The organism is Companilactobacillus crustorum JCM 15951 (assembly GCF_001434585.1).
Classification (GTDB): domain Bacteria; phylum Bacillota; class Bacilli; order Lactobacillales; family Lactobacillaceae; genus Companilactobacillus; species Companilactobacillus crustorum.
Window position 1 is genome coordinate 1 of record NZ_AZDB01000014.1, and the last position, 49,814, is coordinate 49,814.

Here is a 49,814-nt window from a genome sequence, read left to right on the forward strand (position 1 = left end):
CCTATCAACTCTATTTATCGTACAGCCATTAAAAAGGATTGGGGAAACCTAATCCTTTTTTTCTGTCAATTTTTTAGAAGTTTATTACTGTGTTGAAATGTGATTTTAATTTTAGTTAACAATTTTTAAAAGATTTCATGCCAACAGAACATTTTCTTAAGAAAATGTTATTATTTAAGAAAGTGAGGTTTATAAAATGACAAATATTGGGATAAATGCCATAATTACGCTTATAAGTCATGTTATATTTATATGGATAAGTTTTAATGTATTGCAGGTTGTAGATTGGAAAAAGATATATAACAAAACTAACCCTAAAATGTTACAATTACTTGTAGCGTTTCTCGCAATCGCTCTTGGTTATACAGTAAGCTCTTTTTTTATGAGCATTTTCAGTCTATTTCAAAATATAACCTTGCTTTTTAAATGATTCCAGGTTTTGGAGGAGAATATTGTGCAACAAATAATCGTTAATGGACCTACGCAATTAAAGGGAACTGTCAGAATTGAAGGAGCAAAAAATGCCGCTTTGCCAATTTTAGCAGCGACTATTTTAGCCGCAAAAGGTAAAACTTTTTTAACTAATATTCCTCCGTTATCAGATGTAATAACAATGTCCAAAGTTTTAAAAGCTTTGAATGCTAAGGTTTCATATGATGAAGCTGATGAAGTGTTAACTGTTGATACAAGCGAAGGGACTACAACCACAGCCCCTGAGGATTTAGTTGATAAAATGCGTGCTTCTATTGTTGTATTAGGACCTCTATTGGCCAGAAATAAGGAAGCACATGTTGCCATGCCTGGTGGATGTGCAATAGGTTCTAGACCGATAGATTTGCATATTAAGGGTCTAGAAGCTATGGGAGCAAAGTTCAGTCAAAATGGTGGCTTTATTGATGCCAAGACTGATGGTTTACATGGTGCTAATATCTATTTAGATTTTCCAAGCGTAGGTGCAACTCAAAATATTATGATGGCTGCAGTGTTGGCTGATGGTGAAACAGTTATCGATAACGCTGCTAGAGAGCCTGAAATTGTTGACCTTGCCAATATTTTGAGCAAAATGGGTGCTGATGTGACTGGAGCCGGTACTAATACCGTTAGAATTAATGGTGTTGAAAGCTTACATGGTTGTGAACATTCCATTATGCAAGATAGAATTGAAGCTGGTACTTTTATGGTTGCTGCTGCAGTAACTAATGGCGATATTTTCATTAAAGATGCAGTTGCTGCTCATAATCGTCCTTTAATTTCAAAATTGATCGAAATGGGCGTTACAATTGATGAAAACGATGAAGGAATTCGCGTGGTTGGTTCAAATCAATTGAAACCCGTTGATGTAAAGACAATGCCTCATCCAGGTTTTCCAACAGACATGCAAGCTCAAATGACCTTAGCACAATTATTAAGCGTTGGAACTACCGTTATGACGGAGACTGTATTTGAAAATAGATTTATGCATTTTCCAGAATTTGGTAAGATGAAGGCTGATTTTAAGATCGAAGGTAATTCTGTTATTATGTTTGGTCCAGCTCAATTAAGTGGTGCTAATGTTGCTGCTACTGATTTACGTGCTGCCGCAGCACTAGTAATTGCAGGGTTGGTTGCTGAAGGTGAAACAAGAGTTTCTAACCTTCAATATTTGGATCGTGGATATTATCATTTCACTGAAAAGTTAAGAAATTTAGGTGCTAAGATCAGACGAGTTTCAATTGATGAGTCTGGTAGAGAAAGTTTAGTATTGAATACAATACCAAGTGTTACAAAATTAGCTTAAAAATTAGCTTAAGGAAGTGGGATTTCCACTTTCTTTTTTTATTGGTAATTTAATGATTAGGCTGGTTATGATATACTTTTTGTGTTTAGATTTTGGAGGATATAGTATGTCGAAATATCTAGGAATTGATTTGGGTACAGCAAATGTGCTTATTGATGTAAAAGGCGAAGGAATTGTTTTAAATGAACCTTCAGTCGTAGCAATTAATACGAATAATAATGATGTCGTTGCCGTAGGTAAGGACGCCTATCTAATGGTTGGTAGAACACCGGCTAATATTAAAGCTATTCGTCCTTTGAAGGATGGAGTTATTGCCGACTTTGATATTACTGAAAAAATGCTTCAATATTTTATTGAAAAATTAAATGTCGGTGGTCGTTTTTCAAAGCCAACTATTATGATCTGTGCGCCTACAAACGTGACGCCTGTGGAACAGAAGTCTATTATTGAGGCTGCTGAGCAGGCTGGTGGCGGCAAGGTTTATCTACAACTTGAACCTAAAGTTGCTGCCGTAGGTGCTGGGTTAGATATCTTTAAACCACAAGGAAATATGGTAATTGATATCGGTGGCGGTACAAGTGATATCGCTGTGATTTCAATGGGCGATATCGTTACAAGTCGTTCATTGCGCTTTGCTGGTGATAAGATGACTGGTGCTATTCAAGCTTATATTAAGCAGCATCATAGCCTAATTATTGGTGAAAGAACTGCTGAACAGATTAAAATGGAAATTGGCTGCGTTATGGATGCCGACGAAGAAAAGACTTTTTCAGCTAGTGGTATTGATATTGTTAGTGGTTTACCTAAGGAAATCACAACTAATGAAGTAGAAATACAAGATGCTTTAGCAGATGGCGTAGAACAAATTGTTAACGCCGCTAGAAACGTTTTGGAGCAAACACCTCCCGAACTATCTGGTGACATTATTGATCGTGGTATCATGCTTACAGGTGGTGGAGCCTTGTTAAAGAATTTGGATAAATTATTATCTGAAAAATTACAAGTTCCAGTTCTATTAACTGATAGTCCTTTAGATTCAGTTGCTTTAGGTACAGGTGTATTATTAGATAATATTGAAAAACATAAAAAATACTAGGATGAAAAATGAAAAGAGACTTTGGTAAGGAATATCGTCGTGATATTTTTAAAAAGATCGGTTGGGTATTATTGTTAATGCTAATTTTCTTAGTTTTGGGTATGTTGATTGGATCAGGTTTAGGTGGTTCTAATCCACTGGCAGTATTGTGGCCTGGTACATGGATACATATGTTCGATTTTCTAAGGTAGTTTAATGCTCAAGAAAATTTTAATTGGAATCGTGAGGTTCTATCAAAAATTTATTTCTCCAGTGTTGCCGCCTAGTTGTCGATATTACCCAACGTGTTCGGCCTACTTTATTGATGCGGTCAAAAAGCACGGTGGAATTTTAGGTACAATTATGGGGATTGCCAGAATTTTACGATGCAATCCGTTTGTGCGTGGTGGAGTTGATCCAGTACCAGATAATTTCACCATCTTTAGAAATCCTCATCCAGAAAAATATGAAGATGAAATTATAGCAAAAAAATTTCATAACAAAGAATAGGGAAGATTTAATGTCTAGCAGAAAAAAATCAATTGAAATCAGCTTAAAAGATATTAGTAGTGATCCTGAAACATATGAATTGTGGGATCGCAAAAAATATATTGGAACTATAAAAAAAGATGGAGAACGCTATCTTTCATATGTAGAAAGTAACGAAACTCCATTTAAATCGGTAAAATTGGACGATGCAATTAATGAGTTGCTAATGCAATATAATTTACATAATCATTAGCAGGTGTAAATATGCAAATAAGAGAAAATAGAAAAAATAATGATGTAGATTCTAGGATTGATTATGGGATTATCTTTTCCGTAATGATGTTGGCAATAATTGGCTTGATGTCTATTTACGTAGCGACAATTCAAGATTCACAAAATCCTTTGAAAAATGTCGTTTCACAGGTGGCTTGGTATGCCATTGGTGCAGTGATAATTGCAGTTATTATGCAGTTTGATGCAGAGCAGCTGTGGCAAGTGGCCAATTATGCTTATTATGGAGGCTTGGCCTTACTGTTCTTGGTTTTAATCTTCTATAGTCGAAGCTATGCTGCTAGTACTGGTGCCAAGAGTTGGTTTGCAGTCGGATCGTTTACGTTTCAGCCATCTGAAGTTATGAAACCGGCGTTCATACTGATGTTGGGGAAAGTTATTACTAATCATAATAGCGAGTATCAAGTGCATACTTTACGAAGCGACTTTCTCCTAATTGGTAAGTTGATTTTATGGACATTGCCAGTAATGGTACTTTTAAAATTACAGAATGATTTTGGTACTATCTTAGTTTTCGTTGCTATCTTAGTTGGAATGATTTTAGTTTCAGGGATAGATTGGCGGATATTGTTGATAGGATTTCTAATTGTGGCTGTAGTTGGTGGAACAGCTCTATTGTTTGCAACAACCGACTGGGGTCGCCAAATTTTAGGACATTTTGGTTTTAGATCTTATCAATTTGCTCGTATTGATAGTTGGCGTGATCCGTCAGCTGATACTTCCGAAAATGGGTATCAGATCTGGCAGAATATGAAAGCTATTGGTTCAGGTCAATTATTTGGTAAAGGTTTTAATGTTTCTAACGTTTATGTTCCAGTGCGTGAATCAGATATGATTTTCTCAGTTATTGGCGAAAATTTTGGTTTTATTGGTTCATGTGTTTTGATTCTTCTATACTTTTTATTAATTTATCAAATGGTTCAAGTTACTTTTGATACTAAAAATGAATTTTATGCTTACGTATCAACAGGTGTTATTATGATGATTTTATTCCATGTTTTTGAAAACATCGGTATGAGTATCGGTCTGCTTCCATTAACTGGTATTCCGTTGCCATTCATATCGCAAGGTGGTTCTGCATTACTTGGTAATATGATAGGAATCGGTTTGGTTATGTCAATGAGATTTCATCATAAGAGTTACATGTTTGAAAATGGAACATTTAATCAGAGGTAGGAATTATTATGAATGATAAAAAAAATTATTTTTGGGTTAAAAAGGGTGAGCATACAACACGTATTGGTTTGACGAAAGAGGCTCAAGAAGCTTTAGGTGATGTCAAATATGTTGAATTACCTGATATAAATAGTGAAATTAAAAAAGGTGAGTCAAGTGGTGAAATTGAGGCTCAAAAAGCCGTGGTTGAGCTAGAATCACCAGTAGACGGGAAAATCGTTAAAGTTAATGATAAATTAAATGATAATCCTGAATTATTAAATGGTACACAAAATGATGCCTGGTTCTTCGAAGTAAATAATTAAATTTTTAAAATTTATCTTTTTATTGTTGCATATTTCTTGCAACATTTTTTAATAACTGTTTAAATTATCCTTGGAATTAATAAATGAATGGGGATAGTTTAGAATGAAAATCTTAGGTGATAAAATCCGTCATTACAGAAAACTCAGAGGCATTTCTCAATCTGAGTTAGCTGATGGCATATGTACGCAGGCAACTATCAGCCTGATTGAAAAAAAAGATAAGATTCCAAGTATGGAAATATTGGTTCGAATTTGTGAAAGACTGGGTATCACAATGAACCTTGTAATCGTCAATGACGATAGTCAAATCTATTCAATTATTAGTGACATTAAGAAATCATTTTATCAAGATGATTTTGATGGGATTAACGATAAACTGGGTAAACTTAAGAACATCAATGTCAATAATAAGCAAGAAATCAAATTGATTCATTTCTTTAATGGTTTGATGGAATATGAAACTAGCAAGAATTATGACAAGGCTATCTTCGATTTCAACCGTGCAATGAACGTTAATATTGCTAACGTTGATATGTATGATATTCTAATTGATATCTTTACTGCTAAGGCATATATCAATAAGAAGTCAGTTGATGAAGCAAAGGTTTATTATGACCAGGCTAAAGATTTAATTAAATCGAGTCTCGATAAAATTGGCGATGAAAATTATCATGATAGTATTTTGATTTATGATAATATGGCTGATTTATCCTTGAAGTTAGATGACAATCAAAAGGCAGCTGAGTATGCTAATGAAGGTATTTTGATTGCTCGAAGAGAACAAACGCTCTTCAAGCTAGATGAAATGTACTATTACTTAGCTAATGCTGGCACTCGTGAAGGTCAAAAAACTGATGAAGACTACATCAAGGCTTATGTTATTTCAAGCATTAGTGAGAACAAGCCTGTCTTTGAAAAGTTAAAAGCTAAAGTAAAAGATATGCAACTTAATATCTTTTAATAAAAAATAAAACAAATTTATTAATTTCAATTAAAAAAGAGGATCGATTTTAATCGACCCTCTTTTTGCTTTTCTCTTAATTATTTCTTTTGTTTCTTAATAGTCTTATTATCCAAATCAGTTCTAACAACGAGAACATCGCAAGCAGCAGTTCTTGTTACATATTCAGTAACTGATCCGATAAGCAATCTTTCCATAGCATTTAATCCAGTAGCACCAATCATAATTAAATCAACGCCTAACTTCTTAGGGAAGTCAGTAGCGATGATAGCTTTAGGTGCACCATATTCAATACTGTAATCAATATCTTCTAGACCAGCATCTTTAGCAGTCTGAACATAGCCCTTAACTGTTTCTTTAGCTTTTTCAGTAATCTGCTCGACCATTGTTGAATCAAAACTTGAAACGTTTTGGAAAGCTCTGGTATCAATTACGTGAATTAGATGAATAGTAGCCTTATTTCTTTTAGCTACTTCGACAGCTTTCTTAAATGCTAACTCTGCCTCAAATGAACCATCAATTGGTACGAGAATGTTTTTATATTGTTGTAACATAAGTATCACCCCGTTAATGTAATATTACTGCTTTTATATCTTTATTTTAGTTGATTTAGATTAATAAATACAGTCATCAGCTGACATTTAGCGGATATTTGCTAAATAAATAGAAAAACCAGCGGCAATTAGACTGCCCAGTAGCAATGTAATGAAGTTTGCTTCTTTGTTGCCGATGAAAGCGATGACGATTCCCAAAATTGCTACTAAAATTAACAGCACAGATGTAAAACGCATGACGTTTTTCAAGGTTAGATTTTCATCTGGTGAATAAATCAAGAATTTCTTATTACTGTGTGACCAAAGAATATAAGCTAAGGCTAGCAAAAATATAACAAAGAAGATCATTAAAATTTTAATTATCATAATTATTCTGACTCCGTTTTGAATTCATTTTCCATTGTTGAATTTGTTGGATCCGTAAATTGAGAGCTTGTTCATATTTACCAGTATCCTTGGGTTGATAATAAGTTTGATTGACTAAATTATCTGGTAAATATTGTTGATCTACCCAAGAGTGGGGATAATTGTGAGGATATTTGTAACTGACGCCATGTCCTAACTTCTTGGCACCTGAATAGTGGGCATCTTTTAAGTCATCAGGAATAGAATTAGCTTTACCGCTACGAACATCGGCTAAGGCGCTGTCGATTGCTGTTATTCCAGAATTTGACTTAGGACAAAGACATAGATCGATTACGGCGTCAGCCAAAGGAATTCGTGCCTCTGGCAAACCAACCATTTGAGCCACTTGAGCTGCTTGAACAGCCCGAGCGCAGGCTTGAGGATTGGCTAAACCAACATCTTCATAGGCACAAACAATGAGACGTCTGATGGCTGAAGTTAAATCGCCGGCTTCTAATAATCTAGCTAAATAAAGAATAGCGGCATTAGGATCGCTGCCTCGAATTGATTTTTGAAAGGCTGACATAACGTCATAATGACTATCGCCATCTTTATCAGAAGAAATAGCTTTTTTTTGAACTGATTCTTCAATTGACTGTAGATTAATTTGGATAATTCCATCAGCATCTGGTTGGGTCGATAAAACTGATAGTTCCAGGCCATTTAGAATACTTCTTAAATCACCATTAGTAGAACTAACTAAAAGATCCAAAGCATTTTCATCTAGTTGAACGTTATACTTGCCTAATCCGTTCTGATCATCGTTTAGAGCTCTCTTAACGGCCTTTTTTAGATCATCGCTTTCAAGTGGCTTTAATTCAAAAATCTGAACTCTTGAGCGAATGGCGGGGCTTATATTGATATAGGGATTTTCGGTCGTGGCACCAATTAAAATAATCGAGCCACTTTCTAATAATGGCAATAAAAAATCTTGCTTAGTTTTATCAAGCCGATGGATCTCATCGAGCATTAAAACAACAGTGCCACTCATTTTGGCCTCTTCAGCAACAATCTGTAGATCTTTTTTTGTATCTGTAGCTGCGTTTAACATTCTAAAGGCATACTTGGTACTACCAGCGATAGCACTAGCAATACTTGTTTTACCAATCCCTGGTGGTCCATAAAGGATCATTGAGGATAACATTTTGGCCTCAACCATACGACGAATAATTTTATGAGGGCCGACAAGATGCTGCTGACCGACGACTTCATCGATATTAGTTGGACGCATTCGATATGCTAATGGTTTTTGCATGGTACCTCCTATATAATTAACATGTATATTTTACAACAAAGGATTGAGAACATGTTTGATAAAAATGATTTTAAAGTTTTTGATGATATGACTCTTTCTGGACGTTTAAATTTAATAAAGCTCAATTTAGATCCAAAGTTTGAAGATTTTGGAGCTGAATTAATGCAACGTTTGGAAAAAGAATATCAACAACAGTTTTATATGAAAATTGCTAAGCATCAACGTCGGACTAAGAATCCGCCTCCCGATACTTGGTTAGCAATTAACCAAGATAAAAAAGGTTATAAAAAGACGCCTCATTTGGAATTTGGTTTATGGCCAGACTGCTATTTTATCACATTCAGCTTGTTAGCTGATATTCGTAACCGTTCAGATTACTATCCAATTTTAAAAAAATATCAACAACAGATTGAAAAAGAAGGTTGGGGCGTGTCTAATGATCATACTTCAAGTATCTTAAAACCTTCGACAGAGTTGGGTGAAGTAATCGATCATTATCAACGAGTCAAATCAAGTGATCTGGTTATTGGATTTGAATTAAAAAGTGATGATCCAATAGTAAATTCGGCGAATTATGATGAACTTTTAGCCGATAAGTTTCTTAAATTAAGTAAATACTTAGTTTTATTCAATCAAGAAATTAGCAAATTGTAAATATATATTTATTTTAGTTAACGATTAAATTATAATAATATTGAAATCAACAGAGGATAAAACTAAAAGGGATGATTTAAATGGAATGGTATAAATCAATTGAATTTTGGATTGGAACTTTAGTTACGTTAGCATTTTTTCAAATGTTTTTTGATAAAACTTTTGGAGCAATGTGGTGGGGAAGTTTGATTTTCACTATTGTAGGAATGTTATTTGTTCTCAGATCATTTAAAAATTTAGTGATTAAGTAAGATTATTTAATCTTGATATATGTTGCCTTTCAAAAAGGTTGAAGTTTAGTCAATTTTTATGGAGGGTTAGTGACACCGTTGTATGATTTTCTATTTTATGTATTTAAATATCAAAAGAACTAATGACTTTTTATTTCATAGTCATTAGTTCTTTTTTTAAATATTGCTGCAGTAACAATATCAGCTGACAGATTGAGAACAAAAAAAATACACCCACCAATAGGTGAATGTATTCTGCCAAAATATTAAAGAATTTGGTTGTAGTATTCAACAATCAATGATTCATCAACATTTGGTTCTAGTTCGTCACGTTCTGGGTTACGTACTAGTGAACCAGTCAATGTGTTGTCATCGAAGGTAACGAAACCAGGACGACCAACAACATTTTCAAGGTTATCCTTAACAATTGCAAGGTCCTTTGACTTTTCACGAAGGCTGATCTTTTGACCAATCTTAACTTCGTATGAAGGAATATCAACACGTTTGCCATCAACTGTGACGTGACCGTGGTTTACAAGTTGACGAGCTTGTGGACGTGAACTTGCAAGGCCTAGACGATAAACCATGTTATCCAATCTTGTTTCAAGAAGGATCATCAAGTTAATACCATGGATACCTTCCATCTTACCGGCACGGTTGAACAAGTTACGGAATTGACGTTCGTTAACATCATACATGAAACGTAACTTTTGCTTTTCAGCTAATTGTTGACCGTATTCTGAAACCTTACGACGACCACCATTTGGACCATGTTGTCCTGGGGCATAGTTTCTACGAGCAATTTCCTTACCAGTACCTGAAAGTGAGATACCTAAACGACGTGATAATTTCCAACGTGGACCTGTATATCTAGACATATATTAATTCCTCCAAAATGTTTGTATGGAGTAAAATAATTAACTAGAGCTTAGCATTCGTGCAGTTGTCGTTACAAGTTTCACCTTGTGCAGCCACAGGTTACTAATTGAACTAAATCGTCGATAACTGTTGACGTTCTTGCCGCTCTTTGCTGCATATTTTACACGAAGGCTAGTATACCGTGATAAAGGGTGCTTGTCAAAGTTATTTTTAAATTCAATAGTTTAAAACTTTATTATGAAAAGTAGACAGTGATAATAATTGGGATAATATTTGTTATAATTTTTTAAAGATAAGACTGAATCGTCATTAGGGGTGTAAATGTGTTTGTAATTATTATTGGAATAATCTTAATTGTCTTGTTCGCTCTTTGGTATATGTGGTTTTTACAAAAACGTAATGCTTCAACGCTTAATAAGTACAAAGATCGAACTGATGAATTGAAAAAAGCTCAGTTAGATGACAAGATTAAAAAATTGGAAGAAATGAAATTAACCGGAGCTAGTGATGACCGTTTCAATCAGCTAAAGATTGAATATCATAAGCAAAGCGATGACATTTTTTCTGATATTTTAAAGGATATGCGAGCGGCTGAGTATAAGAATACTGAGTTTAAAGTTTTTGGATGCGCTAGTGACCTGAAAAAAATAAATACTGAGTTGGATGACTATCAAAATAAGATCAGTGAAGTATCTCAAGGTTTTGATAAGTTGTTAGCTAGTAACGAACTAAATGCTACGCATAGTGAAGAATTGCAACATTCATATCAAGCTTTGCGTAAACAAGTTTTAACGCAGTCATTTAGTTATGGCCCAGCAACTGACAAATTAGAAGATGAGTTGTCAGAAATTGCTAGTCTCTTAGATAGCGAGAAACAATTGACAACTAAGGGTGATCACTTAGAAGCAAGTCAGTATTTAGATGATGTAAAAATCAAATTAGGCTTAATAACAGATCAATTAAAAATTATAGAGCCTCTGTATCACGATTTAAATGAAGTATTTCCAGGTCAAATTGATGAAATTAAATTTGTCTATCAAAAGTTAGATAAACAACACTTTAAGTTTGTTGATGACATTGTTCAATTAATTTCTGATGTTCAGCGCGAAGTAGATGAATCAGGTGAAAAATTAGGCGAACTAAATTTTGATGCGGTCAATGCTAATAATGAAGATATTAAACAACGTATTGATGACTTATATGAAACTTTGACCTTGGAAATTGATGGCAAAAGAGATGTTCTTAAAGAACAAAAGCCAGTCTTGGATTATTTAAATCATGCGGTTTATCAACATAATCGTTTGGATAAACGAATTCAAAAGTTGCAAGAAGGATATATTTTAGCTGACAAAACGCTTGATACTTTTAAGAATAATTTTGATGCTTTAAATGAGATTCGTCGTCAATATGATGCTGATGTGCAAAGTATTGCTGATAAAAATGTGATCTTTTCTCAAGTCAGACAAGATTTTAAAGATATTGTTAAGCAACTGGATGAAATTGAGGCTAGTGAAAAAACAATTAATGATGATTTAAATCAAATGCTTTCTAGTGAAAGAATTGCCAGAAATAGCGTTGATGATTATGCCAAACGTTTAGAGATTCAAAAAAAGATGATGGAACAGTTACGTTTGAACGGTTTACCTGAGGATTATTTGGATTATTTCTACATGGTTTATGATGAAATTAACAAGTTATATGATGAATTAGATGCCGAACAGATTAATATGGAAGATATTAGTAAACAAGTTATTGTTACTCAAGAAGATTTGGATAATTTAATTGAGAAGACGTCGAAGCTGAAGTATAACGTTGAGTTGGCGGAAAAATTATTGCAATATGCTAATCGATATGCCAATAAGAATTCTGATTTCAACGATCAATTAGTTAAAGCAAGAGCATTGTTCGATGACGATTATAACTATAATGATGCAGTTGAAGTAATATCTAAAGCTTTAGAGGAAGTTGAGTCTGGTTCCGTTGAACGAATAAAAGAGACAATAAACTCTTAATTTGCTGAAAAGTGTGTTAAGTTATAATAGATAAAATTTTGGGCCGGTGAGGCCTTTTTATTTTGGTGAGGCAAAAATGATATATTTTGATAATAGTGCAACAACTAAAGTTAATGATTCGGTTCTGAAAACTTATAATGCTGCTAGTGAAGAATACTTTGGTAATCCTTCTAGTTTGCATAAGTTAGGACTGAAAGCTTACGAATTATTGGAAACTTCTCGTAAACAAATTGCTAGTTTGATGGGATTCAAACAAGATGAAGTTGTTTTTACCAGTGGTGGTACTGAGGGGAATAATTGGATTATCAAGGGAACCGCTTTTAAGAAGCGTGAATTTGGTAAACATATTATTACTACTGAGATAGAACATCCTTCAGTCTTGAATACTATGCATCAACTAGAAGAATTAGGATTTGAAGTAACCTATTTACCTGTAGATAAAACAGGTCATATTAGCGCCGATGATTTGAAGAAGGCTATCCGTGACGATACTATCCTAGTTTCAACTATGGCTGTTAATAATGAGATTGGAGCAATTCAACCAATTCATGAAATTGCAGCTGTTTTGAAGGATTATCCAAGCATCAGTTATCACGTGGACTCTGTTCAAGCAATTGGTAAGAACTTACAAGATAAGTTCATGGATCCTCGCGTTGATTACTATACTTTTTCAGGTCATAAATTCCATGCCCCACGTGGAATTGGCTTTATTTATATGAAAGAAGGCAAGCAGTTAGAGCCTTTAATGGCCGGCGGTGGTCAAGAATCTAACTTACGTAGCGGAACTGAAAATACACCTGCAATTGCGGGAATGGCTAAAGCTATTCGCTTGTTAAAAGAAAATGAAGCTCAAAAAGCTGACAAGATGGAACAATTAAAGGAAAAGCTTGTTAATCATTTGAAGACTTTGGATAATGTCCATGTCTTTTCACAAGTTGGCGATAACTTTGCACCCCATATTATTTGTTTCACAATTGACGGCGTTCGTGGCGAAACAATTGTCCATACTTTTGAACAACGTGATATTTATATTTCGACTACTAGTGCTTGTTCTTCTAAGAAAGGCCTAGAATCAGGTACACTTAAAGCAATGAATGTACAAGAAAAGGTTGCTACTAGTGCCGTGCGTGTGAGTTTAGATGAAAGTAATACAGAAGCTGAAATGGATGAATTTATTAAGAATTTGGATGAAATTCATGATCATTTCCAAATTTTGAATTAGGAGATTTAAATGGAATATACTGAAATTATGGTTCGCTATGGTGAACTATCAACCAAGGGTAAGAACAGAAAGAGCTTTATTGACCGCCTTCATGGTAACGTTGCTAAAGTTTTGAAGGATTATCCTGACCTAAAAATGCGACCACATCGTGATCGTTTACATATTCAACTAAATGGTGTTGATGCCAAGCCAGTTATGGAAAAGCTTAAGAATGTCTTTGGTATTCAAACTTTTTCATTAAGTGTGAAAGTTTCACGTAATTTTGAAGATGTGAAACAAAAAGCTGTTGAAATGATGCATGAAGCTTATAAGCCCGGCATGAGTTTCAAAGTAGGTACTAAACGCTCAGATCATACTTATGAACTTGATACTAATCAAATCAATTTACAGCTTGGGGATGCTATCTGTGATGCCTTTCCAGGAATTGATGTTGAGATGAAAAAACCTGATATCAAGATTTCCGTCGAAGTTAGACAAGATGGAATCTATCTTTCATATTTAACTGTTAAAGGTGCAGGTGGCTTGCCTGTTGGTACAGCCGGTAAAGCCATGTTGATGCTGTCAGGTGGGATTGATTCTCCAGTAGCTGGTTACTTAGCTATGAAACGTGGAGTAGATATTGAAATGGTGCATTTCTTCAGTCCTCCATATACCTCAGAACAAGCTTTGAATAAGGCTAAGGAATTAACTTCTAAATTGACTGCTTTTGGTGGCAATATTAAATTTATCGAAGTTCCTTTTGCTGAAATTCAAGAGACAATTAAGGCTGGGGTACCTGAAGGCTACTTGATGACCATTCAACGTCGTTTTATGTTGCGTTTGACTGACTTGATTCGTGAGCAAGAGAATGGTTTAGCAATTTTTAACGGTGAAGCTGTAGGACAAGTTGCTTCGCAAACACTAGAAAGTATGGCCGCAATTAATGATGTGACAACTACACCTATCTTGCGTCCCGTTGCAACAATGGACAAAACAGAGATTATTCGATTAGCTGAAAAGATTGATACCTTTAACTTATCAATCCAACCATTCGAAGATTGCTGTACCGTCTTTGCACCACCAGCACCAAAGACACGTCCTAATATTGAAAAAACACGTAAGTTTGAAAGTTCACTTGATGTAGATGGATTGATTCAAAGATCAATGGCTGGAATTAAGATTACAACCATTGAACATGGTGATAAATTTATGGAAAGTGATCAAGAAAATATCAGTAGTTTACTTTAAAATTAATTGACGTTTATTTGATTATGATTTATTATCAGAATATCAGCTTTGAGCAGGAGGGTTGATTAGCTAGATTTCAGAGAAGGCATGTAGCTGAAAATTGCCGAATCGAACTAGTCAATTGTAGCCTGTGAGCTATCTATAAATGATCGGGCCACCGTTATCTGTTGAGTGAAGAGTCCTTTAGACTCTTAATTTAGGTGGTACCGCGAGCATTCGTCCTATTAGGGATGAGTGCTCTTTTTTTACAGACTCTTAGTGGCTTTGCCACGTAGAGTCTGTTATGGGGACGTCGAAAGACGTCTGTATTTTTATGAAATTATAATTAGTGATTTTTTATGGAGGAAAACATATGAGAGAAATTGACATGGATACAAAATATAACCCCCAAGAAGTTGAAGCGGGACGTTATCAAACTTGGTTAGATGAGGAAGATTTTAAACCATCTGGCGATAAAAAAGCTAAGCCTTATTCAATCGTTATTCCACCACCCAATATTACTGGTAAATTGCATTTGGGACATGCTTGGGATACAACAATTCAAGATACCTTAATTCGTTATAAGCGAATGCAAGGTTATGACACATTATATCTGCCTGGTATGGATCATGCCGGAATTGCTACACAGGCTAAGGTTGAAGCTAAATTACGTGAACAAGGTGTAACTCGTTATGACCTTGGACGTGAAAAGTTCGTTGACGAAGTTTGGAAATGGAAGGATGAATTTGCTTCTATTATCAAGTCACAGTGGGGTAAATTAGGTTTATCACTTGATTATTCACGTGAAAGATTTACCTTAGATGAAGGTTTGTCAAAGGCTGTACGTAAAGTTTTCGTGAAGTTATATAACGAAGGCCTTATCTATCGTGGCGAATATATTATTAACTGGGATCCACAACTACAAACGGCTTTATCTGATATTGAAGTTATCCACAAGGATGACCAAGGTGCTTTCTATCATGTTAAATATCCATTTGCTGATGGTTCAGGTTTTATTGAAATTGCGACAACTCGTCCTGAAACTATGTTTGGTGATGTTGCTATTGCTGTTGCACCCGACGATGACCGTTATAAAGATATTGTTGGAAAAGAAGTTGTTGTACCATTAGTAAATCGTAAGATTCCAATTATTACTGATCACTATGTTGATAAGAGTTTTGGTACTGGTATGGTTAAAATTACTCCAGCTCACGATCCTAATGATTTTGCTGTCGGTAATCGTCATGACTTGAAACGTATCAACACGATGAACGCTGATGGAACAATGAATGAAAATGCTGGCAAATATAATGGTATGGACCGTTTTGATGCCCGTAAAGCTATCGTTAAAGACTTACAAGATGATGGCGATATGATCAAGATTGAACCATATGTTCATAGTGTTGGTCATTCAGAACGTTCTGGCGTTCAAGTTGAACCAAGACTTTCTACACAATGGTTCGTTAAGATGAAACCATTGGCTGAAATGGCCTTGAAGAATCAGCAAGGCAATGACAAAGTTAATTTTGTACCGGATCGATTTGAAGATACTTTCACACAGTGGATGGATAACGTTCATGATTGGGTTATTTCTCGTCAATTGTGGTGGGGACACCAAATTCCAGCTTGGTATAACAAACAAACTGGCGAAACATATGTTGGTGAAGAAGCTCCTAAAGATATTGAAAATTGGGAACAAGAATCAGATGTGTTAGATACATGGTTCTCTAGTGCTTTATGGCCATTTTCTACTATGGGTTGGCCTGATACTGATGCGGAAGATTATAAGCGCTATTTCCCAACTGATACATTGGTTACTGGTTATGATATTATTTTCTTCTGGGTTTCAAGAATGATTTTCCAAAGTTTGAAATTCACTGGTAAGAAACCGTTTGACCATGTTGTTATTCATGGGTTAATCCGTGATGAACAAGGTCGAAAGATGAGTAAGTCACTTGGTAACGGAATTGATCCAATGGACGTTATTCAAAAGTATGGTGCAGATGCCCTACGTTGGTTCTTGATGAATGGCTCAACACCTGGTCAAGATACGAGATTCAGTTATGACAAGATGGATTCAGCTTGGAACTTTATTAATAAGATTTGGAATGCTTCACGATATGTCATCATGAATTTGGATGATGATACTCCAGCTATGGATGATTTATCGCAAGTTACAGATTACGACTTATCAGATAAGTGGATTTTGGCTAAATTGAACCATACTGTAAAAGAAGTTAATCGTTTAATGGATAACTTTGAGTTTGGCGAAGTTGGTCGTAATATGTATAACTTTATCTGGAATGATCTTTGTGACTGGTACATCGAAATGAGTAAGGCAACACTAACAGGTGACGATGAAGCTGCTAAGAAACAAAAGAAAATGATTTTGACATACGTTCTTGATCAAACTCTTCGTTTGATGCATCCAATCATGCCATTCGTTACTGAAAAAATTTGGTTAACTATGCCTCATAATGGCAAAACAATCATGCAAGCTAAGTATCCAGAATATCAAGCTAAATTAGATAATGACGAAGCTATGAATCAAATGGATGTTTTGATTGACCTAATCAAGTCATTGAGAAAGATTCGTTTGGAGGCTAATGCCCCAATGTCTAAGGCCGTTGATATTATGATCAAGCCTCAGGATGAAAGTGTTAAGACAATTATTTTGAATAATAAAGAATATATTGATCGCTTTATGCATCCTAAGGAATTGAATGTGGCGACTGATTTGGTTGCTCCAGCATTAGCTATGACTGCTGTTACAACTAAGGCTGATCTCTATGTTCCTTTGGCTGAATTGATAGATATTGACGAAGAAATTGCTCGTCAAAATGAAGAAATCGCTAAATTGGATAAAGAAATCATGCGAATTGACAAGAAGCTATCTAATGAAAACTTTGTTAAGAAAGCACCTGAAAAAGTTGTTAATGAACAAAAAGAAAAATTAGCTGACTATAAGTCACGTCAAGCTAAGGTTCAACAAAGAATTGAACAACTAAAAGACAACAAATAATATTTGAGTATATAATGATGAGGGTTGGCAATAGTCCAGCCCTTTTGTTTAAGAAAAAATGGAGTGTTAAAAATTGTTAGAAAATTATCAGGCGGCAATTCAATATATTCACTCGTTACCGAAGTTCCATCGAACGAATGATTTAACTAATATTAAACAAGCACTGCATCGTTTAGGTGATCCACAAGATAGCTATGAAACAATTCATATTACGGGTACTAATGGCAAAGGTTCAACAACTAATTTTTTGGCGAATCTTTTGGAAGCTACTGGCCAACGTGTAGGGATGTTTACTTCACCCTTTATTAAAGAATTTAATGAACGGATTCAAATTAATCACAAATATATTTCAAATGCTGATTTATTGGATGACGTCAACTTTATTAAGGAAAAAGTCGATGGTATTCCTTTGGCTGAGTTTGAATTTGTAACTATTTTGGGTTATTTTTATTTCCGTGGGCGTGTCGATGTCGCAGTTATTGAAGCGGGAATTGGTGCTAAACACGATAAAACGAATGTGATAATTCCGGAGCTTTCAATTATTACCTCAATTGATTTGGATCATGAACAGTTGATTGGGCCAACAATTCAAGACATTGCAAAGGAAAAATCAGGGATCATTAAACTTCATAAACCAATTGTGACGGGAGTGCTACAAGATTCAGTTCGTGAGATTATTGAAACAATGGCTATTAAAAAAAACAGTCCTTTATTTGAATTTGGTAAAAGTTTCGGTATAAGAAATTATAAAAATAACGATTTTAATTTATCGTTTACTTATTATGATGATAAAGTGGTCCTTGAGGACATTTCTTGCCAGGGATTTGAAGAAACGACGGCAATGAATGCTTCAATTGCTATTCGAGCATTTCGATATTTTCAAGAGCAGCATCAGATGTTAAGCTCAAGTGAACTAATTTATCAAAATTTAGACAAGAATCATTTACCTGGAAGGGCTCAGATTGTTCAAAAGAACCCACTCATTTTAATGGATGGTGCTCATAATATTTCAGCAGTGCATAATTTAATTAATTCTTTAGCAATAAATCATGAAAATAAGGATATAATTGTTTTATACGCAGGAATGAAAGATAAAGATCGTCATAAAATTATTGAAGAATTAGCTCCTAAAGTATCGCATGTTTATATCACAAAGCTTGATATGCCAAGGTCTGCTGTGGCTAGTGATTATAATTTAGATGATTATACTAATGTTTCCTTTATTGAAAATTATCGAAGTCAATTACAGAAAATAGTTGCAAAAATGAATTCAAAGCAATTATTAGTTATTACTGGTTCATTTTACTTAGTTTCGGACTTAGAAAACTATTTCTCGTAATTTGAGATATGATGATAAATATAAGGGAAAGAATTTTAGCGTATGGTGTTAATAGTTTAAAAGATGAGGAACTATTGGCAGTAATTCTAGGTAATGGAACTCAAGGGAATCCTGTCATAGATCTATCGAAAAAAATCGTTTGTAATTCTAATGGTTTAGATTTGAGTTTAGAGCAATTAATGTCGTTTAATGGTATTGGTGTAGCTCAGGCTTGTAAAATCTTGGCTGCTATCGAATTGGGAACTAGAAAAATTCAAGCTGATAGTCTATCGGAAACAGTTGTTTCAGTAGATGAAATTGGTCAGCATTTAATAAAAAAAATTGGAAACGCTCCACAAGAAAAACTAGTAACTGTTTATTTGAATAATAGTTATCATGTAATAGATGAAAAAGTTGTTTTTATAAGAACAGTCGATCAGGCTACGGTTCATCCGCGAGATATTTTAAGAGAGGCCATTGGGATGTCAGCGACGCAGATAGTTGTTGCTCATAATCATCCTAATGGATCATTGATGTTTTCTAAGAATGATCAAGAGTTCTCTTTAAGACTGAAAAAGTGCTGTCATTTAATAGGAATAAACTTAATCGATCATTTAATTATTACAAAAAAAACCTTTTCTAGTCTAAAGACTTTAAATTTAATTTAGGATATGATTTCGTCGTACTTTAAATCGTCGTTTTCTATGATATAATTTTGTTTAGCGTAAAATGTGGTGTGTACTTTAAAGGAGAGAAAATAAATTGTTTGGTATTGGATCAAAGAAGCTCGGCATAGACTTGGGAACTGCAAATACTCTAGTTTATGCTGAAGGAAAAGGTATAGTTTTAAATGAACCTTCAGTTGTTGCAAAAAATAATAACACTGGAGAAATCGTTGCAGTCGGTTCTGATGCACGAGAAATGATCGGTCGTACACCTGGTAGTATTTCTGCTATTCGTCCAATGCGTGACGGTGTGATTGCTGATTATGATACAACAGCAGCGATGATGAAATATTTCATCGAAAAAACAGCTAATAATTCAAAACCTTCAGTTATGGTTTGTGTGCCAAGTGGCGTTACTGAAGTTGAAAAGAGAGCTGTTATTGAAGCTACTCAACATGCTGGAGCTCGTGAAGCATATGTGATTGAAGAACCATTTGCAGCTGCTATTGGTGCTGGACTTCCTGTTATGGATCCAACTGGTAACATGGTTGTTGATATTGGTGGTGGTACAACTGATGTTGCTACTATTTCATTAGGTGGTATCGTTTCATCACGTTCAATCCGTGTAGCCGGCGATAAGTTTGACGAGTCGATCTCTGCATATATTAAGTCAAACTTTAATCTTCAAATTGGTGAAAGAACAGCTGAGGATGTTAAAATTCAAATTGGTTCTGCATCAATTGAAAAAGCAAAAGAAATCGAATCAATGCAAATTCGTGGTAGAGATTTGGTAACTGGTCTACCTAAGACAGTTCAATTGTCTGGTGAAGATATTGCTACTGCTATTCATGAAAATGTTGAAGAGATTATTGAAACAATTAAGGAAACTCTTGAGGAGACATCTCCTGAAATTGCAGCCGATGTTATCGATCATGGTATCGTACTTACTGGTGGTGGAGCATTGTTGCATCATTTGCCAGAAGTTATTTCTGAAGCTACTGGAGTTCCCGTATTCATTGCTCAAGACCCATTAGATTGTGTGGCTATCGGTACTGGAGAATCATTGAAAAATATCGATGTGATGCGTCGCCAAAAATAAGCGGGTTAATCCCGTTTTTTTTATTTGATCTACTAGGAGGAAGCAATGCAAAAGTTTTTTTCAAATAAAAAATTGATTATTTTAATGATACTTATTATTGTTACTTTTGGTCTTTTGGCGGTTACAGTCAATATTCGAGATAAAAAGAATACCCCACCATTCGTTCAACAAGTAGGTAATGATGTCGTCAGTGTAGTAGGGGGAGTTTTTGCTTACCCAACTAATGCTGTTAAAAATGCTACCTCAGAATTTTCTGATTTATATAACACTTATTCCGAGAATAAGCGACTTAAATCGAGAATTGGTGAATTAGCTCAAAATCAAGCTAAGCTAGAAGTAGTTCAAGATGAGAATAAAAAGTTAAAGCAAGAGCTTAAACTAAATGGAACTTTGACAGACTATACGACTGTCAATGCTTCAGTTTTGTCGCGGTCACCAAGCAGTTGGCAAAGTTATTTAACGATTAATCGTGGACAAACTAGCGGAATTAAGAAGAATATGCCCGTTATGTCTGGTAAGGGTTTGATTGGTCGAGTTATTGAAGTCGACAAGATCAGTTCTAAAGTAGAATTAATTTCTACTGATAATGAATTGAATGATAAATTTGCAGCTGAAATTTCTGGAAGCAACAATAAAAACATTACAGGGGTTGTTAGTCGTTATGATAGTTCGACTGGCGATTTAGTAATGGAAAACGTTAATTCAACGAAAGACATTAAAAAAGGCCAAAGTGTTATCACATCCGGTTTAGGTGGTTTGACACCTCGTGGATTGTATATCGGTAAAGTTTACGGAATTAAGAAGGATAATTACGGAATGACAAATTCTGTTTATATTACTCCAGCCGCTGAATTACGTAACTTTACGGTTGTTACTGTTATTAAATCATCTGTTAGTGGTGAAAATTAATGAACATTAAAACTCGTAAGATTGTTGGACAAGTATTATTCATTTTATTTACATTTTACCTAGATGGTTTAATGAAGTGGGCCTTTTTGAATAATATGAATCATAGCGTAGTGATAATTTTGCCACAAATAATGTTGATGGCCATTATCATGTTAACAATGCGTATTGACGATCGCAGACAGTTGATTATTTATGGGATTGTTTTTGGAGTGATGTATGATTCCTACTACTATGGGATTATTGGATTGTATACAATTCTTTTACCATTGGTAATGGTGGGAATAGATCACTTTAAATTTTTGTTAGTTAAAAATAATATGGGTTATGAACTTTCAGTTTATTTTTTGTCGTTGACATTTTTACAGTCAGGAATTTATTTGTTAGAGCGACTGTTACAACAGACAGATACAAATGTTTTAAATTTCATCACTTATACTTTAGGTCCAACGCTACTCTGGAATGTGGTTGTTTTCTTCATTCTCTTCATTCCGTTGGCTAATTTGTCTGAGTGGCTGATGAAATATCGGAGGGATAGTAAATGAGTGACATCATTTTAAAAGGTGATAAAAATGGCTTTTCAGTCATCATAGATGCTAAAGCCAACTATGATAGCGCGTTTAAGGAGCTAAAAGAATTAATTATGCGTCAAAACGTGAAATCTACCACTGAAGATGATGATGTTATTAAATTTACTATCAAAACTGGTAATCGGCTGTTAAATGATGATCAGAAAAATTCAATTCGTGATTTTTTTGATAAATTTCCACAATTAGAGCTAAAGGATATTCAAGCTGACGTCGAGTCTAAACAAAAAGTCGCTGAAATTTTAAAAGAAAATAAAACTAATGTTGAGTCAGGAATTGTTCGTAGTGGTCAAAAATTGGACTATGAAGGTGATTTGATCTTCTTAGGTAATCTGCATCGAGATGCTCAAATATGTGCAACTGGTTCGGTTTACGTTTTAGGTCAAGTTAATGGAATTGTTCAAGCCGGGTACCCTGATAAGACTGATGCGGTTGTTTTTGGCAATTTAAAAGATGTTGATCAGTTGAGAATTGCTGATGTCATAGAAATTGTAACGGATGATAATAAAGATGATTTTCAAGCTGGAAAGTATGCTTATATTGATGATTTACATTCAATTAGCGTGGATGATTTACAAAATTATAAACGATAGTTTAAGTGAATTAGGAAAAAGGACAGGTTAACTATGGGGATATCAATAGTTGTGACTTCCGGAAAAGGCGGAGTTGGTAAGACCACCACTACAGCAAATGTCAGTACAGTTTTAGCGAGCCTTGGAAAAAAAGTCTGTATGGTTGATTTGGACATTGGTTTGAGAAATTTGGATGCGGTTATGGGATTGACCAATCGAATTGTCTATAATATTGTCGATGTGGCCCAGCATCGAGTAGTTGTTTCTCAAGCTTTGGTCAGAGATCCACATTTCGAAGACAATTTATATCTGCTGGCTGCTTCACAGTTTGCTGATAAGTACGTTTTGGACAAAGCTTCGGTCGGAAATATTGTCAATGAATTGAAACAACGATTTGATTTTGTGATGATCGATTGCCCAGCTGGAATTGAATATGGCTTTCAAAATGCTGTTTCTATTGCTGATGGTGCTTTAGTGGTTACTAATCCAGAGGTGGCTTCAGTAAGTGATGCTGATCGTGTAGTAGGTATTTTAGAAAATATGAATATGCCAATTACGCCACATTTGATTATTAACCGAATTCGTAAAAATATGATTAATGATGGAACTTCTATGAAAATTGATGATATCGTCAATCACTTAGGAATTCCCCTCCTGGGAATTGTAATTGATGAGGATAAAGTCATTGCAGCTTCTAATTCAGGCCGTACCGTGGCATTTGATTCTTACAGTGATGCTGGCAAGAGCTATCAGAATATTGCTCGGCGAATGTTGGGAGAAAGCATACCTTTGGATTTATTTAATCATACGAAAAAGGTTGGGTTTTGGGGCAAGGTGTTTGGAAGAAAATAAGCCTTGTGCTATAATCCGTTTGTAAATGAATAAGTCAACACAGGGGGAGCCATTGGCTGAGAGTGAACAAAATGTTCAGACCCTTTAAACCTGTTATGTTAATACATGCGTAGGAATAGTGTTGTTCAAGCAGAAGCTCGAACTCTCTTGTGACGACTAAAAATCAGAAGGGAGTTTTTTTATGACCAATATTAGTAAAAGCAGTGATTTAATTGTCATTACTGAAGGAGCTTTGATCACTGCTTTAGCATTAGTTTTATCATTCGTTCCACATTCAACTGGAGTATCATCGATTGAGTTTATGTATGGTTTAATACCTATGGCAATTTTTGCTTTACGTCGAGGCCTTAAAGCTGGGTTAATGGCTGGATTAGTATGGGGAATTTTAGATTTAGTCCTACGAGGCTTTAGTAATGGTGGCTTTTTAAATCCATTGCAGGGGTTTGTGGAGTATCCGCTGGCTTTTGGGGTAGTTGGTCTAATTGGATTAGGTAGTTCAAGAGTTAAACAAGCTATTAAAAATGGTAAGAGTGCTTTGGGATTAATTATCTTTTATTCAGCTATAGGCTTCTTCGCTAAATATTTTTTCCATTTTATTGCTGGTGGTATTTATTGGGGAAGCTATGCTCCTAAAACAATGAATCCTTGGATTTATTCGTTGGTAATTAATGGTGGTAGCTTTATTGCTAATATGATTATGATGTTAGTTTTAGCAGTGATTTTGAATCGGGTATTTAAACGATTGATAGTTATTAGGGATTAATGATTTTATTGAATTTAAATTTGTAGAGGAAGAACCAATGACTATAATATGAAAAGTCATTGGTTCTTTTGGTTTTTAAAAGCTTAAATTAAACAACAGTTACCTTTTAGCTTAGAACAAAGATTGAAATTGATTCAGCTATGAATAACTGTGTTATATTTCAAGTCGCACTTACAGCCTCCAGAAAAATTGTAAAACAAAAGGAAGTCATAAACCTATCCAGGCTATGACTTCCTTTTTTGTTTTAAATAAAACTCATTACAGCACCTAAAACTACACCGCCGATTGTTACTAAAATCATTAACCAAACGACAATTTGTGTAATTTTAGTCAAAGTGCTTTTAGGTTTCTTATCGTTCAAAACTTCCACCACCAAATTAATATATAGTGAAATACTACTTCACAAAGGCAATTTATGCAATCTTTGTAAGTGGTTATTTCGAGATTTGAAAAATCCCCCCACCGTTAGAACTGTATAATTAGTAAATGCTTTCACATTTATTAACAGATTGTTTAATATCGTGTGGTTAAAAGTGGGGATTTGTGGTAAATTAGGAAGTGTTAAAGAATCGGGGTGAGCCTTCCATGTTTATGGGTGAATTTCATCACACACTTGATACTAAGGGACGGATTATAGTTCCCGCTAAGTTTAGAAAGTTGCTGGGTGATAGTTTTGTAATTACTCGAGGCATGGATGGTTGCCTTTTTGGGTATCCGTTGGAACAATGGAATAAATTAGAGGCACAATTAGATAAGTTGCCACTAACTAAGAAGGATGCTCGTGCTTTTACTCGATTCTTTTATTCTGCAGCAGCAGAGGTTGAATTTGACAAACAAGGTCGAATTAATATATCGACTTCATTAGTTGAATTTGCTAAGTTAAATAAGAATTGCGTAGTTGTAGGCGTTTCTGACCGAATTGAAATTTGGGATGAGGAACGCTGGAATAAATTTAGCCAAGAGGCTGAAGATAATTTTGAAGAAATATCGGAGAAAATGACAGACTTTGACTTCTAATGTATATAAACATAAAACAGTACTTTTAAAAGAAACTATTGATGAAATTAATCCGCATGACAATGGGATTTATGTAGACGCTACCTTTGGACGTGGTGGACACACCAAGGAACTATTAAGCCGAGTTCACAATAGTCATCTTTATGTTTTTGATCGAGATGAAGCTGCTATTGAAGTCGGTGAGAGTATTCAAAATAATGCTGAAATAATTGGCGATAATTCATTAACATTGATTCGTGATAACTTTGAGAATATGCAAGCACGTCTGAATGAATTAGGAATTGAAAAGGTTGATGGAATTGTTTACGATTTAGGAGTTTCATCGCCACAATTTGATGATGCTGTTCGAGGATTCAGTTATAAAAAAGAAGCTCGTTTGGATATGAGAATGGATCAAAGACAAGATCTGGACGCTGAAAAAATTGTTAATGATTGGTCATATAATGAATTAGTCAGTATTTTTTATAAATATAGTGATGAAAAGTTTGCTAAACAAATTGCTCGAGCAATTGAGCGAATTAGAGCTGACCATCGGATTACTTCAACGCTGGAATTAGCTGATATTATAAAAAATGCGATTCCAGCTGCTGCCAGAAGAACTGGTGGACATCCAGCAAAAAGAGTATTTCAAGCAATTAGAATTGCCGTTAATGATGAACTTGGTTCTTTAGAAAGATCACTAGAACAAGCCATTGATCTCTTAGCTCCCAAGGGCAGAATTAGCGTTATAACTTTTCAGTCAAAAGAAGATCGGATTGTTAAACACATTTTCAAGGATAATTCTCATGTCGATATTCCCAGAGGATTACCAGTTATTCCAGATGATCTAAAACCAATACTTAAACAGATAACTAGGAAACCTATTTTGCCCGATGATGAAGAATTATCTGAAAATAATCGGGCTCATAGTGCCAAACTACGTGTTGTTGAAAAGATATAATGGAGAATTAATAATATGAGAGAAGAAAGTACTGCTAGAAATTTAGAAGACTATCAAGTTGCTGAACAGCCCAAACAAGTCGTTCAAGCAGCTCCTAAAACAAATAGCGTTGCGTTGTCCAAATTTGAAATTTGTTCAATCGTTGGGCTAGCTATTTTAACGTTGGCTTTAATGGTTACGTTAGTTAGTATCAAAGTTTCGATGACTTCTTCTCAAAATAAATTGGATAGTCTCACTACCCAAATATCTAAAACAAATACAAGTAATGTTAATTTAAGACAAGAGGTTTCTGAATTAACTAGTTTTGATCGTTTATCTTCTTTTGCAAAAAAGCATAATTTGAAAATGAATGACAACAATGTAAGGAATATTTCAAAATGAGTAAGTTCAGAAAATTATTTAAAAATAAGGCAAGACGCAATCACTATATTGTTGGTATGGTAATTTTGATTGCGACTGCCTTTTCTTTTATCCTTTTTATTCAAAGGTTCACGTATATTTCAATTAGTAAGAGATATGATGGTGTTAACCTAGTTCAAAGAACTAAACAAAAATATGAAAATGTTACCAAGGTCAACGCTAAACGTGGCGATATTCTTAATGTTAATGGCGATATGATTGCTGGAGATTCAACGATTTATAATTTGTATGCTATTACAAGTCATAAGTCTAAGACTGTAGCAGGTAAACCTGATTATGTAGTTGATAAAGAAAAGACAGCTCGAATTTTAAGCAAATATCTGCCATTATCAGCTAAGCAGCTTCGAAAGTATTTAACTCCGAAAAATAAAAAACAATATCAAGTTGAATTTGGACAAGCAGGTCGAGGCCTGTCAATTGAAATCAAGAGGAAAATTGCTGCCCAAAAGTTACCAGGACTACATTTTGTAGAATTACCTTCAAGATCATATCCTAATGGTGTTTTTGCCACTAATTTAGTAGGGATTACTAAGTCCGATAATGCTAATGATGTTAACAGCAATATTAGTGGTGTTATGGGAATAGAGAAATATTTCAATAAGCTTTTGGCTGGTCGCGATGGTAAAAAAGTTACTAAAGTCGATAATAGCGGTAATGAATTGCCTAATTCGCAAGTGGTTGAAAAGAGTACCTCTGACGGTTCTAATATTTATTTAACTTTGAATAGTCGAATCCAGCAATATAGTGAGATTTTAGCTCAAGAAGTTGAAGAAAAATATGCACCTAAAGATTTACAAATCTTAGTGATGAATGCTAAGACTGGTGCGATTGAGGCTGCTACACAGAGACCAACCTTTAATCCAACAACTGGTAAGGGTTTGAGCGATAGTTGGCGAGATACATTGGTAGAAGATCAATTTGAACCTGGTTCAGTAATGAAAATTTTAACTTTGTCAGCTTCAATTGATTCGGGAAATTATAATCCTGATCAATTGTATAAATCTGGAACAGTTGAAGTTGGTGGTCGAACAATTGGCGATTGGAATACAGCTGGTTGGGGATATATTCCACTATCTGAAGCCTTTACGCGATCTTCAAACGTTGGTATGGTCAAGCTAGAGCAAGAAATGGGCGCAAAAACTTGGATGAAATACATGAAGAAATTCAATATTGGCAAAAAAACTGGGATTGAACTTCCTGGTGAAGTTGCTGGTAGCATTTCTTACGAGCATTTGAGTGATCAAGCTATGACATCATTTGGACAGAGTGTCAATGTAAATACCATGCAAATGTTACAGGCTTTTTCAGCAATTGCTAATGGCGGGACGATGATCAAGCCTCAAATTATTCAAAAAGTAGTGGATGCTAATACTGGTAAAACGACGAAGAGTTTTAAACGTCAAGTAGTAGGACAACCAATTAAGGCAAGTACAGCTAAACAAGTTCAAAAGGCTATGCGCCAAGTAGTAACTAAAAACTATGGTACCGGAATCGTTTACAATGTTCCTGGGGTTAAAGTTGGTGTTAAAACTGGTACTGCCCAGATTGCTTCGCCTGAGGGTGGCTATTTAACAGGATCGAATAATTATATTTTCTCAGTTGCAGGGATGATTCCTTACAATGATCCTAACTACATTGTTTATGTAACAATGAAGCAGCCACAGAAGATGACTGAAGCACCAGAAAAAATTCTTTCAGAAATCTTTAATCCATTGGTTAAGAGATTGGTTAATCAAGGTAAGTCGCCAACTGACACCACTGAGGCTGGCAGTCAATATGTCAGCATTCCTAGTTTGTTAGATAAATCAACTAATGATGCCCTTAGTCAAATTAAGGATCTGAAATTACAATCCGGTGTAATTGGAACTGGAAATAAAATTGTTCAACAATTACCAGCTAGTGGTGAAAAAGTTATGCCAGATCAAAGAATTGTTCTGTTAACAAACGGAGCAATGACAATGCCTAATTTAACTGGTTGGTCGAAGAATGATGTTTTGAAGTTCGCTGAGATAACCGGAAAGCAAATCACGACAAAAGGTGACGGATATGTTGTGAAACAATCGGTCAAATCTGGTCATGTGATAAATGAGAGTGGTAAAATTATAGTTACATTGAAAAATAAATAATTAAGGGGATTTTCATGGAAATTAGTCATATTATTTTCGTTATAGTTAGCTCGTTTGCTATCGTAGCTATCTTAATGCCTTTTTTGATCGGATATTTGGTTGCTCACAAAGAGGGTCAATCAATTCGTGAGGAAGGTCCAAAATGGCATGAAAAGAAATCAGGTACTCCAACGATGGGTGGATTACTGATTATCTTAGCTACTTTTGTAACTGATATTTGGGTAGGTCTTTGGCAAGGACAATTAGATCGGTCACTTTTGATCACTACCTTTGTTATTGTTTTATACGGATGCATTGGTTTTATTGATGATTTTATCAAAGTATTCAAGAAGAGAAATCTTGGCTTGCGTGCATATCAAAAAGCCTTATTACAAGTTGTTGTTGGGATAATTTTCTTGTATGTTTACAATGACGATCAATTGCCAATGAACTTTACAATCCCAGGTTTATTGTCAGTTAATTCAGCTGTGATTTTTATTTTATTTACAATTTTCTGGTTGGTTGGTTTTTCAAATGCTACCAATTTAACTGATGGCTTAGATGGTTTGCTAGGTGGATTGGGTGCCATTTCTTATGCTACTTATGGAATTATTTCACTTAATCAAAATCGAGTAGATTTAGCTATTGTCTGTTTCTCAGTTGTTGGTGCTTTATTGGCATTCTTAATATACAATCACAAGCCTGCTAAAATATTCATGGGTGATGTTGGTTCATTGGCATTAGGTGCTGGTTTAGCTGCCATTTCAATTTTATTAGGTCGTTACTGGTCACTGTTGCTGATTGGTTTGGTTTATGTCATTGAAACATTGAGCGTTATGCTACAGGTTTTCTCATTCAAAGTGTTCCATCGTCGAATTTTCAAGATGACGCCAATTCATCACCATTTTGAAATGATGGGCTGGAGTGAATGGAAAATTGATATTACATTTTGGATTGTCGGTGCTATTTGTTCAGCAATTTATTTAATTTTATTCGTATAGGAAGTAATTGATCGCAATGAAAACAGAGAGTAATTATTCAAACAAAAAATTCTTAGTATTAGGATTAGCCAAGAGTGGCTTTGCTGTTGCTAAACTCTTGAAGAAAATGGGGTCAGATGTCACTGTTGTTGATTCCAATCCCTTGGAAGGCAACACTGAGGCCCAGGCTCTGATGGATGCTGGCTTTAAGGTAATTACTGGTAGCAATGATGCCAGTTTGATTGATGAATCATTTGATTATTTGGTTAAAAATCCTGGAATCGTTTATTCCAATGATTTGGTTCAACGGGCTGAAAAGTTAAAAATACCTGTAATAACAGAGCCTGAAATAGCTTATAGTTTCTCTGACGCTACTATGGTTGCAGTGACTGGAACTAACGGTAAGACTACAGTGACAACTTTAATTCAATTGATGTTGAAGCATTCACCAAAATTCAAGAATTCTTATTATGCGGGTAATATTGGCATTCCTATTTCCGATGTTATTCAAAAAGCTACTAAAGATGATGTTGTTGTTACAGAACTTTCCAGTTTCCAGTTGCAGGGAACAATTGATTTGCATCCTCGAGTAGCGGTTTTAAATAATATTTATTCAACCCATCTTGATTTTCATAAAACGCGTGAAAATTATATTAAAGCTAAGATGCATATTACTAAGAACCAAACTAAGAATGATTACTTTGTTGTTAATTGGAATACTGAAGAATGGCGAGGATTGGCTCAACAGTCTCAAGCTCAAATTTTACCTTTCTCCGATAATCAAGAGCTAGATCATGGCTCATATGTTAAGGATGATAAAATTTATTGTAACGGCGAACGCATTATGGACGTAAACGAAATTCAGATTCCTGGAGAGCATAATGTTCAAAATGCATTAGCTGCTATTAGCGTAGCTAAACTTTATAATGTTAAGAATGAAGATATTATAGAAGTCTTATCTTCATTTAAAGGTGTTAAACATAGAATTCAATATGTCGATACATTCGGTGGTCATAAATTTTATAATGATTCAAAAGCCACTAATGTTGAGGCAACTATCGTAGCTTTGAGTGCATTTAAAGATCCCATTACGTTGATTGCTGGGGGACTTGATCGAGGCAATGGCTTCGATGAATTAATTCCTTCACTTAAGGGTAAGGTAAGCAATTTGGTTGTTTATGGTCAAACAGCTAATAAGGTTATTGAGTCGGCTGAGAAGGCAGATGTTAGCAATATCGTTAAGGTAAACAATTTACAAGAGGCTGTTCCTGAAGCGTATAAACAGAGTAATGATGGCGATGTAATCTTACTTTCCCCAGCGGCAGCTAGTTGGGATCAATTCCATACCTTTGAGGAACGTGGCGATTTGTTTATCCAAACGGTGGAAACTTTAAAGGGAGAAGTAAAATAGATGGCGAAAATGCGCATAATTGTTTCCGGTGGTGGCACTGGAGGACATATATACCCTGCAATGGCGTTAATTAAGCGACTCAAGGAAAGAAATTTAATTGAGGATGTTTTATACGTCGGCACGGAAAAAGGCTTAGAAAGCAAAATTGTTAAGAACGCTGGCTTGAATTTTAAAACAATTGAAATTCAAGGTTTTAAACGTCGCTTAACATTAGAAAATGCCAAGACAATTAAATTGTTTTTATCTAGTATTCGTAAGTCACGCAAAATTATTAAAGAGTTCAAACCAGATGTAGTCATTGGTACTGGGGGGTATGTATCAAGTGCAATTGTTTACGCAGCCCATACTATGCATATACCTACGGTTATTCATGAACAAAATACTATTGCTGGCGTAACTAATAAATTCTTAGCACATTTTGTCGATAAGATTGCAATTGCTTTTACTGAAGCGACGGACCAGTTTAGTGAAAAGAAAAAAATTGTCTTTACGGGCAATCCTCGTGCTCAAGAGGTTATTGATATTAAGAAAAATGATCGTTTAAAAGAATTTGATTTAGCGCCTGATAAGGATACTGTAATGATTTTTGGCGGTTCGCGAGGAGCTAAACCAATTAATCAAGCAACTATTGATACAATGGACAAATTTGTAGCTGCAAATTATCAAATTTTGTTTGTTACAGGACGAGTTCATTATGACAATGTTGTTAAATTGATTGATGATAAGTACCTAAAGAGTGCAAATGTTTCCGTATTGCCATATATTGATAATATGCCGGAGATTTTACCGGATATTAAGTTGATTGTTGGACGCAGTGGTGCAACAAGTATTGCTGAAATAACCGCTTTAGGTATTCCGGCTATCTTTATACCTAGTCCATACGTTACCCATGATCACCAGACTAAGAATGCCATGTCGGTTGCAAAAGTTAATGCAGCTAAAGTAATTGCTGAATCTGAGTTGACTTCTGAAAAGTTATTCAATGAAATCAATCAGATCATGAGTGATGAGACGCTTCAAAAATCAATGTCAGACAATTCTAAAAAAATTGGTGTTCCTGATGCGGCTGATCGTTTGATAAAAGTATTAACGGACTTAGTAAATAAGTAATGTATGAGGACTAATAGTGTTGAAGAGAAGAATTAAGATAAGTAAAAATGGGTTGATTTTTATAATAGTTTTTATCATCGTTTTAATTGCTTATTTTGGCTCACCTTTGAGCAAAGTTAGAGATATCAATGTAAAAGGTGTAAACGATCTTGGAGCGCAACAAGTAATTAATGCTACTAAGATTGATGAAAATTCGACATTATTGGATGTTTTGTTACACCACGGTTCAATTTCAAAAAAAACTGCAAAAAAATTATCATCTATAAAGTCTGTGACGTTTCGTACATATAATCTTCGAGACTTAGTTATTAATGTCAAAGAGTATCCAACACTAGGTTATATCAATAAGGACGGTGGCTATTATCGAATCATTGATAATGGACGCGTTTTAAATCAGAAATTGAATTCTCCGATTGGCAATTATCCCATTTATAGTAATTTCAATTCTGGTAGGTTGCGGGAAATAGCGAATATTTATGCTGATTTACCAAGTAATGTTCAGACAAATATTTCTGAATTTTATAATTCGCCCACTAAATTGAATCCTTATCGGATTAAAATTGATATGAATGATGGAAATAAGGTTATTGCCGATATGAGGACAGTCAAGACCAAGTTGAAATATTATCCAGGTATGGCTGCTCAGATGAAGAAAAGGGGCGTTATAGATTTAGAGATTGGTGCTTATTCTTATCCGTTTAATGTTAAGAAATAGGTTTAATATAATCATATTTGTGTTAAAATTTTTTAGTGAATAGATTTTTTTAGGTTAGGGAGGCTGCCACGATTAATGGATAATTCTGAATTTTTTGTAGGTCTTGATATTGGTACAAATTCAATAAAAGTAGTGGTTGCGGAATCTTCTGACGATAGATTAAGTATCGTTGGAGTTGGAAGCGAAAGATCCGAGGGTGTCAGTCGTGGCGTTATAGTCGATATAGATAAAGCTGCGAGTGCCATTCAGAGAGCTATTAAGAAGGCCGAAACGCAGGCAAATATTTCAATTCGTGACGTTGTGGTCGGTATATCGGCCAATATGTTGCAGATTGAAAAATGTCGAGGAATGATAGCAGTTGGATCAGAGTCAAAAGAAATTAATGAAAATGACGTTAGACAGGTAATGCTAGCCGCTATGGTTCAAAATCTACCTAGTGAACGTGAAGTGGTTTCATTGATTCCTAAGCAATTTTCTGTTGACGGGTTCAATAATATTCGTGATCCTCGAGGAATGATTGGTGTTCGTTTGGAAATGTCTGGAATTATTTATACGGCACCCAAGACGATTGTTCATAATACAAAGAAGGCTATTCAAAAGGCCGGTTTAAACATTATTCATAAAGTTATTTCTCCAATGGCATTGAGTCAAGTCGTTTTAGACGATGGTGAGAGTGACTTTGGTGCTGTAATTATTGATATGGGAGCAGGACAAACGACTGCTTCAGTTGTACATGATCATAATTTGAAGTTATCGACAGTTGATTTCGAAGGTGGAGATTATGTTACGCATGATATTTCAGTTGTTTTGAATACAACGGTTGAAAATGCTAACCAATTGAAACTTTATTATGGTAATGCTGCAGCTGATAAGGCATCAACTGATGAAAATATCAGTGTTGAGGTTGTTGGTAAAAATGAGCCTACAATGGTTTCAGAAGAGTATTTAGCTGAAATTATCGAAGCTCGCTTGAATCAAATTTTTACCAGACTTCAAGCACCACTAGAGGATGCTGGGGCCTTATCGTTGCCTGGCGGTATTGTTTTAACTGGTGGTGTCGCCGCTACTCCAAATATTGAGGATTTAGCAAAGAAAATTTTTGACGTCAAAGTAAGAAGTTACGTTCCTACTCAAATGGGTATGCGCTATCCTTCATATTCATTGGGGTTAGGTTTAGTAATTTATGCTTCTCGACTGAATGATATTGGAGTGATTGCTGATAATGTTGTTAACGGTGCGACCGTTGAACGTAACAGTAGACCACAGACTCGTGTTGTTCCTGAACCACAGCCACAACCTGAGCAACCTAAAAAAGTAATGCCTACTCAAGCTCAAGAAACTCAGCCAGATGAAGCCAGCGAAGAACAGACAAGTCCTAATAAGGACAAAAAAATGTCTAAATTCAAGGATTTCTGGAGTAGATTTTTTGATTAAAATTAATATAAAATAAATTAGATTTAATAGGAGGAACTCCTTAATGGAATATACTTTAGACTCATCCGAAAATAAGGGAGCGGTAATCAAAGTTATCGGTGTCGGTGGCGCTGGTGGCAATGCTGTTAACCGCATGGTAGAAGCTGGAATTAAAGGTGTTCAATTTATCGCAGCTAATACAGATGTTCAAGCTCTAGAAAACTCAAATGCTGAAACAAAAATTCAGTTAGGACCTAAATTGACTCGTGGATTAGGTGCTGGTTCAAACCCTGAAGTTGGACAAAAGGCCGCTCAAGAGAGTGAAGAAGCCATTAAAGAAGCCCTCGAAGGCGCAGATATGATTTTTGTAACCGCCGGAATGGGTGGTGGTACCGGAACAGGTGCTGCTCCTATCGTTGCTAATATTGCTAAAGAAAGTGGCGCATTGACTGTTGGTGTCGTTACGCGTCCATTTGCTTTTGAAGGTGAAAAACGTTCACGTTTTGCAGCAGACGGTATTACAGAATTGAAGAAAGACGTCGATACATTAGTTTTGATTTCTAATAGCAAATTATTGGAAATCGTTGATAAGAAGACACCAATGAGCGAAGCCTTTAGCATAGCTGATGATGTTTTACGTCAAGGTGTACAAAGTATTTCTGATCTTATTACATCTCCAGGATTCGTTAACTTGGATTTTGCTGATGTTAAAACAGTTATGTCTGATCAAGGTTCTGCTCTAATGGGTATTGGTCAAGCTAATGGCGAAAATAGAATTACTGAAGCAACTAAGAAGGCTATCTCATCACCATTGCTTGAAGTTTCAATTGATGGTGCTAAACAAGTTCTTCTTAATATTACTGGTGGCCCTGACTTGTCATTGTTTGAAGCTCAAGATGCAGCGCAAATTGTTTCCGAACAAGCTACTTCAGATGTTAATATTATCTTTGGTACTTCTATCGATGACACACTTGGTGATCAAGTTAAAGTTACAGTTATTGCGACTGGAGTTGAAAGTGGCGAAGACAGTAAGAAGAGGGAACCAGCTAGACGTCCTTTAAATAATCCTCGTGCTACTTTGGATAACAATAATAAGAATAACAACAAGCCAAGTGACAATGCACAAACAAAGCCACAACAGCCACAAACATCTAATGACCCATTGGCCGATTGGGACATTAATCGTGACGCTTCTAAGCAAAAAAATGTCTCTGGTGAAAAAGGCGATTTTGAAATCTTCCAAAAACCAGAAACAATTGATTTAAGCGATGACGATGATGACTCAACTCCTCCAATTTTTAAACGTCGTAATAACAAGTAAAAGGAGATTTTCTTATGGCATTTGAAAAATTAGGCAGTTTCTTTGGTATCAATGACGATGAAGAAACATCAGATACAAAAGTTGTCGCTGATACTGATACTAAGCCTCAAAAAAATTATTCAAATAATGAAAAGGTAGTATCAATGAGTACAGCTAGTGAAGCAAGAACTAAAGCAAATAGTAAAATTGCGATTTATCAACCTAGAGTTTACTCAGATGCAAAAGTTATTGCTAAACAACTTTTGAATAGTAAGGCTGTGATCGTTAATTTTAATAATGTCAATGACGAACAATCAAAGAGAATCGTAGACTTTTTAACTGGTACTATCTTTGCTCTAAATGGTGAGATCAAACGTGTTGGAGAAAAGATCTTTCTTTGCACACCACCAAAGTTTGAAATTGATGGAAGCATACCTGATATAAACGAATAAAGTCGAGGAAAGATATGGATCGAATTTTAAGTGGGCTGCCATTTATTATTAGTACAGCCTTTCAACTGTATGAATTTATTATTTTTGTATTTTGTCTGTTGTCTTTTATACCGTCACTATACAATTCTGCATTTGGAAGATTTATCGTAGCAATGGTAGCGCCATTCTTAAATCTGATTAAGAAAATTATACCGACAAGTATTGGTTTTCTTGATTTTTCTCCAATAATTGCACTTATATTAATTCAATTATTGCAGAAAGCGGTATTTTTAATAATATAAATATGGATGATAAAAAAACAATCATAGGCGGTGGCTTTTTCCGTCCTGAGGAAAAAATATTCATTGATAAGATAAGCGATATTCTTTTAAAAGCTCAAACAATGTATACGCCTCAGCTAACTGATTTTTTGAATCTTCGCGAACAGACAATTTTAAATAATCTCATAAATAAATATGATGACTTATATGTACATTATTTTGGCGGTTACGAAAATGCTGAAAGAGTCAGGGGAATAATAGCTCCTGACTATTTTGTACCCAATGAGTCTGATTATAAAATTGCGATGTATGAAATACGCTATCCGGAAAAATTTGCTAACTTGCACCATGGACAAATATTAGGTTCATTGACTGGATCGGGTGTTGAACGTGATCGTTTTGGCGATATTATTACTGATGGCGAAAATTGGCAGTTTTTTGTCTTTGACTCAATGAGTGATTACATTGAAGAACAGGTCAAAAAGATTGGACCATATAAGATTCATTTAATCGAAAAAAGTTTCAAGGATCTATTATTACCTAAAGATGAATCGACGGACGAAACGATTAATGTTCAGTCATTGCGATTGGATACAATTATTGCAACCGTTTATGATTTGTCTAGGCAGAGTGCTAAGGCACTTGTGGATCATGGTAAAGTACAAATTAATTGGGTCGTGAGCAAAAACGCTAGTTCTTTTATTACAATTACTGATACACTAAGTGTTAGAAGTTTCGGCCGAATAAGGATTAATGATATTATGGGAAAATCAAAGAATAATAAATACATTTTATTCGTCAATATCATTAAGAAATAATAGGGGCGTGAAGTTATGGTATTATCACCAGTAGAAATACATGATAAAGAATTTGACAATAAATTTCGAGGCTATGACCGCGACCAAGTTGACAGCTTTTTAAAACAAGTAGCGCAGGATTACAATTTAGCTTTACAAAAGAATGATCAATTGGAGAAGGAGTTAAAAGAAACTTCTGAACAGTTGAAATATTTCACTGATATGAAAGATGCTTTGAATCAGTCGATTTTGGTAGCTCAAGAAGCTGCTGAAAAGGTTAAGAATGAATCTGAACAAGAAGCTCAGATTATTGTCGAAGAATCGCAGAAAAAAGCACGAGATTTATTGAATCAATCAACTGAAAAATCTAATCAAATATTGCAAGATGCCTCAGATCGAGCTCGTCAGGTTACTATTGAAACTGACAATTTGAAACGAAGCGTCAATTCGTTCCGTCAAGGTTTGCAAGGAATGTTAAAGCAACAATTGGATATGGTTGATAGTCCGGAATGGTCAAAACTTAATGACAGTACATCTACTGACAAACTTAAACAAGAAGTTGGTGGCCAAACAGGTAATGATTCAACTCAAGATTATCAAGATAATTCGACAGGTAATCAACAAGATTATGAAAATGAGCAAGATTCAGTTTTCAATTCAGAGCAAATGAACTATAATAACAATATTCAGGATGATCAACCGGATGAATCGTATACAATCAGTCATCAACAAAATGAACCTACGTTCAATTTTAAAGATGAAGAGACCGATGATGATCCTAAGAAATAATTAAAAGAACAAGTGCCACTAATAATATTTTTTCAGCGAGCTAGTGTATGGTGTGAGACTAGTAAAAATAATTTCTGGTATATCAACTTTTAGACAATTTATTTGATTTACCAATAGGTGGTATAGCGAGAACTCGTCCTAAATTGGATGGGTTCTTTTTATTTTTAGAAGGGGTGAAAGAATGCGAGTAAAAGATACTTTAAATTTAGGTAAAACTAAATTCCCTATGCGTGGAAACTTGCCAAACAAAGAAGCAGAGTGGCAAAAAGCATGGGAAGATAATAAGCTTTATGAACAACGACAAAAATTAAATGAGGGTAAACCAACCTTTGAATTATTGGATGGACCTCCATTTGCAAATGGCGATATCCATATGGGTCACGCTTTGAATAAAATCTCTAAGGATATTATCGTTCGTTATAAATCTATGAACGGTTTCCGTGCACCTTATGTTCCTGGTTGGGATACTCATGGTCTACCAATTGAACAACAATTGGCTAAAAAGGGTGTTAAACGTAAGGAAATGAGTCTTTCTGATTACCGTAAGTTGTGTTATGAATTTGCTCAAGGTGAAATCAAGAAACAAATGGCTGGTTTCAAACGTTTAGGAATTTCAGCTGATTGGGACAATCCTTACATTACTTATCAACCAGAATTTGAAGAAGAAGAAGTTAAAGTATTCGGAGAAATGGTTGATAAAGGTTACATCTATCGTGGTAAAAAACCAGTTTACTGGTCACCATCATCAGAATCAACTCTAGCTGAAGCTGAAGTTGAATATAAGGATGTTAAATCACCATCAATCTTTGTTGCCTTTAAAGTACGTAACGGTAAAGATGTAATTGACAGCGATGCTTCCTTCATTATTTGGACGACAACGCCATGGACAATTCCATCAAATGAGGCTATTTGTGTCAATCCTAAGTTCCTTTATGTGGAAGTTAATGCTGACGGCAAGAAATATGTTGTTGCCCAAGAGAGACTTTCATATGTACAAGAACAATTGGATTGGAAGAATGTTGAAATTCTCAAGACTGTTAAGGGTAAGGATCTTGAGGGATTAACAGCTACTCATCCACTTTATGATCGTGAATCACCATTAATTCTTGGTAATCATGTTACTTTGGATGATGGTACTGGCCTAGTTCATACAGCTCCTGGATTTGGTGCTGATGACTTTGTTGTCGGTATGAAATATAAATTGCCAGTCTTTTCACCAATTGATGCACAAGGTAGATTTACTGATGAAGTACCTGAATATGAAGGCGTCTTCTATGATGATGCTAATAAGATGATCAGTGAGAGAATGAAAGATAATGGTTCACTCTTGAAGTTGAGCTTTTTCACTCACAGTTATCCACATGATTGGCGTACTAAGAAACCCGTTATTTTCCGTGCTACACCACAATGGTTTGCTTCAATTGATAAGTTTAGACAACAAATTCTTGATGAGATTGAAAAGATTGATTTTATGCCTGATTGGGGTAAAACACGTCTTTACAATATGATTCGTGACCGTGGAGATTGGGTAATCTCCAGACAACGTGCTTGGGGTGTTCCGCTACCAATTTTCTATGCTGAAAATGGCGATCCTATTATGACTAAAGAAACAATCGATCATGTAGCAGAATTGTTTGGTAAGTATGGTTCTAATGTATGGGCTGAACGTGATGCTAAAGATCTTCTACCTGATGGCTTTACATATCCAGGTAGTCCCAACGGTAAATTTACTAAGGAAACTGACATCCTTGATGTTTGGTTCGACTCTGGGACAGCTCATGCTGGTGTGGCTAAGAAACGCGACAATCTTAAATTCCCAGCTGATTTAATTCTTGAAGGTTCTGATCAATATCGTGGTTGGTTCAACTCAATGCTAGTTACTTCTGTAGCCGCCTTTGGTGTTGCTCCATATAAGGCTATCCTTTCACAAGGATTCACGTTGGATAAGAATGGAGTTAAGATGAGTAAATCACTTGGAAATGTTATTGCTCCTAGTGACATCGAAAGACAATTCGGAGCTGAAATTATTCGTCTCTGGGTTGCATCGGTTGACTCTAGCTCGGATGTTTCAGTTTCAGTTGATTCATTCAAGCAAGTTTCTGAAACATATCGTAAGATCAGAAATACTATTAGATTTATGTTAGCTAATACAACTGATTTTGATCCTAAGACTAATGCTGTAGCATATGCAGATCTTCGCCCAGAGGATAAGTATGTTGTCGTTAAGTTGAATGATTTGGTTAAAGATGTTTTGGCTGATTATGATAAGTATGATTTTGCCGACGTGGCTAAGTCTGTAGTTAGTTTTATTGTTAATGAAATGTCAACATTCTATCTTGATTTTGCTAAAGACGTCGTTTATATTGATGCTGAAGATTCACATGCACGTCGTTCAATGCAAACAGTTATCTATAGTGTAGCTGTTAAATTGGCTAAGTTATTGACGCCAATTTTGCCACATACTATGGAACAAGTTTGGGAATATCTTAAGGAACCAGAAGATTACATTCAATTAGCAGAAATGCCAAAGGTTGAAGAGATCGCCGATCAAGCAGAAATTGAAAAAGATTGGTCTGTCTTCATGGACTTTAGAGATAATGTCTTAAAATCTCTAGAAGTTGCTCGTAGCAACAAGTTAATTGGTAAGTCTTTGGAAGCTAAAGTAACAATTCATCCAAATGCTGAATTGAAAGCTGTTCTTGACAAAATTGATAGTAATTTCGGTCAATTATTGATTGTTTCACAATTTGAAATTAGCGATCAAGAGTTACCTGAAACTGCTGATAAATATGAACTTGCAAGTGTTCTTGTAGAAAAAGCTGAAGGAAAAGTTTGTCAAAGATGTCGAATGATTAAGACTGATGTTGGTAGTGACTCAAATTATCCTACCTTCTGTGCTAGATGTGCTAAGATCGTGTCTGAAGAATATCCTCAGACTATGACTGATGGCTTTGACGAATAGGATGGATAAAATGTTTACTGGAAAAATCGTTAGATTTAATAAGAATCGTGGATTTGGTTTTATAAACAATGGTGAAGAAGATGTTTTCTTTTTCGCTGATTCTGTTCTTAATCGTGAGGATTTCTTTATTAAAGATGGATTGAACGTAAACTTTGAGATTGCTCCCGGATATAAAGGTCCACAAGCAGTCAATATTAAGATCATTGATGATGAAGAAGTAGAATAGAGTCAATTTGAAACTTTATTTGATAATTAAAGAATGGTAAATTCATGAAGATGAATTTACCATTTTTGTTATTTGAACCATAGAATTTTAGTGTTGCTAATATTTTTATGAATGATATGCGTGTTACAATAACACTTGCAGTTGTAATTTGTTTAATTGCAATCGTTATGTCGGTCTTTAGATTAGTAAAAATGAGAGGATCCAGTAATGAGTAAAGAAGATTCAAGATATTATGAGGCAGTAGTAGCAAAAAAGAGAATGTTTGGTGGCAAAATATTCAATGTTGACGTTGAACAAGTTGTTTTGCCCAATGGAATTCCTGATATTCGAGAAGTAGTGGAACATCATGGTGCCGTGGCAATCATGCCCTTTACAGATAATGATAAGATGATTTTTGTCAGACAATGGCGTACACCTTTGGATCAAGAAACCTTGGAAATTCCTGCTGGTAAAATTGATCCTGATGAAGGCAGCGACTTAAAGGAAGTTGCTTTACGTGAAATGGACGAAGAATTAGGTATGACAACTGACAAGCTAGAGAAAGTTACAGCTTTCTTTGCAAGTCCGGGATATTCTAATGAAAAGTTAACTATGTTTAAGGCAACTGATTTGACAAAAGTTGAGTTCAAACGTCCGCTCGATCCAGATGAATTTTTGAACGTGGAAGAATTGACGCTAGATGAAGCTAAAGAACAGATTAAACAGGGTGTAATTTGTGACTCAAAAACAATTTATGCCATTACTTATTGGGAATTGTTAAAAGCAAAGGAAAAATAAATGTTTTCTAAAATTAAAGACTTTTATAATACAAAAGTAAAAAAGGAGACCCAACCGCAGACAGTCGTTCGAGCAGATCAGATTGAAGAACAGCAACGAAAGATTCGTGAACAAGAGCGACAACGTGCAGAATCAGAGTATCAACAAGAACATCCAGAACAAATTATTCAAGAAAATTTGCAATCTTTTGAGAATAAGACAAATAAATTGAAAAAAAAGTTAAATATTGCCATCATTACAATATTCGGCTTAATTGTGCTAGTGTTTTTGATATTATTTTACATTTAAGGAGTTAGAGTATGAAAATTGGCGTAATCGTCCCTATGGAAGAAGAAATTAAATTGATGAAGGAATCATTGACTGATATTCATCAAGAATCAGTTGCAGGTGTAGATATTACCATCGGTAATTATAAAAACCATGAAGTATATCTAGCCCAAAGTGGTATTGGCAAGGTACAAGCAGGTATGACAACAACTTTAATCAATGATCGTTATCAACCAGATTTTGTTGTTAATACAGGATCAGCTGGTGGTATTGGAGAAGGTTTGCATATCGGTGATGTTGTTATTTCTGATAAAATGGCTTATCACGATGTTGACGCAACTGGTTTTGGCTACAAAGTTGGTCAATTGCCACAACAAGAGCTATATTTCAATGCCGATGCTGATTATGTTAAGGAAATTGCTGCTGCTGCCAAAAGAACAGGATTAACTTCTCGTGTTGGTTTAATTGTTACCGGAGACCAATTTGTTGACGCAAAAGAAAAAATTGCTACAATTAAAAAGTCGTTCCCAGATGCATTAGCAGCTGAAATGGAGGGTGCCGCTGTGGCTCAGGTTTGTACCCAATTCCATACATCATTTGTTGTTATTCGTTCAATGAGTGATGTTGGTGACGAAAATGCTAGTGTAAACTTTGACGAATTTGTTTTACAAGCCGGACGCAAATCAGTAACTATGTTGCTGAACTTTTTAGACCAAGAATAGAGGGGATTTATTGTGGCATTTATTTATCTAGATAATGCTGCCACCACACCGATGGCTACACCTGTAGTCGACGTAATTCACGATCAAATGGCTCACAATTTTGGTAATGCTTCTGCTACCAATTATTTTGGACGCCAAGCTCGGAAGGTTTTAGATGAAAGCCGTCATACGATTGCTCAAAGTCTTAATGCTAAAGACACGGAAATTGTCTTTACCAGTGGCGGGACTGAAAGCGACAATACGGCTGTCATTGAAACAGCGTTATCTAGACAAAAATTAGGTAAACATATCATAACGACTGCGATTGAACATGAAGCAATTCTAAAACCAATGGCATATTTGGAATCGTTAGGGTTTGAAGTAACTTATTTGAAACCTAATGAACGTGGTGAAGTTACAGCCCAACAAGTTAAAGCTGCCTTGAGGGATGATACGATTTTGGTATCAATTATGTATGGCAATAATGAAGTTGGTTCAATGAATCCAATTAAAGAAATTGGGGAAGTTTTAAAAGATCATCAAGCTTTCTTCCATACCGACGCTGTGCAGGCTTTTGGAATGGAAGACATTGATGTTAAAAAAGAACACATTGATATGCTATCCACATCAGCTCATAAAATAAATGGGCCAAAATTCATTGGCTTTCTTTATATAGATGATCGTATTCATATACCATCATTTATTAAAGGTGGAGATCAGGAAACCAAACGTCGTGCTGGAACAGAAAATGTTCCCGCTATCGCCGGTTTTGCTAAAGCTGTTGAGTTGATTACTCCGGAAGTTAAACAAGCTCGACAAAATCGTTATTTTGGATTTAAACAGACAATTCAAAAAATTTTAACTGAGAATCAGATTGATTTTGGTGTTAATGGACCAACTGATAATCATGCTTTGAATCATGTGATGAATCTTTATTTGCCAGGAGTAGATCGGGGAGTTTTGCTAACTAGATTAGATCTAGAAGGTTTTGCTATTTCTGGTGGCTCAGCTTGTACAGCAGGTAGTCTAGAACCATCACATGTATTGGTAGCTATGTTTGGCGAAGACAGTCCTAAAATCAATGATTCCGTTCGTATCAGTTTTGGTAAAGATAATACCGAAGCGGAAATTATTAAGTTTACTAATAGGCTCGTTGAGATCGTACGTGACTTGACTAATTAGTGTTTTTTATTCAAACTTATAATTAATAGAAAATAATTTATAAGGGATGATTAAAATGGATAAACGTCAAGCTCAGGTACAAGGGGATCAAGAGATCTACGAACTCAACCCGGATATTAAAAAATATTCACTGATGGATGCAGGTTTCATGGAAAGTAATAAGGGTAGTTTTCGTTTGGAACACCCAATCAATGGTTCGTCTCCTTATGCGGCTAGATATTACTTGCGTGCTACTGTTTCCAAAGATTTGGACAGTTTAAAATTAGCAATCACTGATAAAAGTGGTTTACATAATATTAATATGTTCAAAGTAAAAAATACTGATGTAGAAGTCAGTGATTACAGATACTTGATGAACTTTTTGAAAGAAAAAAATGTATTAGTTAAATAAAATGAGGTTTTAAAAATGGATAATAAGAAGAAGCGTGTTGTTGTAGGTATGAGTGGTGGCGTTGACTCGTCAGTTAGTGCACTTCTTTTGAAACAACAAGGCTATGAGGTTATTGGAGTTTTCATGAAGAACTGGGATGACTCTGATGATGCTGGCGTATGTACAGCGACAGAAGACTACGAGGATGTAGCTAAGGTTGCTAATAAGATTGGTATTCCTTACTATTCAGTTAACTTTGAGAAGGAATATTGGGATCGTGTTTTTGAGTATTTCTTGGATGAGTATCGTAAGGGAAGAACTCCAAATCCTGATGTTATGTGTAACAAAGAGGTTAAGTTCAAGGCTTTCCTTGACTATGCCAACAAGTTAAATGCTGATTACATTGCTATGGGTCACTATGCTCAGACATTCCGTGACGATAATGGCGTGGTTCATTTGCTACGTGGTGGCGATGCTAACAAGGATCAGACTTATTTCTTGAGTACTGTTCAACAAGATCAATTGCAAAATGCTTTGTTCCCAATTGGCGGTATGCAAAAGTCAGAGGTACGTCGTATCGCTGAAGAGGCTGGACTTGCAACTGCTAAGAAGAAGGATTCAACTGGTGTTTGTTTCATCGGTGAGAGAAACTTCCGTAAGTTCCTTAGTGAGTTCTTGCCTGCACAAGCTGGAACAATGATGACACCTGATGGTGTTGTTAAGGGTAAGCATGCTGGTTTGATGTACTACACAATTGGTCAAAGATCAGGTCTTGGAATTGGTGGAAATGGTAAGTCAAACGAGCCTTGGTTTGTTGTTGGTAAGGATATGTCTAAGAACATTCTTTACGTTGATCAAGGATATGATAACGAGAGATTGTATGCAGACCATTTGGATGCTTCAGATCTTTCCTTTATCACTGGTTTGAATTACGGCGACACATTCCATGCCACAGCTAAGTTCAGATATCGTCAACAAGATACAGGCGTTACAGTTCATGTTTTAGATGACGGTAAGGTTAATGTTGAGTTTGACAATCCTGTACGTGCTATTACACCAGGACAAGAAGTTGTCTTTTACGATGGTGAGGAGTGCTTAGGTGGAGCAACAATCGATGCTGCTTATATGGCAGAGAAGAAGTTGCAATACATCTAGGAAAAAGAGTACAGCAAGAATTTATCCTTGCAAAGCTCGTTTGAGATATAATGAATTAGTAAAAAAGCTTAACTAAATTTCAGCAAGTAAGAAGCTCTTGATAATGGCGAGTAAAAAGTCATTTATCAAGAGCTTTTTCTATATATAATTAATATTTTCTGTAAACTGATGGCCGAACTTGAAAAAATCTGTCAAAAAATCCATAATTGTATTTAACTAACTTGGTAAGGTGAGAAAAATGGAATTGTATTTTGTCAGACACGGAAAAACTGAATGGAATTTAGAAGGTAAATATCAAGGAGGGCATGGTGACTCTCCACTTTTGCCTGAAAGTTTGCATGATATTAGTTTGTTGGCAAAAAGACTTCAGGATACAGCAATTGATCACATGTATTCAAGTCCATTACCTCGTGCAAAAACGACCGCAGAAACATTGATTAAAAATTTAAATCGTAAAATACCTTTAACAATTGTTAGGGATTTACGTGAATTTGACTTGGGTATTATGGAAGGTCGAAAATTTTCGGAATTAGAGAATGAAATGCCAGAAGTAATTTATGCTTTTAGACATCAGCCAACTGATTATGATTATGACTTAATTCGTGGCGAATCATTTGAACGAGTGGCTCAAAGAACTACAAAGGCAGTTAAACAGATCGTAGCTGAGAATAATGCTCAAAGCAATGTAGTGATTGTTAGTCATGGAGCGGCTTTAGTAACGATGATTCAATCACTATTAGGTACTAAAATAGCTGACATTAGAAAAAATGGCGGCTTGTCGAATACAAGTTTGACGCACTTACGATATGAAGATGGTGAATTTAAATTAATTAAATGGAATGAGACAGGATATCTGAATAAGAAATTAGAGAGTTCAGATACGATTTGAGGTACTTATGAACAAGCAAGCAGAACAATTATTTAAAAAGGGCGATAAAGAAGCAGCCATTAAACTGATTGTGGCTGATTTAAATAAAGATCCTAAACAATTGCCTGAGATATTACAATTATCAACTTATTTAGTTCAAGCAGGCGATTTGGAACAAGCTGAGGAATTGCTAGCTCGATCATTGGAAATGTTTAAAAATAATCGAGATTTATTGTATAACTTAGGAAATGTATACTATTTAGCTGATAAATTCGATAAGGCAAATGAGATTTTTCAACAGTTGATCAATGATGACTATGCATTTGAAGCTTATTTTATGATGGCTAAAACTTTAGATCAACAGGGAAAAAGACAATTGGCGATTATGTACGCTTTGACTGCCACAGAAAAAGCCCCTCATGATTTAGGAGCTAATGAATTATTAGCCGATTTATTGCTAGCTAACGGCAATTTTGAAGAGTCATTAGGGTTTTATAAGAAAGCCAACAAAATCCAGCCACAGGCGAAATTTTACTTTAATATGGCCTTATGTGCGATGAACTTAAAAGAAGATTATCAAACTTACCTAGCTGAATCTAAAAAAATTGATGAAAAATACTATTTGAAGAATGAAAAAAAGCTCGCAGAGTTGCAGAAATTTATAAAACAAGGAGATAGCGATGACGGAGAATAACGAGAAACCATATTTCTTGGGTACTGTCAAAGCCATCTTTTTTGAAAATCCTGAAAACCTCTATAAGATCTTTACAATCAAAGTTAAAAAAACCAATACTGATTGGGATGCTGGAGATATTGTAGTAACTGGGAGTTTCGGCGAAATATCAGAGGAAGAAGAATATCGTTTCGAAGGTAAAATTGTTGATCATCCTAAATATGGCAAGCAATTCCAAGCTACATCTTACAAACGTAGTCGTCCCAATGGTCGAAAGGAATTGATAAGCTTTTTCTCAAGTGAAGAATTTCCGGGTATTGGCAAGAAAAAAGCTGAGAAAATTGTTGATGAATTGGGAAATGATGCAATCGATAAAATTCTACAAGACCCTCATGCTTTAGATTTTTTAAAATTGGGTGAAGAAAAAACTCAAAATATCATTGAACAAATTTCTAGCAATCATCAAACTGAGCAAGCTTTGTATCAATTGAACAATTATGGTTTTGGACCAACTCTAAGTGCCCGTATCTATCAAAAGTATGGTCCTCAGACTTTGGATAAAATCACAGAGGACCCTTACCAACTAGTGCTTGATGTTAAAGGAGTCGGTTTTAAAAGGGCTGATGAATTAGCTAAGAGACTTGGTATTACAGGTGATGATCTCAGAAGAATCAAGGGCGCTTTGATACAGATGGTGACTTTGAGCGTCAATGAAACTGGAGACACTTTTGTTGATGGGCAAAATTTGGTTAAGCGAGTAACCGGGGTTTTACGTGCTAGTTCTACACCTGATTTAACTAAAAAGTTAGTCGATGGTTTGCGTGGCTTAGTTAAAGATGGAGTTCTTTTGGTTGAAGATGGCAATGTTTATGAGAAAGATTTGTCTGACAGCGAATGGTCTATAGCACAATCTCTCAAGATGATTGATGATACTTTCAAAGGAGTTTCTTGGAGCCAACATGCTTTGAAAAAAGAACTTAAGCAAATTGAGACTGATTTTAAAGTTAAATATGATGAATCGCAAGAAAAGGCTATCAAACAGTCATTGACGCATCCTGTGTTCTTGCTGACTGGTGGTCCCGGAACTGGAAAAACTACAATTATCAATGCAATTGTAGCGGCATACGCCAAGTTAAACGATATGCCTCTAGATCCTGCAGCAGATGACTATGCGATTGCTTTAGCGGCTCCTACTGGTCGTGCTGCTAAACACATGGGGGAATCAACTGGATTGCCTGCAATGACAATTCATCGTTTGCTGGGATTAACTGGAACAGAGGATGATGAATTTGCAGAGCCCAGTTTGGACTGTAAATTGTTGATCATTGATGAAATGTCGATGGTTGACACTAAACTATTCAAATTACTCATTTCCGCAGTTCAACCAGGTACTCAAGTTGTTTTAGTGGGAGATCGTGATCAGCTGCCATCAGTTGGTCCTGGTCAAATATTTGCCGACTTAATCAATAGTGAGGTTTTTCCAACAATGGTTTTGAAAAATATCCACCGTCAAGATGGCGATTCAACTATCATTCAATTGGCACATGATATTAATGAGGGACTGATTGAGGACGATGTTTTTCAAAATAAATCCGATCGAAGTTTTATTAATTGTAGTAGTCGCGAAGTTCCAAGTGTTTTGTCGCAAATTATTAGCAAATCAAATGATCGTGGTTTTGATATTGCTGATGTTCAAGTGTTAGCTCCAATGTATCGAGGTCAAGCGGGAATTGATAATTTGAACTTCGTGATTCAAAATGTGGTTAATCCTATGACCCCCAAGCGTAAAGAAGTTTCTATGGGAAATACGAAGTATCGGATTAATGATAAAGTCGTTTATTTAGTCAATACGCCGGAAGATAATGTTTTCAATGGCGAGATTGGCAAAATTGTGGGAATTATTTTAGCTAAAGAGAATACAGACCATGTTGATCAATTGGTTATTGATTTTGATGGCAATGAAGTAACGTTGGATCGAAAAGATTGGACTAATATAGCTTTAGCTTATTGTACGTCGATTCATAAATCACAAGGTTCTGAATTTGAAATGGTTATCTTGCCATTAGTTAACGAAGAATCACGAATGTTAAGACGTAATTTGCTTTATACGGCAGTTACTCGAGCCAAGCGTTTGTTGATTATGGTAGGCGATCGCTCAGCTTTTGAACGATCAATTAGGGATCAATCGAGCGAACGTCAAACCACCTTAAAGGAACGTATTTTTACTACCTTTAAAATTAAGCCTAAACAAACTGATGATGCTCCAGAGATTGTGGAAGAAGAGCAACCGAGGGATTATCGATTAACGATGGATTTAATTATGAATAATTCGATCAATCCAATGATTGGGATGGATCAAATAACACCAGCCGATTTTTTAGAAAAGGAAGCTAGCAAATAAAAAAGCTCTGGTGATAATTGTTTTGGTTCTTACTCAAGTTTGGTTATAGCGTAAATGTGTTTAACTTCCCGTCCTCCACAAAAAGTGGGAATGCTGTTGGAACGCTATGGGCCGGTTCGAAACTAATTATTTTACACTTCGTGCAAAATAATGGATTTCCAAACTCGGCCTCATTGTAACCGGCAAAGCCGCTAACAATGATCTCATAGCTGAACGCATTCCCACTTTTTGTTCCGGACTGACTCCTA

General features: G+C 35.4%; 53 protein-coding genes and 1 riboswitch. Of the genes, 48 read left to right on the forward strand and 5 right to left on the reverse strand.

The window, feature by feature from the left end; all coding sequences use genetic code 11:
- Nucleotides 1-196: 196 nt before the first annotated feature.
- From FD26_RS05320 to FD26_RS05360, 9 genes are all read left to right on the forward strand, one after another.
- Nucleotides 197-430: a DUF1146 family protein gene (locus tag FD26_RS05320; RefSeq protein ID WP_057867393.1), complete on the forward strand. Its 234-nt coding sequence runs from the start codon at nucleotides 197-199 to the stop codon at nucleotides 428-430.
- A gap of 24 nt (nucleotides 431-454) precedes the next feature.
- On the forward strand, nucleotides 455-1,777 hold the full coding sequence (gene murA / locus FD26_RS05325; RefSeq protein WP_057867394.1) for a UDP-N-acetylglucosamine 1-carboxyvinyltransferase: 1,323 nt from the start codon (nucleotides 455-457) through the stop codon (nucleotides 1,775-1,777).
- A gap of 106 nt (nucleotides 1,778-1,883) precedes the next feature.
- Entirely contained in the window at nucleotides 1,884-2,873 is a 990-nt protein-coding gene (mreB, locus tag FD26_RS05330) for a rod shape-determining protein (RefSeq protein ID WP_057867395.1), read from the forward strand.
- An 8-nt stretch (nucleotides 2,874-2,881) separates the two neighbouring features.
- On the forward strand, nucleotides 2,882-3,064 hold the full coding sequence (locus FD26_RS05335; RefSeq protein ID WP_057867396.1) for a DNA-directed RNA polymerase subunit beta: 183 nt from the start codon (nucleotides 2,882-2,884) through the stop codon (nucleotides 3,062-3,064).
- Between the two features lie 4 nt (nucleotides 3,065-3,068).
- The gene (yidD, locus tag FD26_RS05340) at nucleotides 3,069-3,362 is read left to right on the forward strand and encodes a membrane protein insertion efficiency factor YidD (RefSeq protein WP_057867397.1); all 294 of its coding nucleotides are present in this window, start codon (nucleotides 3,069-3,071) and stop codon (nucleotides 3,360-3,362) included.
- A gap of 10 nt (nucleotides 3,363-3,372) precedes the next feature.
- Nucleotides 3,373-3,594, forward strand: a complete 222-nt coding sequence (locus FD26_RS05345) for a DUF2969 family protein (protein ID WP_057867398.1) — start codon at nucleotides 3,373-3,375, stop codon at nucleotides 3,592-3,594.
- A gap of 11 nt (nucleotides 3,595-3,605) precedes the next feature.
- On the forward strand, nucleotides 3,606-4,808 hold the full coding sequence (locus tag FD26_RS05350; protein ID WP_057867399.1) for an FtsW/RodA/SpoVE family cell cycle protein: 1,203 nt from the start codon (nucleotides 3,606-3,608) through the stop codon (nucleotides 4,806-4,808).
- Between the two features lie 8 nt (nucleotides 4,809-4,816).
- Nucleotides 4,817-5,113 carry a glycine cleavage system H family protein gene (locus tag FD26_RS05355; protein ID WP_057867400.1) on the forward strand — a complete coding sequence of 99 codons (297 nt, stop codon included), beginning with the start codon at nucleotides 4,817-4,819 and terminating at the stop codon, nucleotides 5,111-5,113.
- A 103-nt stretch (nucleotides 5,114-5,216) separates the two neighbouring features.
- Entirely contained in the window at nucleotides 5,217-6,074 is an 858-nt protein-coding gene (locus FD26_RS05360; protein ID WP_057867401.1) for a helix-turn-helix domain-containing protein, read from the forward strand.
- Nucleotides 6,075-6,154: 80 nt separating this feature from the next.
- On the opposite strand, the gene FD26_RS05365 is transcribed toward FD26_RS05360, so the two are convergent.
- From FD26_RS05365 to FD26_RS05375, 3 genes are all read right to left on the reverse strand, one after another.
- Nucleotides 6,155-6,628 carry a universal stress protein gene (locus tag FD26_RS05365; RefSeq protein ID WP_057867402.1) on the reverse strand — a complete coding sequence of 158 codons (474 nt, stop codon included), beginning with the start codon at nucleotides 6,626-6,628 and terminating at the stop codon, nucleotides 6,155-6,157.
- A gap of 87 nt (nucleotides 6,629-6,715) precedes the next feature.
- Nucleotides 6,716-6,994, reverse strand: coding sequence for a hypothetical protein (locus tag FD26_RS05370; RefSeq protein ID WP_057867403.1), 279 nt, complete (start codon nucleotides 6,992-6,994; stop codon nucleotides 6,716-6,718).
- A complete protein-coding gene (locus tag FD26_RS05375; protein ID WP_057867404.1) occupies nucleotides 6,984-8,288 on the reverse strand; it encodes a replication-associated recombination protein A in 1,305 nt (434 codons plus the stop codon). Before FD26_RS05375 ends, FD26_RS05370 begins: the two co-directional genes overlap by 11 nt.
- A 51-nt stretch (nucleotides 8,289-8,339) precedes the next feature.
- Between FD26_RS05375 and FD26_RS05380 the strand changes: the two genes are divergently transcribed.
- Both FD26_RS05380 and FD26_RS11045 read left to right on the forward strand, forming a co-directional pair.
- Nucleotides 8,340-8,942 carry a DUF1054 family protein gene (locus tag FD26_RS05380; RefSeq protein WP_057867405.1) on the forward strand — a complete coding sequence of 201 codons (603 nt, stop codon included), beginning with the start codon at nucleotides 8,340-8,342 and terminating at the stop codon, nucleotides 8,940-8,942.
- Nucleotides 8,943-9,022: 80 nt separating this feature from the next.
- Nucleotides 9,023-9,193 (forward strand): hypothetical protein, encoded by a 171-nt coding sequence (locus FD26_RS11045; RefSeq protein ID WP_156401773.1) that lies wholly within the window; start codon nucleotides 9,023-9,025, stop codon nucleotides 9,191-9,193.
- Nucleotides 9,194-9,438: 245 nt separating this feature from the next.
- On the opposite strand, the gene rpsD is transcribed toward FD26_RS11045, so the two are convergent.
- Nucleotides 9,439-10,050 (reverse strand): 30S ribosomal protein S4, encoded by a 612-nt coding sequence (gene rpsD, locus FD26_RS05385; protein WP_057867406.1) that lies wholly within the window; start codon nucleotides 10,048-10,050, stop codon nucleotides 9,439-9,441.
- 324 nt (nucleotides 10,051-10,374) lie between these two features.
- Here rpsD and FD26_RS05390 point away from each other — a divergent pair, with 324 nt between their 5' ends.
- The 12 genes from FD26_RS05390 to thiT all read left to right on the forward strand — a co-directional run bounded on the left by FD26_RS05390 (nucleotide 10,375) and on the right by thiT (nucleotide 24,275).
- Nucleotides 10,375-12,063, forward strand: coding sequence for a septation ring formation regulator EzrA (locus FD26_RS05390; protein WP_082596237.1), 1,689 nt, complete (start codon nucleotides 10,375-10,377; stop codon nucleotides 12,061-12,063).
- 76 nt (nucleotides 12,064-12,139) lie between these two features.
- A complete protein-coding gene (locus FD26_RS05395) occupies nucleotides 12,140-13,285 on the forward strand; it encodes a cysteine desulfurase family protein (protein ID WP_057867407.1) in 1,146 nt (381 codons plus the stop codon).
- A gap of 9 nt (nucleotides 13,286-13,294) precedes the next feature.
- The gene (thiI, locus tag FD26_RS05400; RefSeq protein ID WP_057867408.1) at nucleotides 13,295-14,512 is read left to right on the forward strand and encodes a tRNA uracil 4-sulfurtransferase ThiI; all 1,218 of its coding nucleotides are present in this window, start codon (nucleotides 13,295-13,297) and stop codon (nucleotides 14,510-14,512) included.
- Between the two features lie 352 nt (nucleotides 14,513-14,864).
- Complete coding sequence (locus FD26_RS05405; RefSeq protein WP_057867409.1) at nucleotides 14,865-17,513, forward strand: valine--tRNA ligase; 2,649 nt, start codon at nucleotides 14,865-14,867, stop codon at nucleotides 17,511-17,513.
- A 73-nt stretch (nucleotides 17,514-17,586) separates the two neighbouring features.
- The gene (locus FD26_RS05410) at nucleotides 17,587-18,852 is read left to right on the forward strand and encodes a bifunctional folylpolyglutamate synthase/dihydrofolate synthase (protein ID WP_057867410.1); all 1,266 of its coding nucleotides are present in this window, start codon (nucleotides 17,587-17,589) and stop codon (nucleotides 18,850-18,852) included.
- Between the two features lie 11 nt (nucleotides 18,853-18,863).
- On the forward strand, nucleotides 18,864-19,499 hold the full coding sequence (gene radC / locus FD26_RS05415) for a RadC family protein (protein ID WP_261766177.1): 636 nt from the start codon (nucleotides 18,864-18,866) through the stop codon (nucleotides 19,497-19,499).
- A gap of 94 nt (nucleotides 19,500-19,593) precedes the next feature.
- A complete protein-coding gene (locus tag FD26_RS05420) occupies nucleotides 19,594-20,595 on the forward strand; it encodes a rod shape-determining protein (protein WP_057867412.1) in 1,002 nt (333 codons plus the stop codon).
- Between the two features lie 45 nt (nucleotides 20,596-20,640).
- A complete protein-coding gene (gene mreC / locus FD26_RS05425) occupies nucleotides 20,641-21,504 on the forward strand; it encodes a rod shape-determining protein MreC (RefSeq protein WP_057867413.1) in 864 nt (287 codons plus the stop codon).
- Nucleotides 21,504-22,046, forward strand: coding sequence for a rod shape-determining protein MreD (mreD, locus tag FD26_RS05430; RefSeq protein ID WP_057867414.1), 543 nt, complete (start codon nucleotides 21,504-21,506; stop codon nucleotides 22,044-22,046). The genes mreC and mreD overlap by 1 nt, the downstream gene beginning before the upstream one ends.
- A complete protein-coding gene (locus FD26_RS05435; RefSeq protein WP_057867415.1) occupies nucleotides 22,043-22,681 on the forward strand; it encodes a septum site-determining protein MinC in 639 nt (212 codons plus the stop codon). The genes mreD and FD26_RS05435 overlap by 4 nt, the downstream gene beginning before the upstream one ends.
- A 33-nt stretch (nucleotides 22,682-22,714) precedes the next feature.
- A complete protein-coding gene (minD, locus tag FD26_RS05440) occupies nucleotides 22,715-23,512 on the forward strand; it encodes a septum site-determining protein MinD (protein ID WP_057867416.1) in 798 nt (265 codons plus the stop codon).
- Nucleotides 23,513-23,544: 32 nt separating this feature from the next.
- A riboswitch (TPP riboswitch) is annotated at nucleotides 23,545-23,646 on the forward strand.
- A 47-nt stretch (nucleotides 23,647-23,693) separates the two neighbouring features.
- A complete protein-coding gene (thiT, locus tag FD26_RS05445; RefSeq protein ID WP_057867417.1) occupies nucleotides 23,694-24,275 on the forward strand; it encodes an energy-coupled thiamine transporter ThiT in 582 nt (193 codons plus the stop codon).
- A gap of 244 nt (nucleotides 24,276-24,519) precedes the next feature.
- Here thiT and FD26_RS10895 read toward each other — a convergent pair whose 3' ends face one another.
- Nucleotides 24,520-24,645: a DUF4044 domain-containing protein gene (locus FD26_RS10895; RefSeq protein ID WP_371862024.1), complete on the reverse strand. Its 126-nt coding sequence runs from the start codon at nucleotides 24,643-24,645 to the stop codon at nucleotides 24,520-24,522.
- A 215-nt stretch (nucleotides 24,646-24,860) separates the two neighbouring features.
- Here FD26_RS10895 and mraZ point away from each other — a divergent pair, with 215 nt between their 5' ends.
- The 25 genes from mraZ to recD2 all read left to right on the forward strand — a co-directional run bounded on the left by mraZ (nucleotide 24,861) and on the right by recD2 (nucleotide 49,566).
- Complete coding sequence (gene mraZ / locus FD26_RS05450) at nucleotides 24,861-25,292, forward strand: division/cell wall cluster transcriptional repressor MraZ (RefSeq protein ID WP_057867418.1); 432 nt, start codon at nucleotides 24,861-24,863, stop codon at nucleotides 25,290-25,292.
- Nucleotides 25,282-26,232: a 16S rRNA (cytosine(1402)-N(4))-methyltransferase RsmH gene (rsmH, locus tag FD26_RS05455; RefSeq protein ID WP_057867419.1), complete on the forward strand. Its 951-nt coding sequence runs from the start codon at nucleotides 25,282-25,284 to the stop codon at nucleotides 26,230-26,232. The genes mraZ and rsmH overlap by 11 nt, the downstream gene beginning before the upstream one ends.
- 15 nt (nucleotides 26,233-26,247) lie before the next feature.
- Nucleotides 26,248-26,613 carry a cell division protein FtsL gene (gene ftsL / locus FD26_RS05460; RefSeq protein WP_057867420.1) on the forward strand — a complete coding sequence of 122 codons (366 nt, stop codon included), beginning with the start codon at nucleotides 26,248-26,250 and terminating at the stop codon, nucleotides 26,611-26,613.
- Nucleotides 26,610-28,778 (forward strand): penicillin-binding transpeptidase domain-containing protein, encoded by a 2,169-nt coding sequence (locus FD26_RS05465; protein ID WP_057867421.1) that lies wholly within the window; start codon nucleotides 26,610-26,612, stop codon nucleotides 28,776-28,778. Before ftsL ends, FD26_RS05465 begins: the two co-directional genes overlap by 4 nt.
- 14 nt (nucleotides 28,779-28,792) lie before the next feature.
- A complete protein-coding gene (gene mraY / locus FD26_RS05470) occupies nucleotides 28,793-29,758 on the forward strand; it encodes a phospho-N-acetylmuramoyl-pentapeptide-transferase (RefSeq protein WP_057867422.1) in 966 nt (321 codons plus the stop codon).
- Nucleotides 29,759-29,774: 16 nt separating this feature from the next.
- Nucleotides 29,775-31,148: a UDP-N-acetylmuramoyl-L-alanine--D-glutamate ligase gene (gene murD / locus FD26_RS05475; protein ID WP_057867423.1), complete on the forward strand. Its 1,374-nt coding sequence runs from the start codon at nucleotides 29,775-29,777 to the stop codon at nucleotides 31,146-31,148.
- 9 nt (nucleotides 31,149-31,157) lie between these two features.
- On the forward strand, nucleotides 31,158-32,258 hold the full coding sequence (gene murG, locus FD26_RS05480; RefSeq protein WP_057867442.1) for an undecaprenyldiphospho-muramoylpentapeptide beta-N-acetylglucosaminyltransferase: 1,101 nt from the start codon (nucleotides 31,158-31,160) through the stop codon (nucleotides 32,256-32,258).
- 16 nt (nucleotides 32,259-32,274) lie between these two features.
- Nucleotides 32,275-32,973, forward strand: coding sequence for a cell division protein FtsQ/DivIB (locus FD26_RS05485; RefSeq protein WP_057867424.1), 699 nt, complete (start codon nucleotides 32,275-32,277; stop codon nucleotides 32,971-32,973).
- A 75-nt stretch (nucleotides 32,974-33,048) separates the two neighbouring features.
- The gene (ftsA, locus tag FD26_RS05490) at nucleotides 33,049-34,407 is read left to right on the forward strand and encodes a cell division protein FtsA (protein WP_057867425.1); all 1,359 of its coding nucleotides are present in this window, start codon (nucleotides 33,049-33,051) and stop codon (nucleotides 34,405-34,407) included.
- Nucleotides 34,408-34,450: 43 nt separating this feature from the next.
- Nucleotides 34,451-35,707, forward strand: coding sequence for a cell division protein FtsZ (gene ftsZ, locus FD26_RS05495; RefSeq protein ID WP_057867426.1), 1,257 nt, complete (start codon nucleotides 34,451-34,453; stop codon nucleotides 35,705-35,707).
- A 14-nt stretch (nucleotides 35,708-35,721) separates the two neighbouring features.
- Nucleotides 35,722-36,138 (forward strand): cell division protein SepF, encoded by a 417-nt coding sequence (locus FD26_RS05500; protein ID WP_057867427.1) that lies wholly within the window; start codon nucleotides 35,722-35,724, stop codon nucleotides 36,136-36,138.
- Nucleotides 36,139-36,152: 14 nt separating this feature from the next.
- Nucleotides 36,153-36,419: a YggT family protein gene (locus FD26_RS05505; protein WP_057867428.1), complete on the forward strand. Its 267-nt coding sequence runs from the start codon at nucleotides 36,153-36,155 to the stop codon at nucleotides 36,417-36,419.
- Nucleotides 36,420-36,421: 2 nt separating this feature from the next.
- Entirely contained in the window at nucleotides 36,422-37,216 is a 795-nt protein-coding gene (locus FD26_RS05510) for a YlmH family RNA-binding protein (protein ID WP_057867429.1), read from the forward strand.
- 15 nt (nucleotides 37,217-37,231) lie between these two features.
- On the forward strand, nucleotides 37,232-37,984 hold the full coding sequence (locus tag FD26_RS05515; RefSeq protein ID WP_057867430.1) for a DivIVA domain-containing protein: 753 nt from the start codon (nucleotides 37,232-37,234) through the stop codon (nucleotides 37,982-37,984).
- Between the two features lie 181 nt (nucleotides 37,985-38,165).
- Complete coding sequence (gene ileS / locus FD26_RS05520) at nucleotides 38,166-40,946, forward strand: isoleucine--tRNA ligase (RefSeq protein ID WP_057867431.1); 2,781 nt, start codon at nucleotides 38,166-38,168, stop codon at nucleotides 40,944-40,946.
- A 10-nt stretch (nucleotides 40,947-40,956) separates the two neighbouring features.
- Nucleotides 40,957-41,172, forward strand: a complete 216-nt coding sequence (locus FD26_RS05525; protein WP_057867432.1) for a cold-shock protein — start codon at nucleotides 40,957-40,959, stop codon at nucleotides 41,170-41,172.
- Nucleotides 41,173-41,379: 207 nt separating this feature from the next.
- A complete protein-coding gene (locus FD26_RS05530) occupies nucleotides 41,380-41,949 on the forward strand; it encodes an NUDIX hydrolase (RefSeq protein ID WP_057867433.1) in 570 nt (189 codons plus the stop codon).
- Complete coding sequence (locus FD26_RS05535; protein WP_057867434.1) at nucleotides 41,950-42,237, forward strand: hypothetical protein; 288 nt, start codon at nucleotides 41,950-41,952, stop codon at nucleotides 42,235-42,237. It abuts the gene before it with no gap.
- An 11-nt stretch (nucleotides 42,238-42,248) separates the two neighbouring features.
- Nucleotides 42,249-42,938: a 5'-methylthioadenosine/adenosylhomocysteine nucleosidase gene (locus FD26_RS05540; protein WP_057867435.1), complete on the forward strand. Its 690-nt coding sequence runs from the start codon at nucleotides 42,249-42,251 to the stop codon at nucleotides 42,936-42,938.
- A 12-nt stretch (nucleotides 42,939-42,950) separates the two neighbouring features.
- Complete coding sequence (locus FD26_RS05545) at nucleotides 42,951-44,099, forward strand: cysteine desulfurase family protein (protein ID WP_082596239.1); 1,149 nt, start codon at nucleotides 42,951-42,953, stop codon at nucleotides 44,097-44,099.
- Between the two features lie 55 nt (nucleotides 44,100-44,154).
- Nucleotides 44,155-44,490 (forward strand): hypothetical protein, encoded by a 336-nt coding sequence (locus FD26_RS05550; RefSeq protein ID WP_057867436.1) that lies wholly within the window; start codon nucleotides 44,155-44,157, stop codon nucleotides 44,488-44,490.
- Between the two features lie 15 nt (nucleotides 44,491-44,505).
- Nucleotides 44,506-45,624 carry a tRNA 2-thiouridine(34) synthase MnmA gene (mnmA, locus tag FD26_RS05555; RefSeq protein WP_057867437.1) on the forward strand — a complete coding sequence of 373 codons (1,119 nt, stop codon included), beginning with the start codon at nucleotides 44,506-44,508 and terminating at the stop codon, nucleotides 45,622-45,624.
- A gap of 238 nt (nucleotides 45,625-45,862) precedes the next feature.
- Nucleotides 45,863-46,513: a histidine phosphatase family protein gene (locus FD26_RS05560; RefSeq protein ID WP_057867438.1), complete on the forward strand. Its 651-nt coding sequence runs from the start codon at nucleotides 45,863-45,865 to the stop codon at nucleotides 46,511-46,513.
- A 7-nt stretch (nucleotides 46,514-46,520) separates the two neighbouring features.
- Nucleotides 46,521-47,186, forward strand: coding sequence for a tetratricopeptide repeat protein (locus FD26_RS05565; RefSeq protein ID WP_057867439.1), 666 nt, complete (start codon nucleotides 46,521-46,523; stop codon nucleotides 47,184-47,186).
- The gene (recD2, locus tag FD26_RS05570; protein ID WP_057867440.1) at nucleotides 47,173-49,566 is read left to right on the forward strand and encodes an SF1B family DNA helicase RecD2; all 2,394 of its coding nucleotides are present in this window, start codon (nucleotides 47,173-47,175) and stop codon (nucleotides 49,564-49,566) included. Before FD26_RS05565 ends, recD2 begins: the two co-directional genes overlap by 14 nt.
- The last annotated feature ends 248 nt before the right edge of the window (nucleotides 49,567-49,814 follow it).

Excerpts from the sequence above, each read along its gene's own strand:
- FD26_RS05320 (WP_057867393.1), top strand. The coding sequence starts at position 197 with ATGACAAATATTGGGATAAATGCCATAATTACGCTTATAAGTCATGTT.
- mreB (WP_057867395.1), top strand. The coding sequence starts at position 1,884 with ATGTCGAAATATCTAGGAATTGATTTGGGTACAGCAAATGTGCTTATT.
- FD26_RS05335 (WP_057867396.1), top strand. The coding sequence starts at position 2,882 with ATGAAAAGAGACTTTGGTAAGGAATATCGTCGTGATATTTTTAAAAAG.
- yidD (WP_057867397.1), top strand. The coding sequence starts at position 3,069 with ATGCTCAAGAAAATTTTAATTGGAATCGTGAGGTTCTATCAAAAATTT.
- FD26_RS05345 (WP_057867398.1), top strand. The coding sequence starts at position 3,373 with ATGTCTAGCAGAAAAAAATCAATTGAAATCAGCTTAAAAGATATTAGT.
- FD26_RS05350 (WP_057867399.1), top strand. The coding sequence starts at position 3,606 with ATGCAAATAAGAGAAAATAGAAAAAATAATGATGTAGATTCTAGGATT.
- FD26_RS05355 (WP_057867400.1), top strand. The coding sequence starts at position 4,817 with ATGAATGATAAAAAAAATTATTTTTGGGTTAAAAAGGGTGAGCATACA.
- FD26_RS05360 (WP_057867401.1), top strand. The coding sequence starts at position 5,217 with ATGAAAATCTTAGGTGATAAAATCCGTCATTACAGAAAACTCAGAGGC.
- FD26_RS05365 (WP_057867402.1), bottom strand. The coding sequence starts at position 6,628 with ATGTTACAACAATATAAAAACATTCTCGTACCAATTGATGGTTCATTT.
- FD26_RS05370 (WP_057867403.1), bottom strand. The coding sequence starts at position 6,994 with ATGATAATTAAAATTTTAATGATCTTCTTTGTTATATTTTTGCTAGCC.
- FD26_RS05375 (WP_057867404.1), bottom strand. The coding sequence starts at position 8,288 with ATGCAAAAACCATTAGCATATCGAATGCGTCCAACTAATATCGATGAA.
- FD26_RS05380 (WP_057867405.1), top strand. The coding sequence starts at position 8,340 with ATGTTTGATAAAAATGATTTTAAAGTTTTTGATGATATGACTCTTTCT.
- FD26_RS11045 (WP_156401773.1), top strand. The coding sequence starts at position 9,023 with ATGGAATGGTATAAATCAATTGAATTTTGGATTGGAACTTTAGTTACG.
- rpsD (WP_057867406.1), bottom strand. The coding sequence starts at position 10,050 with ATGTCTAGATATACAGGTCCACGTTGGAAATTATCACGTCGTTTAGGT.
- FD26_RS05395 (WP_057867407.1), top strand. The coding sequence starts at position 12,140 with ATGATATATTTTGATAATAGTGCAACAACTAAAGTTAATGATTCGGTT.
- thiI (WP_057867408.1), top strand. The coding sequence starts at position 13,295 with ATGGAATATACTGAAATTATGGTTCGCTATGGTGAACTATCAACCAAG.
- FD26_RS05405 (WP_057867409.1), top strand. The coding sequence starts at position 14,865 with ATGAGAGAAATTGACATGGATACAAAATATAACCCCCAAGAAGTTGAA.
- radC (WP_261766177.1), top strand. The coding sequence starts at position 18,864 with ATGATAAATATAAGGGAAAGAATTTTAGCGTATGGTGTTAATAGTTTA.
- mreC (WP_057867413.1), top strand. The coding sequence starts at position 20,641 with ATGCAAAAGTTTTTTTCAAATAAAAAATTGATTATTTTAATGATACTT.
- mreD (WP_057867414.1), top strand. The coding sequence starts at position 21,504 with ATGAACATTAAAACTCGTAAGATTGTTGGACAAGTATTATTCATTTTA.
- FD26_RS05435 (WP_057867415.1), top strand. The coding sequence starts at position 22,043 with ATGAGTGACATCATTTTAAAAGGTGATAAAAATGGCTTTTCAGTCATC.
- minD (WP_057867416.1), top strand. The coding sequence starts at position 22,715 with ATGGGGATATCAATAGTTGTGACTTCCGGAAAAGGCGGAGTTGGTAAG.
- thiT (WP_057867417.1), top strand. The coding sequence starts at position 23,694 with ATGACCAATATTAGTAAAAGCAGTGATTTAATTGTCATTACTGAAGGA.
- mraZ (WP_057867418.1), top strand. The coding sequence starts at position 24,861 with ATGTTTATGGGTGAATTTCATCACACACTTGATACTAAGGGACGGATT.
- ftsL (WP_057867420.1), top strand. The coding sequence starts at position 26,248 with ATGAGAGAAGAAAGTACTGCTAGAAATTTAGAAGACTATCAAGTTGCT.
- FD26_RS05465 (WP_057867421.1), top strand. The coding sequence starts at position 26,610 with ATGAGTAAGTTCAGAAAATTATTTAAAAATAAGGCAAGACGCAATCAC.
- mraY (WP_057867422.1), top strand. The coding sequence starts at position 28,793 with ATGGAAATTAGTCATATTATTTTCGTTATAGTTAGCTCGTTTGCTATC.
- murD (WP_057867423.1), top strand. The coding sequence starts at position 29,775 with ATGAAAACAGAGAGTAATTATTCAAACAAAAAATTCTTAGTATTAGGA.
- murG (WP_057867442.1), top strand. The coding sequence starts at position 31,158 with ATGCGCATAATTGTTTCCGGTGGTGGCACTGGAGGACATATATACCCT.
- ftsA (WP_057867425.1), top strand. The coding sequence starts at position 33,049 with ATGGATAATTCTGAATTTTTTGTAGGTCTTGATATTGGTACAAATTCA.
- ftsZ (WP_057867426.1), top strand. The coding sequence starts at position 34,451 with ATGGAATATACTTTAGACTCATCCGAAAATAAGGGAGCGGTAATCAAA.
- FD26_RS05500 (WP_057867427.1), top strand. The coding sequence starts at position 35,722 with ATGGCATTTGAAAAATTAGGCAGTTTCTTTGGTATCAATGACGATGAA.
- FD26_RS05505 (WP_057867428.1), top strand. The coding sequence starts at position 36,153 with ATGGATCGAATTTTAAGTGGGCTGCCATTTATTATTAGTACAGCCTTT.
- FD26_RS05510 (WP_057867429.1), top strand. The coding sequence starts at position 36,422 with ATGGATGATAAAAAAACAATCATAGGCGGTGGCTTTTTCCGTCCTGAG.
- FD26_RS05515 (WP_057867430.1), top strand. The coding sequence starts at position 37,232 with ATGGTATTATCACCAGTAGAAATACATGATAAAGAATTTGACAATAAA.
- ileS (WP_057867431.1), top strand. The coding sequence starts at position 38,166 with ATGCGAGTAAAAGATACTTTAAATTTAGGTAAAACTAAATTCCCTATG.
- FD26_RS05525 (WP_057867432.1), top strand. The coding sequence starts at position 40,957 with ATGTTTACTGGAAAAATCGTTAGATTTAATAAGAATCGTGGATTTGGT.
- FD26_RS05530 (WP_057867433.1), top strand. The coding sequence starts at position 41,380 with ATGAGTAAAGAAGATTCAAGATATTATGAGGCAGTAGTAGCAAAAAAG.
- FD26_RS05535 (WP_057867434.1), top strand. The coding sequence starts at position 41,950 with ATGTTTTCTAAAATTAAAGACTTTTATAATACAAAAGTAAAAAAGGAG.
- FD26_RS05540 (WP_057867435.1), top strand. The coding sequence starts at position 42,249 with ATGAAAATTGGCGTAATCGTCCCTATGGAAGAAGAAATTAAATTGATG.
- FD26_RS05550 (WP_057867436.1), top strand. The coding sequence starts at position 44,155 with ATGGATAAACGTCAAGCTCAGGTACAAGGGGATCAAGAGATCTACGAA.
- mnmA (WP_057867437.1), top strand. The coding sequence starts at position 44,506 with ATGGATAATAAGAAGAAGCGTGTTGTTGTAGGTATGAGTGGTGGCGTT.
- FD26_RS05560 (WP_057867438.1), top strand. The coding sequence starts at position 45,863 with ATGGAATTGTATTTTGTCAGACACGGAAAAACTGAATGGAATTTAGAA.
- FD26_RS05565 (WP_057867439.1), top strand. The coding sequence starts at position 46,521 with ATGAACAAGCAAGCAGAACAATTATTTAAAAAGGGCGATAAAGAAGCA.
- recD2 (WP_057867440.1), top strand. The coding sequence starts at position 47,173 with ATGACGGAGAATAACGAGAAACCATATTTCTTGGGTACTGTCAAAGCC.